The organism is Chryseobacterium polytrichastri (genome assembly GCF_900142445.1).
GTDB classification, from domain to species: Bacteria; Bacteroidota; Bacteroidia; order Flavobacteriales; family Weeksellaceae; genus Chryseobacterium; species Chryseobacterium polytrichastri.
On sequence record NZ_FRAV01000007.1, the window covers coordinates 115,343 to 173,013 of the forward strand.

The 57,671-nt window shown below is 33.9% G+C and carries 48 protein-coding genes (2 of these 48 running past the window's edge); 18 read left to right on the forward strand and 30 right to left on the reverse strand.

Annotation, left to right across the window (positions count from 1 at the left end; translation table 11 throughout):
* Nucleotides 1-746, forward strand: the end of a protein-coding gene (locus BUB80_RS06160) for a glycoside hydrolase family 3 C-terminal domain-containing protein (RefSeq protein ID WP_073291989.1). Its footprint begins 1,513 nt before the window's first position; the window shows 746 of its 2,259 coding nt (coding positions 1,514-2,259); its start codon lies off the left edge, out of view; the stop codon is at nucleotides 744-746.
* A 274-nt stretch (nucleotides 747-1,020) separates the two neighbouring features.
* Here the strand turns inward: BUB80_RS06160 and BUB80_RS06165 are convergent, their stop codons facing one another.
* From BUB80_RS06165 to BUB80_RS06200, 8 genes are all read right to left on the reverse strand, one after another.
* Complete coding sequence (locus tag BUB80_RS06165; RefSeq protein ID WP_073291899.1) at nucleotides 1,021-1,980, reverse strand: Fic family protein; 960 nt, start codon at nucleotides 1,978-1,980, stop codon at nucleotides 1,021-1,023.
* Between the two features lie 245 nt (nucleotides 1,981-2,225).
* On the reverse strand, nucleotides 2,226-4,400 hold the full coding sequence (locus BUB80_RS06170; RefSeq protein ID WP_073291900.1) for an outer membrane beta-barrel family protein: 2,175 nt from the start codon (nucleotides 4,398-4,400) through the stop codon (nucleotides 2,226-2,228).
* 230 nt (nucleotides 4,401-4,630) lie between these two features.
* Nucleotides 4,631-5,191: a DUF2652 domain-containing protein gene (locus BUB80_RS06175; protein ID WP_073291902.1), complete on the reverse strand. Its 561-nt coding sequence runs from the start codon at nucleotides 5,189-5,191 to the stop codon at nucleotides 4,631-4,633.
* Between the two features lie 58 nt (nucleotides 5,192-5,249).
* Nucleotides 5,250-6,668, reverse strand: coding sequence for an efflux transporter outer membrane subunit (locus BUB80_RS06180; RefSeq protein WP_073291903.1), 1,419 nt, complete (start codon nucleotides 6,666-6,668; stop codon nucleotides 5,250-5,252).
* A gap of 19 nt (nucleotides 6,669-6,687) precedes the next feature.
* Nucleotides 6,688-9,828, reverse strand: a complete 3,141-nt coding sequence (locus tag BUB80_RS06185) for an efflux RND transporter permease subunit (RefSeq protein ID WP_073291905.1) — start codon at nucleotides 9,826-9,828, stop codon at nucleotides 6,688-6,690.
* Nucleotides 9,829-9,837: 9 nt separating this feature from the next.
* A complete protein-coding gene (locus BUB80_RS06190) occupies nucleotides 9,838-10,986 on the reverse strand; it encodes an efflux RND transporter periplasmic adaptor subunit (protein WP_073291907.1) in 1,149 nt (382 codons plus the stop codon).
* 612 nt (nucleotides 10,987-11,598) lie between these two features.
* A complete protein-coding gene (locus BUB80_RS06195; RefSeq protein ID WP_073291909.1) occupies nucleotides 11,599-12,513 on the reverse strand; it encodes an AraC family transcriptional regulator in 915 nt (304 codons plus the stop codon).
* A 35-nt stretch (nucleotides 12,514-12,548) separates the two neighbouring features.
* Nucleotides 12,549-13,295: a metallophosphoesterase gene (locus BUB80_RS06200; protein WP_073291910.1), complete on the reverse strand. Its 747-nt coding sequence runs from the start codon at nucleotides 13,293-13,295 to the stop codon at nucleotides 12,549-12,551.
* Between the two features lie 527 nt (nucleotides 13,296-13,822).
* Here BUB80_RS06200 and BUB80_RS06205 point away from each other — a divergent pair.
* Entirely contained in the window at nucleotides 13,823-14,590 is a 768-nt protein-coding gene (locus tag BUB80_RS06205) for a methyltransferase domain-containing protein (protein ID WP_073291912.1), read from the forward strand.
* Between the two features lie 53 nt (nucleotides 14,591-14,643).
* Here BUB80_RS06205 and BUB80_RS06210 read toward each other — a convergent pair whose 3' ends face one another.
* Genes BUB80_RS06210 through BUB80_RS06220 form a run of 3 tightly spaced genes read right to left on the reverse strand, consistent with a single transcriptional unit; the run spans nucleotide 14,644 to nucleotide 17,867 of the window.
* On the reverse strand, nucleotides 14,644-15,894 hold the full coding sequence (locus BUB80_RS06210; RefSeq protein WP_073291914.1) for a hypothetical protein: 1,251 nt from the start codon (nucleotides 15,892-15,894) through the stop codon (nucleotides 14,644-14,646).
* Nucleotides 15,894-16,835 carry a hypothetical protein gene (locus tag BUB80_RS06215; protein ID WP_073291916.1) on the reverse strand — a complete coding sequence of 314 codons (942 nt, stop codon included), beginning with the start codon at nucleotides 16,833-16,835 and terminating at the stop codon, nucleotides 15,894-15,896. Before BUB80_RS06215 ends, BUB80_RS06210 begins: the two co-directional genes overlap by 1 nt.
* Nucleotides 16,836-16,838: 3 nt before the next feature.
* Nucleotides 16,839-17,867: a hypothetical protein gene (locus tag BUB80_RS06220; RefSeq protein WP_073291918.1), complete on the reverse strand. Its 1,029-nt coding sequence runs from the start codon at nucleotides 17,865-17,867 to the stop codon at nucleotides 16,839-16,841.
* Nucleotides 17,868-18,340: 473 nt separating this feature from the next.
* Between BUB80_RS06220 and BUB80_RS06225 the strand changes: the two genes are divergently transcribed.
* Nucleotides 18,341-19,519, forward strand: coding sequence for a T9SS type A sorting domain-containing protein (locus BUB80_RS06225; protein WP_083547079.1), 1,179 nt, complete (start codon nucleotides 18,341-18,343; stop codon nucleotides 19,517-19,519).
* 72 nt (nucleotides 19,520-19,591) lie between these two features.
* Here the strand turns inward: BUB80_RS06225 and BUB80_RS06230 are convergent, their stop codons facing one another.
* The gene (locus tag BUB80_RS06230) at nucleotides 19,592-20,788 is read right to left on the reverse strand and encodes an FAD-dependent oxidoreductase (RefSeq protein WP_073291921.1); all 1,197 of its coding nucleotides are present in this window, start codon (nucleotides 20,786-20,788) and stop codon (nucleotides 19,592-19,594) included.
* An 84-nt stretch (nucleotides 20,789-20,872) separates the two neighbouring features.
* Nucleotides 20,873-21,664 carry a helix-turn-helix domain-containing protein gene (locus tag BUB80_RS06235; RefSeq protein ID WP_175549569.1) on the reverse strand — a complete coding sequence of 264 codons (792 nt, stop codon included), beginning with the start codon at nucleotides 21,662-21,664 and terminating at the stop codon, nucleotides 20,873-20,875.
* A gap of 199 nt (nucleotides 21,665-21,863) precedes the next feature.
* On the opposite strand from BUB80_RS06235, the gene BUB80_RS06240 reads away from it, so the two are divergent.
* The gene (locus BUB80_RS06240; protein WP_073291991.1) at nucleotides 21,864-22,562 is read left to right on the forward strand and encodes a DUF1826 domain-containing protein; all 699 of its coding nucleotides are present in this window, start codon (nucleotides 21,864-21,866) and stop codon (nucleotides 22,560-22,562) included.
* Between the two features lie 211 nt (nucleotides 22,563-22,773).
* Here the strand turns inward: BUB80_RS06240 and BUB80_RS06245 are convergent, their stop codons facing one another.
* The 9 genes from BUB80_RS06245 to BUB80_RS06285 all read right to left on the reverse strand — a co-directional run bounded on the left by BUB80_RS06245 (nucleotide 22,774) and on the right by BUB80_RS06285 (nucleotide 35,662).
* A complete protein-coding gene (locus BUB80_RS06245; RefSeq protein ID WP_083547081.1) occupies nucleotides 22,774-24,222 on the reverse strand; it encodes a 5-methylcytosine restriction system specificity protein McrC in 1,449 nt (482 codons plus the stop codon).
* Nucleotides 24,222-26,279, reverse strand: a complete 2,058-nt coding sequence (locus BUB80_RS06250; RefSeq protein ID WP_073291924.1) for an AAA family ATPase — start codon at nucleotides 26,277-26,279, stop codon at nucleotides 24,222-24,224. Before BUB80_RS06250 ends, BUB80_RS06245 begins: the two co-directional genes overlap by 1 nt.
* Before the next feature lie 253 nt (nucleotides 26,280-26,532).
* Nucleotides 26,533-28,707 (reverse strand): DNA/RNA helicase domain-containing protein, encoded by a 2,175-nt coding sequence (locus tag BUB80_RS06255; RefSeq protein WP_073291926.1) that lies wholly within the window; start codon nucleotides 28,705-28,707, stop codon nucleotides 26,533-26,535.
* Between the two features lie 15 nt (nucleotides 28,708-28,722).
* Nucleotides 28,723-29,052, reverse strand: a complete 330-nt coding sequence (locus BUB80_RS06260) for a nucleotide pyrophosphohydrolase (RefSeq protein WP_073291928.1) — start codon at nucleotides 29,050-29,052, stop codon at nucleotides 28,723-28,725.
* A 391-nt stretch (nucleotides 29,053-29,443) separates the two neighbouring features.
* Nucleotides 29,444-30,829 (reverse strand): tRNA uridine-5-carboxymethylaminomethyl(34) synthesis GTPase MnmE, encoded by a 1,386-nt coding sequence (gene mnmE, locus BUB80_RS06265; RefSeq protein WP_073291929.1) that lies wholly within the window; start codon nucleotides 30,827-30,829, stop codon nucleotides 29,444-29,446.
* 399 nt (nucleotides 30,830-31,228) lie between these two features.
* A complete protein-coding gene (locus tag BUB80_RS06270; protein WP_073291931.1) occupies nucleotides 31,229-31,807 on the reverse strand; it encodes an NAD(P)H-dependent oxidoreductase in 579 nt (192 codons plus the stop codon).
* Nucleotides 31,804-32,829 (reverse strand): saccharopine dehydrogenase family protein, encoded by a 1,026-nt coding sequence (locus BUB80_RS06275; protein WP_073291933.1) that lies wholly within the window; start codon nucleotides 32,827-32,829, stop codon nucleotides 31,804-31,806. Before BUB80_RS06275 ends, BUB80_RS06270 begins: the two co-directional genes overlap by 4 nt.
* A 53-nt stretch (nucleotides 32,830-32,882) precedes the next feature.
* A complete protein-coding gene (locus BUB80_RS06280; RefSeq protein WP_073291934.1) occupies nucleotides 32,883-33,449 on the reverse strand; it encodes a Crp/Fnr family transcriptional regulator in 567 nt (188 codons plus the stop codon).
* 443 nt (nucleotides 33,450-33,892) lie between these two features.
* On the reverse strand, nucleotides 33,893-35,662 hold the full coding sequence (locus tag BUB80_RS06285) for an aminopeptidase P family protein (protein WP_073291936.1): 1,770 nt from the start codon (nucleotides 35,660-35,662) through the stop codon (nucleotides 33,893-33,895).
* 729 nt (nucleotides 35,663-36,391) lie between these two features.
* Here BUB80_RS06285 and BUB80_RS06290 point away from each other — a divergent pair.
* Both BUB80_RS06290 and BUB80_RS06300 read left to right on the forward strand, forming a co-directional pair.
* Nucleotides 36,392-36,829: a DUF6526 family protein gene (locus BUB80_RS06290; protein WP_073291937.1), complete on the forward strand. Its 438-nt coding sequence runs from the start codon at nucleotides 36,392-36,394 to the stop codon at nucleotides 36,827-36,829.
* A gap of 206 nt (nucleotides 36,830-37,035) precedes the next feature.
* Entirely contained in the window at nucleotides 37,036-38,139 is a 1,104-nt protein-coding gene (locus tag BUB80_RS06300; RefSeq protein ID WP_073291940.1) for a DNA topoisomerase IB, read from the forward strand.
* Nucleotides 38,140-38,350: 211 nt separating this feature from the next.
* Here BUB80_RS06300 and BUB80_RS06305 read toward each other — a convergent pair whose 3' ends face one another.
* Entirely contained in the window at nucleotides 38,351-38,857 is a 507-nt protein-coding gene (locus BUB80_RS06305) for a hypothetical protein (protein ID WP_073291942.1), read from the reverse strand.
* A 135-nt stretch (nucleotides 38,858-38,992) separates the two neighbouring features.
* Here BUB80_RS06305 and pruA point away from each other — a divergent pair, with 135 nt between their 5' ends.
* From pruA to BUB80_RS06320, 3 genes are all read left to right on the forward strand, one after another.
* Nucleotides 38,993-40,618: an L-glutamate gamma-semialdehyde dehydrogenase gene (gene pruA / locus BUB80_RS06310; RefSeq protein WP_073291944.1), complete on the forward strand. Its 1,626-nt coding sequence runs from the start codon at nucleotides 38,993-38,995 to the stop codon at nucleotides 40,616-40,618.
* A gap of 372 nt (nucleotides 40,619-40,990) precedes the next feature.
* A complete protein-coding gene (locus tag BUB80_RS06315) occupies nucleotides 40,991-41,212 on the forward strand; it encodes a cytochrome C551 (RefSeq protein WP_073291946.1) in 222 nt (73 codons plus the stop codon).
* Between the two features lie 263 nt (nucleotides 41,213-41,475).
* On the forward strand, nucleotides 41,476-41,673 hold the full coding sequence (locus tag BUB80_RS06320; RefSeq protein ID WP_073291995.1) for a hypothetical protein: 198 nt from the start codon (nucleotides 41,476-41,478) through the stop codon (nucleotides 41,671-41,673).
* 105 nt (nucleotides 41,674-41,778) lie between these two features.
* Here BUB80_RS06320 and BUB80_RS06325 read toward each other — a convergent pair whose 3' ends face one another.
* Both BUB80_RS06325 and BUB80_RS06330 read right to left on the reverse strand, forming a co-directional pair.
* Nucleotides 41,779-42,672 (reverse strand): hypothetical protein, encoded by an 894-nt coding sequence (locus BUB80_RS06325; protein ID WP_139262566.1) that lies wholly within the window; start codon nucleotides 42,670-42,672, stop codon nucleotides 41,779-41,781.
* 275 nt (nucleotides 42,673-42,947) lie between these two features.
* On the reverse strand, nucleotides 42,948-44,552 hold the full coding sequence (locus tag BUB80_RS06330) for a tetratricopeptide repeat protein (protein WP_073291949.1): 1,605 nt from the start codon (nucleotides 44,550-44,552) through the stop codon (nucleotides 42,948-42,950).
* Between the two features lie 290 nt (nucleotides 44,553-44,842).
* Between BUB80_RS06330 and BUB80_RS06335 the strand changes: the two genes are divergently transcribed.
* Entirely contained in the window at nucleotides 44,843-46,003 is a 1,161-nt protein-coding gene (locus tag BUB80_RS06335) for a thioredoxin family protein (RefSeq protein WP_073291951.1), read from the forward strand.
* A gap of 62 nt (nucleotides 46,004-46,065) precedes the next feature.
* Here BUB80_RS06335 and BUB80_RS06340 read toward each other — a convergent pair whose 3' ends face one another.
* The 4 genes from BUB80_RS06340 to BUB80_RS06355 all read right to left on the reverse strand — a co-directional run bounded on the left by BUB80_RS06340 (nucleotide 46,066) and on the right by BUB80_RS06355 (nucleotide 51,359).
* Nucleotides 46,066-46,539, reverse strand: coding sequence for a hypothetical protein (locus BUB80_RS06340; RefSeq protein WP_175549571.1), 474 nt, complete (start codon nucleotides 46,537-46,539; stop codon nucleotides 46,066-46,068).
* A 344-nt stretch (nucleotides 46,540-46,883) separates the two neighbouring features.
* Complete coding sequence (locus BUB80_RS06345; RefSeq protein WP_073291954.1) at nucleotides 46,884-48,266, reverse strand: autotransporter outer membrane beta-barrel domain-containing protein; 1,383 nt, start codon at nucleotides 48,264-48,266, stop codon at nucleotides 46,884-46,886.
* Between the two features lie 405 nt (nucleotides 48,267-48,671).
* On the reverse strand, nucleotides 48,672-49,883 hold the full coding sequence (locus BUB80_RS06350) for a tail fiber domain-containing protein (RefSeq protein ID WP_073291956.1): 1,212 nt from the start codon (nucleotides 49,881-49,883) through the stop codon (nucleotides 48,672-48,674).
* A 453-nt stretch (nucleotides 49,884-50,336) separates the two neighbouring features.
* On the reverse strand, nucleotides 50,337-51,359 hold the full coding sequence (locus BUB80_RS06355) for a 3-oxoacyl-ACP synthase III family protein (RefSeq protein ID WP_073291958.1): 1,023 nt from the start codon (nucleotides 51,357-51,359) through the stop codon (nucleotides 50,337-50,339).
* Nucleotides 51,360-51,432: 73 nt separating this feature from the next.
* On the opposite strand from BUB80_RS06355, the gene BUB80_RS06360 reads away from it, so the two are divergent.
* From BUB80_RS06360 to BUB80_RS06385, 6 genes are all read left to right on the forward strand, one after another.
* Entirely contained in the window at nucleotides 51,433-52,332 is a 900-nt protein-coding gene (locus BUB80_RS06360) for a magnesium transporter CorA family protein (RefSeq protein ID WP_073291960.1), read from the forward strand.
* 202 nt (nucleotides 52,333-52,534) lie between these two features.
* Entirely contained in the window at nucleotides 52,535-54,121 is a 1,587-nt protein-coding gene (locus tag BUB80_RS06365; protein ID WP_073291961.1) for a patatin-like phospholipase family protein, read from the forward strand.
* A gap of 39 nt (nucleotides 54,122-54,160) precedes the next feature.
* Nucleotides 54,161-54,829 carry a DUF4919 domain-containing protein gene (locus tag BUB80_RS06370; RefSeq protein ID WP_073291963.1) on the forward strand — a complete coding sequence of 223 codons (669 nt, stop codon included), beginning with the start codon at nucleotides 54,161-54,163 and terminating at the stop codon, nucleotides 54,827-54,829.
* A complete protein-coding gene (locus tag BUB80_RS06375; RefSeq protein ID WP_073291965.1) occupies nucleotides 54,830-55,333 on the forward strand; it encodes a DUF2199 domain-containing protein in 504 nt (167 codons plus the stop codon).
* Between the two features lie 105 nt (nucleotides 55,334-55,438).
* Nucleotides 55,439-55,771 carry a hypothetical protein gene (locus BUB80_RS06380; protein ID WP_139262568.1) on the forward strand — a complete coding sequence of 111 codons (333 nt, stop codon included), beginning with the start codon at nucleotides 55,439-55,441 and terminating at the stop codon, nucleotides 55,769-55,771.
* Nucleotides 55,772-55,794: 23 nt separating this feature from the next.
* Nucleotides 55,795-56,211: a hypothetical protein gene (locus BUB80_RS06385; RefSeq protein WP_073291968.1), complete on the forward strand. Its 417-nt coding sequence runs from the start codon at nucleotides 55,795-55,797 to the stop codon at nucleotides 56,209-56,211.
* A gap of 270 nt (nucleotides 56,212-56,481) precedes the next feature.
* On the opposite strand, the gene BUB80_RS06390 is transcribed toward BUB80_RS06385, so the two are convergent.
* Nucleotides 56,482-57,012 carry an NAD(P)H-dependent oxidoreductase gene (locus BUB80_RS06390; protein ID WP_073291970.1) on the reverse strand — a complete coding sequence of 177 codons (531 nt, stop codon included), beginning with the start codon at nucleotides 57,010-57,012 and terminating at the stop codon, nucleotides 56,482-56,484.
* Nucleotides 57,013-57,103: 91 nt separating this feature from the next.
* Here BUB80_RS06390 and BUB80_RS06395 point away from each other — a divergent pair, with 91 nt between their 5' ends.
* Complete coding sequence (locus BUB80_RS06395) at nucleotides 57,104-57,472, forward strand: winged helix-turn-helix transcriptional regulator (RefSeq protein WP_073291972.1); 369 nt, start codon at nucleotides 57,104-57,106, stop codon at nucleotides 57,470-57,472.
* Nucleotides 57,473-57,620: 148 nt separating this feature from the next.
* Nucleotides 57,621-57,671 carry the 5' end (the start) of a hypothetical protein gene (locus tag BUB80_RS06400; protein WP_073291974.1) on the forward strand. Its footprint extends 459 nt past the window's final position, so 51 of the gene's 510 nt are visible here — the first part of the coding sequence; its start codon is at nucleotides 57,621-57,623; its stop codon lies off the right edge, out of view.

Below are 57,671 nucleotides of genomic sequence, written 5' to 3' on the forward strand. Positions count from 1 at the left end.
CAGCTTTGGCAAAAGCAAATAAAAATCTTGCTGTAGTTCTGGTTTCAGGAAATGCAGTGGCAATGCCATGGGTAAAAGAAGTTCCATCTATTGTTCAGTCTTGGTATCTAGGTTCTGAAGCTGGAAATTCTATCGCTTCTGTATTGGCAGGTGACGCCAATCCATCAGGGAAATTACCGTTTACTTTCCCTGTGAAGCTGGAAGATAATTCTGCTCATGCATTAGGAGAATATCCTGGAAATAAAGAAGAATTAGCAGCCGGAAAAGGAAAAGATCAGAAAAACCCAATCAATATTACTTACAACGAAGGAATCTTTGTGGGATACCGTTGGCATGATACAAAAAAGATCAAACCTTTATTCAGTTTCGGACACGGATTAAGCTATACCACTTTTGAATTCGGAAAAGCGAAAGCCGATAAAACAACGATGTCTCAGGAAGACAAAATCACGTTTACAGTTACGGTAAAAAATACAGGAAAGAAAGCAGGTGCTGAGGTTGCTCAATTATATATCAGCGACTTGAAATCATCCGTTCCACGTCCTGCAAAAGAATTGAAAGGTTTTGAAAAAGTATTTTTAAACCCTGGAGAAGAAAAAGAAGTGACTTTTACAATTGATAAAACAGCATTAAGTTTCTTTGATGCAGCAAAACACGACTGGGTTGCAGAACCTGGAGATTTTGAAGCATTAATTGGAAATTCTTCTGATGCCATTAAAACAAAAGTGAAGTTTACGTTAAAGTAATCTTACTTATATATTTCTAAAACGAAATGCCTGAATCTGATTCGGGCATTTTTTGTTAAGTTTATTTAAATTAATGAAAATTTAACCGCAAAAGTGACAAAAGCTATCTGCATATTTAACCATTATTTAATTATTAGAAAACAAAAGCCACTCCAAAGAATAAAATCAAAGATTTTTAAAAACTTATGGGATTTTATTAGCAGTTTAATAATTAACCTAAAATACTAATATCTAATCTTATATCCCTTTGTGGTTGAAATAAAAGATTAAACATTTATTCTTTAAATTGATATTCCGTTAATCTTTGTTCTCCAAATTTCATTAAAATACTTTGTCCTACAGCCCACTTCAAATCTCGGCTCGCAGTTGGTGCAGAAATACTTTTAAAACTTTCTAAATAATCTTTTCTGCTAAATTTGTTACTTCCTATTTTGTCCTTAAATAAAAACAACCTGTCCTTTATACTTAAATTGATATTTTGAGATTGTAAAAGTTGTTTCAAAGACTCCAATATGATGGCCAACATAAATTCAATAAAAGGAGTAGATTGTCCTATTTTATCAGATTCTGAAAGCTTATTATAATATTTCTTTTGATTTTCTTTAATAAGACTTTCAACAGGTAGAAATTCAAAAACAGGATATTGCTGCATTAAAATTAAGGTCTGCCACAACCTTCCCATTCTACCATTTCCGTCTACAAAAGGATGAATAAACTCAAATTCATAATGAAAAACACAACTTTTAATTAATATCAAATCTTTATCGTTTTTCAAGTAGGTAAAAAGATCATTCATTAAGCCTTTTACCATTGTACCACCAGGTGCAAGATGTTCAACTTTTGAACCTTTAACAATTCCTACATTAGTTGTTCTGAATTTTCCTGCGTTCTTAATTAAATCTTTCATTAAGATAGAATGTGCAAATTCTAAATCTTTAATTTTATTTACATTAAAACGTTTCAAGTCATCATACACTTCAATAGCATTCTGAACTTCAAGAATATCCTTAGCCGGAGCAATAATTCTTTTATTCTCTAACAAAGCGGTTATCTGTTCTTCTGACAGAGTATTTCCTTCAATTTCCAATGAAGATTGAATTGTTTTGATACGATTTTTCTTCCGAAGTTCAGTGGTTGGTTTATAAAGATGATTAGCATTAATCTCTCCTATTTTCTCAGAAATAGAAACAACTAATTCTAAAATTTTATCTGTAATTATATAAGGTGGTTTCAAAACTTGATAGTATCATATGATACTATCAAAGATAGCAATTTTTAATTTAAACAAAAAAGATTGGAGATCTCCTAAATTTCGGCTAAAGCCCAAGTTATTATGCAAAAGAAAAGCGGACTAAAGTCCGCTCCTATTGATACCTTGATAGTATCATATGATACTATCAAAACTATTAATCGAAACAAAAAAAGCGACCGAATTCCTTCAGTCGCTTTCAAATTCGAACTATATTAAACTAAAAACAATTACTTTCCGCCACCGCCGTTTTTCTCAACATCGGTTTTGGTATTGTCTTTTACTTTTTGATTTCCGAAACGTTTTACAAAAGAAAGCGAAACGCCGTACCAGTCCCATCTCGAATAATTTTGAGTGGTCCCAATATTACTAAATGTTGTTCCGTCATATACTGGTCTTTTAAAGATATTCATCAACTGTACGCTCGTTTCAATCTGTGTTTTAGGAAATATTTTGGTCACAGAAATCGTATGGAAAACGTTGGCTTTATTCGCATAAGAATTTCCATTATTCTGATTCGAAATTTCAACCCATGCACTTAAATTGATATTCTTATTAAAAAGATTCGTGTACGATATATTCGTAGAACCACCAATATAACTTATATAATCTCTGGCACCCTCCAATCCATTTTTTGCATTAAAATCACTGTTGTCATTATAATACCATCCAACTCCTAAATTTACACTCAATTTGTTCTTCAGGAAGGTCTGATTGGTATTCGCATACAGGTAATACTTTTCAATTTTTCCTGTAAAATTCCCTGGATAAGTGACCGTTTTTCCATTTTCAGTCGCAAAGGTTGTCCAATAATCCTGATTGGTAAACATATATCTTGCAGAAATAAAATACTTCTTGAAAAGTCCTAATTTCATTACAATCCTATCACTCGGATTAGGATTTAAATCCATATTTCCTCGGTAATATATTCCTTCGTTGTTAGGAATAAGGAAAGGATTAAATTCTGTATACCACGGACGCCAAACATTGCGGTTGTAGGTTAGACTCAAATCATATTTATCCGAGAAAGAATACTTCAACAATATATTGGGAAGGAAATTTCCGTATGATTCTTTTCTTTTGGTTCCGGCAACGTCTTGCTGTATTTTAAAATCAATATGCTCATATCGAAGTCCGACTCTCGTTTCCAGTTTTTTGAAGAACGTTTTGCTATAATTCAGATAAATAGAATTCACGTTATCCTCATATCTGAAATAATCATTTCTTCTATCTGAACTATTTCCAGGAGGATTAGAAGTGATACTGTTTTCGTAAAGATCGTAAGGAACCACGTTATTATTAAAGTCCATCTTACCGCCAAATTCCACAGTACCTCCAGATCCAGATTTCCCAAGAGGTTGTGTATAATCTACTTTTAAGTAATAATTACGGGTTTGATTATAATTGGAAATGAGGGTTTCATTAAAACTTTTATTGCCCTTTGCATCAATTCCATTTTTCAAAAAAGTATTATCTTCTGCCTGAGATTCATAATTAGAACCTATATTAATATCTAAGATCCTGTTTTTCTCTTTATCATAATATTTATAGAAAAAATTGGTTCCCAACATGCGGTTAAGTCCCGATGCATTTTGATTCTGAATGTAAGATTGAAAATCATTATTAAGAGATACACTTCCGTCTGCATCTGAAAAAGAGGAAACTTTACTTTGATAATATTCCAGAATAAGCCCGATGGTATTTTTATCATTTAACGCATATTCTGAGGTAGAAGAAACAGAAGGACTTTGGCGTTTGTTGGTATCTACACTGTTAAATTTACTAATCTGGTTATCTGCATACCGAGTATAGAGATAATTATTTTTCTCAATGTGCGTATTGTCATTGTAACTTCCGATTAAGGTCTGCGTAAAGTTTTTCTTATGATAATTCAGATTGAGGTTGCTGTATTGCGAGTTCTTGGTATTTTGTCTGTTATTCAACGTTACACTTCCTTTCATTCCTTCATCATCACGCTTTTTTAAGACGATATTGATGACAGATCCTGCACTTTCATACCTTGAAGATGGACTTGTAATGACCTCAATTTTCATCAGATTATCTGCGGGAATAGTCGCTAAGTATTCCTTTAATTCTTTTCCTGTAAAAACAGATTTTCTATCATTAATATATACCGTTACAGATTCCCCTTCTGCTTTGATGGCATCATTATTATCAATACTTACCAAAGGCGTCATTCTCAAAACATCCCAAGTGGTATTTCCTGCTAAAATGGAGCTGTTGGCAACATTAAAAACAGTTCTGTCTGCCTTAGATTCTACAGTGGCTTTCCTCACTGTTACGGTAACAGCCTCTATATCTTTTCCTTTAATAGAATCATTTTTTACCTGAGCAAAAGCTAAGGTTCCTATTAATAAAACAATTGTTGATATAATTCTTTTCACTAAATTTAGTTTTTCATCTATAAGACACTTATCATGCAAAGTATGTTACATCTAATTTTGAAAAAAAACCAAAATAATTCTTCCTTAATTCTAATTAAGCATTATGCCATAATCTCACATTGATATATTATGATGAAATATTCACAAAAACAACTGATTGTAACATCATTAAAAACAAAAAACGCCCGAATTTCTTCGGACGTCTGCAAAAAGCAAATTACAAGGAAAATTTAAATATGCTGTTTTATTTTTTCAAAATACTGAACAACACCTACCTCCGGAACATATAATTGACCATGAGAACCATTCTCAAAATCATTCGTCTTATCCAGAAAAGAATTACTGAAAAAAGCGTAAGAAGGTTGTTCTGCAAAGTCGTTTTTAAGCAACTGATGCGCTTCTATTACCGTCGGTCCATAGAGTTTCTTGAAGTTCCCGAGAGTATATTGTGAAAACTTACCATAGTTAACAATGAATTTTAAAGACAGATCAATAGATGTATTCAAAACTTCGCTTAACTCTTCCACCTTTCTGTTAAAAGCATTCCTCATTGTATTAAGCAGTTTTGAAACAGTTTGAAATGATGGTTTTGAATCATATTTATAAAATAAAATAGCATCCCCTTCGATTTCTGAAATATCAAAATGCTGATCATTCACCTGAAGCAATGTAGCAAGCAGTTCTCTTACAATATATTGCCCTGTATACAATTTTGTATTGAATACAAATTCTGTAAATCCATTGAAGTCCGGAATAAGTATGATCCCCTCGTGTATGTTTGTATTCTTCATGTCCTGTTGGATTAAAAACCTGTTGTATCCTAATAGACGCAACAGGTTTCATTTTACTTTATTGCCAACCTCCACCTACAGATCGGTAGAGCATCGTGATTGCATTTAATCTTTGTGCTTTCAGAGAAGCCAGATCCAATTCTGCCTGAAGTTTATTGCTTTGCGCCAAAATAACCTCAATATAAGTCGCTGAATTATATTTAAATAAAATATCTGCTTTCTTCACGGCTTCATTAGATTTCATCACCAAACCTTCTGCAATTTTTTGCTGTTCTTCCAGTTTTTGAATCTGAATTAACGCATCAGAAACCTCACCTACCGCTTTTAAAACCGATTGTTTAAAAGTAATTTCAGCTTGCTGTGACAACACTTTTGATTGCTCGTATTGTGTTTTCAGTTGTTTTCCGTTCAAAAGGGGTTGAGCGATTGCCCCCGCTACCATTCCGAAAAGTGATCCTGGAACACTGAACCAATGACTCGCCTGAAAAGCATTTAGTCCACCCTGAGCGGTAATACTGAACGACGGATACATACTCATCTTCGCCACATGAATTCCGGAAATACTTTTTCTCAGATCCAATTCAGCACTTTTTATATCGGGTCTGTAACTCAACAAGTCTGCTGGAATTCCTGACGCAATGGTTTCGGGCGTCTGAATGTTATTCAAACTTGCGCTTCTTTCAATTTTATCAGGCATTGAACCTATTAAAAGACTCAATGCATTTTCCTGAGTCGCAATAGAACTTTCAATGGCAGGAATTGTTTTTAAGATTTGATCTTTCACGATTTCCTGTTGCTGAACGGCCAAAGCTGTTGTTAATCCTACTTCCTGCTGCTTTGTCAAGTACTTCAATGTCGTGTCTGAATAGGCTAAATTAGATTTTGTAATTTCCAACTGCGTATCCAACATCAATACATTATAATACCCTTGAACCACGGAAGCCACCAACTGCGTTCTCACGGCTTTTGCAGCTTCCTGAGTTTTAAGATATTCGGTTAAAGCCTGTTCTTTTCGACCTCTTATCTTGCCCCAGATATCAGCTTCCCAAGAAATATTGATTGTAGTAGAATAATCTTCCGTATACTTTCTTCCCATAAACTGGCCGGCCATCATTCCGTTCATACTGTTGTCTGAAGGTCGGCTGAGACTTGCATTGGCAACCGTTGCGCTTACGGTCGGCACATTCGCCCACTTGCTTTGATGATAGGCCAAAGAAGCAAATTCTATTTGTTTTAAAGCCAGTTGAAGATCATTATTCTGAACAATCGCTTTATCAATCAATGCTACCAAAACAGGATCTTTAAAAAAATCTTTGTAGCTAATCTTTGCGATATTCTCGCTGTTGTCTGTAACGATCGTATCACTTCTAAAAGCTTCGGGCATTTTTATTTCGGGACGTTCATATTTCTGAACTTTACATGAAACCGCAATCCCTGAAATTAATGCTAAATATGCTATATTTTTAATTGAATTCATTATTTAAATATCATTAGAATTAATATTCCCAATCGGCTTCTGTTACTTCTTTACCATTGATTCTTTCATGCAAAGACTGGAATACCACAAACAATACAGGAACCACAAAAATTCCTAAAACAGTTCCGAAAATCATCCCTGAAATTGCTGCATATCCGATGGAAAGATTCCCCATTGCAGAAGGACCAACCACAAAAATCAACGGAATTAACCCTGTAATAAAAGCCAAAGAAGTCATTAAGATCGGACGAAGACGAGCCTTAGCTCCTTCCACCGCAGAAGCAATTAAACTCTTTCCTGCTCTACGTCTTTGGATGGCAAATTCTACAATCAGAATTCCGTTTTTCGCTAATAATCCAATCAACATCACCATCGCGATCTGAACATAAATATTGTTTGAAAGATCCGCCAATGTAATGCCTACAAATACTCCCGATAAACCTACAGGTATCCCGATCAATACAGCAAACGGAAGAATATAACTTTCATACTGTGCCGATAACAGGAAGAATACAAACACGATACATAATCCGAAGATCATTACAGATTGTGAACTTGAAGTGGCTTCTTCACGGCTCATTCCTTTATAATCATACGTAAATCCGGGAGGTAGCACTTTCTTGCTCACTTCTTCAACCGCCGCCATTGCCTGACCAGAACTGTATCCCGGAGCTGCCATTACCGTTAAATTGGAAGAATTAAACAAGTTAAAACGATCCACCACTTCCGCTCCTGTTACTTGTTTTAAGGTTACCAACGTGTTTACAGGAACCATTTGACCCGCATTATTTTTAACGAAAATACCATTCAATGATTCTTTATCCTGTCTCGTTTCCGGAGTAGCCTGAACCAATACTCTGTAATATTTCCCGAATCTGTTGAAATCCGAAGACTGAATACTTCCGTAATACCCTTGCATCACGCCTAACACATCAGAAACACTCACTCCTAATTGAGCCGCTTTTACCTCATCTACCAAGACTTCATATTGAGGATAAGAAACATCAAAAGTGGTAAACGCCACAGCAACTTCAGGTCGTTGCATCAAAGCCCCCATCATTCCGTAAGAGATATTTCCTAAATTCTGAAGTTCTCCGTTTGTTCTGTCCTGAAGCACAAGCTCCATTCCACTCGTATTTCCGAAACCATCCACTGTTGGCGTATTAATTACCAAGAAATTGGCTCTTTTATCCTGAGAAAGCATTCCTTGCGTTTGCCCGATAATTTCATTGATATTATTAATCTTTCCACGCTCTCCGCCTTTCTTTAATTTAACGAAAATAGAAGCCGCTGAAGAAGACATTGAACCACTGAAAAGATTCAGTCCATCCACAGAAATCACTTTGTCAACCGCAGGATTTTTCATCAATTTATCTTCTGTATCAGCCACTACTTTTGATGTTCTGTCTTTTGAAGCACCAGGCGCCAAATTAGCCGTCACGATAATGAAACTCTGATCTTCATCAGGAATAAATCCTTTTGGCGTAGTCATAGACATCCAAGTAAATAACCCTCCAAACACAATGATAATAAGGAATGCGATCCATTTTCTTTTTAATAAGAATAATACCGCTTTTCCGTAACGGAATGTCAGCTTATTAAAACTTGCATTAAAACCAGCAAAGAAACGGTCTTTAAAATTCATTTTTTCATGAGAACCCCCGTGATTCTGTTTTAAGAATAATGCACATAAAGCCGGGCTTAACGTCAATGCATTGACCGCAGAAATTACAATCGCTATCGCCAATGTCAAGGCAAACTGCTGATAAAATAACCCTGTAGAACCACTCATAAATGCTACCGGAACGAATACCGCAGACATAATCAACGTAATCGAAATAATCGCTCCTGTAATCTCACTCATTGCCGACATCGTTGCCGCTTTTGCATTGAGTTTCTTATGTTCCATTTTAGCATGAACCGCTTCCACGACGACAATGGCATCATCCACCACAATTCCAATGGCGAGTACCAAAGCAAATAGCGTTAAGATATTGATTGAGAATCCAAATAGATTCATGAAGAAAAACGTTCCCACAATAGAAACCGGAACCGCAATCGCCGGAATTAATGTTGAACGGAAATCCTGCAAGAAGATATAAACCACGATGAATACAAGAATAAATGCTTCTATCAACGTATTAATTACCTGCTCGATAGATTGATCTAATGCATCTTTCGTTGCATACGGAATTTCATACGCCATTCCTTCCGGGAAGGATTTCTCCAGTTCTTTCATTCTTTCCTGAAGCGCAATCTGTACTTCGTTGGCATTCGATCCTGCCATTTGGAAAATCGCCATCGTTACGGATGGTTTTTTGTTGAAATTTGAAGAAACCGTATAACTGTACGCTCCAAACTCCACTCTCGCAACATCCTTTAATTTTAAAACAGAACCATCGCTTAATGCTTTGATCGTAATATTTTCATACTGCTCAGGCTCCGTGAATTTTCCTTTGTAACGAAGGACATATTCCATCGATTCTTTACTTCTTTCCCCGAATCTTCCCGGTGCCGCTTCCAAGTTTTGAGATTGAATCGCACGCGAAACCTCCGCTGGAGTAAGGTTATATGAAGTCAGTTTATTCGGATCCAGCCAAACACGCATTGAATAATCTTTATTTCCATACACCATCGCATCTCCTACTCCTTTTACCCTTTTCAGATCCGGAACAATATTGATTTTTGCATAATTCTCCAGGAAAAGATCGTCCATTGTGCCATCTTTACTCGTTAGAGAAACCATCGCAATCATACTGTTTTGTCTCTTCAACGTGGTGATTCCCGCCTGAACAACCTCCGCAGGAAGTTGATTCGTAACCTGCGCTACCCTGTTCTGAACATTGATGGCTGCCTGATCGGGATCAGTTCCTAATTTAAAGATCACGGTGATACTTAACGTACCGTCATTACTCGCTGTAGAAGTAATGTAATCCATATTTTCAACTCCATTGATGGCGTTTTCCAATGGTGGAGCTACGGATCTCGCAATCGTTTCAGCATTGGCTCCTGGATATGCTGCCGTTACCATGACGGTAGGTGGCGCAATGTCCGGAAATTTTGTAATCGGCAGATTGAGCATACCGACAACCCCCAGAATAACAAGCAATACGGAGATAACCGTTGCCAGTACGGGTCTTTTTATAATTTTCTTTAACATGATTTTTTCTTACGATTTTTTCGGTTGAGCATTCTTTTGCTTTTGAGCAACAACAGGAGTTCCCGGCTGTAATCTGTCGAAACCGGTAACGATGTACTGATCTCCTGCTTTTAACCCTTTAGAAATAATGAAATTGTCTCCCGCTTTCCCGCTTACTTCAATCGGTAACTGAGTCGCTTTTCCGTCTTTGATAGTGAATACAAAAGTTTTATCCTGAATCGTTCTTGTAGAAGCAATCGGAAGCAGAATAACATTGCTGTAAAACTGTTCCATCACAATTTTTCCAGTGTTTCCACTTCTTAATAAGTTATTCGGATTGTTGAACTTTGCTCTTAAAGTAATAGAACCCGTGGTTTTATTAAACTGACCTTCCACAGCATCAATTCTCCCTGTTTCAGCATATTTCTCTCCACCCGAAAGCAATAAAGAAACTGCAGGCGTATTTTTAATGATCTCATTAATATTGCTTCCAACTGTCTGTTTCTGGAAGTTATTAAAATCATTTTCACTCATGCTAAAATAGGTGTATACCTGATGAATGTCTGATAATAGCGTAATCGGATCCTGATTAGTTGGCGTTAATAAACTTCCCAAACGATAATTGAATCTTCCAATATACCCACTTACCGGAGCTTTAATTGTAGAAAAATTAAGATTGATCTTTGCCGATTCAATAGAAGACATCGACTGGCTTACTGCACCTCTTGCAGCATTATAATTAGCCTCCGCTTCTTTTACCTGAATATCGGAAACCATTTTATTTCTGAATAATTCTTTCTTACGGTCTACATCAATCTTCGAAGTTGAAAGATTCGCTTGTGCTGTAATTAAAGCAGCCTGTGCACTTTTCAACTGCTCACGGAAAATCTGATCTTCAATTTTAAATAAAGACTGGCCTGCTCTCACATAATCCCCTTCATCTACAAAAATTTTGGTTAAATATCCCGTCACCTGAGGTCTGATTTCCACATTAGAAACTCCTTCCACAGAAGCCGCATATTCTCTGGAAACAGAAGCATCTCCCTGTTTTACTATATCTACAGGAAGTTCCGGCGCCTGTTGCTGATAAGATTGGTTTTGATTATTTTTCCTGCACCCCGCCAAAACAATCAGCGAGAGGAAAAGTATAGTCGATTTCTGAATAAAAAATCTCTGCATAACAATAATTCCTTTAAATTTTACGGGGCAAAATTGAAACTAAAAAAGTTGTACAGAAATATTCAAAAAACCTCTTGATTTGTCAAAAAGACTCCTTATTTTAAGCAACTATGAGAAATGTCAGGTTATTTTATTTTTTCTACAGATTATTTTTTGTGAGTGTTTTTTTATTTTTTTGAAAATTCAGTATTTAAGTTTTGGCTAAAGCCAATTGATTTTGGTGTATTGATTAAACGGACTAAAGTCCGTTCCTATTGATATAAACATCGTGTTTATTATGACTGTTTTTCTTTTGTCTTGAAACAAAAGAAACAAAAATTCAAGACTTGGAAACTTCCGCTAAAAATTAAAAGTTACTCCTAAAATTCCCAAAACTCGTGCGGATTTACCTGTTTTTCTTCGGTTCTAAGTTTGTCCCGTACTCAAACAGTGGGAATTTTTTAACGGATTAATTTTATTTTGCCTCAATATTTTATATTTTTTTATTTGAATCGGCGAACCTCTTCGAGGTTTCTTAACGCTGCATTTTCCTAGGTCAATAAAAAGGGCTGCTATGAGCCAAATAGATATCGAAGAATATTAATTGAAAATCTATTATCTATTAAAACAAAATCAATACAAATCATCTCTCTTATATTCCAGAGGAGATTTGCCTACATGTTTTTTGAAGAATTTGCTAAAAGACGCCTGATCGGAAAATTTCAATTGAGTAGCTACTTCATTGACATTGGCTGTTGAGTTTTTGAGCAACAATCGGGCTTCTACAGCCAAAACTTGATGGATAATATCTCTGGGAGATTTAAACATCGTTTTATTAATGACTTTTGTTAGATATTTTCGGCTAATGCAAAGTTCATCTGCATAAAACTGAACACTATGCTGATCTTTAAAATGTTCCCGAACTAAGGTAAAAAAGCTTGTGGTAATTTCATCTTCACGAGAAGTAACTTGATAGAACTTTTCTGTTCTTTTGAAATAATTATCAACCTCATAAATAACCAGCGAAAAGTGATGCCAAATCATTTCATTGAAATAATAATTCTCTTTTTCAGTGCTATTCAGCACCTTCAATTCATCCAAATGAAATTCTATTCTGCGAAAAATATCCGGTTCATTTTTAATCACATTGGTATCTACTGACAGACTTCTCAATACATCACTTGACCTATAATTAAAACCAGCATTCGAAATAAAGTCTACAGAAAAGAAAATATACTTTCCTACGTAATCATCCGAAACTTCTTCTATCCAAAATGTTTCAGACATCGGGCAAAAGATAATATCTCCTGCCGAACTTGTATAACGTTTATCATCAATTCTAAACTGCTCATAACCGTTTTTCACCAAAATCAAACAAAAATACTCGGCACGACTCGGAACATTCAGGTTCATCGCATAGTTCGCACTATCGATTGTCATAACCACATATTCTTTAATTCTGAGATCAAATTCTACTTCCTTAAGAAGTTCTTCAAAAGTGAAATTTGTGACAAAATCTGTTACCGCCGATTTAGATTTTCTAGGCATTGGAAAAATGAATTATAAGAGATCAAATTTAAAACTTAAATCTCAATGATCAACTCTTTATCGTATCCATTATATTTTTCAACGATATAACCATGAGGATTACAAATAACTTCCGTTTCTCCAATTGTATACCTGCAAGGCGTGTGAATATGCCCATGAATCCAATACAAAGGCTGATATTCAACAATAAAATCTTCAAGGTTGGAAGCATAAGCTGAGGTGAGCGGATCTTCTTTATACTCTTCCGGAACAGACTGAATACTTGGCGCGTGATGCGTAACCACAATATTTTTAAATCCTTTTGAGTTCTCAAGGCTTTCCAGTAACCACAATTTTGAAAACTGGTGAATTTTAAAAGTATCAATCGTTCTCATCTTTGAATAAGAAGGATCTCTCGTTATTTTTTTATAATCATTCATTTTCGACTGACAGATCATTCCGTAATGTATTGGATTTCCAAATATTGAAAAATCTGTCCATAATGTTGCGCCATGAAAACGAACTCCTTCAATATCTACAAAAGAATCTTCCAAAACAAAAACATTGGAGTCCTGAGCAGCAGCCTTTATTTTATTTAGTGTTTTTGGATATGAACCTTTATAATATTCATGATTGCCCAACACATAAATCACCGGTTTATTCGGAATGTTAGTTTTAATCCATTCAATTCCTTTTGTTCCTAGATTTACATCACCAGCGAGTACTACCAAATCAGCATTATCAAAGGATAAATCGGTTAATCCAAATTCTTGATGAAGATCGCTGATGATTTGTATTTTCATGATCAACTTATTTAAACTTTTATTCCCTATAAATGAGCAATCGCAAAGAAAGTGGAAAGTTTTCCAATGTGAAAATATTTTTAGCACGAAATGATGTTTGAATTCGTCGCATCTGCAGTTTCACTCAATAAAGATTGTACGAGATATTTGTCATTGTATGATTTCGTCAGGATTTTTTTGACGCAAAGATTTATTTCTAATTCTGCATATTTAAGGGAGCAAAGAATTGAATCAATTATATTGATTTTAAGAAGCCTCCTTCATCAGCGACTTTGTCGCATTTCTTGGCTTCCTTAAAAATAATACGCTTTCCTATTAAAACTTTGCGTTTAAAAGGAGTTTTAATGATTATACTCTTTATCATCTTGAAATGAATCTTAATAATATAATTCAAAAGTTATATCATAGATTCTTCGAAGATGACTAACTTTATGTTTATTATGATTGTTAAAAAAACTTTTTTAGTATTTCTTTTTCTTTGATTCCCTCTAAAAACAGTAAATTTAATCAACCTAAAAATTACAATTATGCCTTGGAATCCTGAGATTTATAATCAATTTAAAAATATACGCTTCAAACCATTTTTTGATCTTGCCGATCTGATTAAAGATGAAAACCAGATGAAAGCCATTGATCTGGGTTGTGGAACAGGCGAACAAACGGCCATTCTTACTGAAAAATTTCCGGATGCTACATTTGTTGGAATTGATTCATCAAGTGAAATGCTTGAAAAGTCTAGAACATTGGAAAATGATCGACTTCATTTCCGACAAGCAACAACGGAAGAAGTCTTGAATAGTGATGAAAGCTGGGATCTTATTTTCAGTAATGCGGCTTTGCAATGGTCTGATGAGCATCAAACTTTGTTTCCAAAACTGATCTCTAAGCTAAAAACTGATGGTCAATTAGCCATCCAAATGCCTTATCAGCCGGGAAATATTCTGAATCAAATTCTGTTTGAACTTGCCAATGAAGAACCTTTCAAATCTCAACTCAACAGCTGGAACCGACCATCTGCAGTTCTTACGATAGATGAATATGCACAAATCTTATTCGATAACGGAATTGAAGAGTTGAATTTGTCTCAAAAGGTCTACCCTATTATTGCAGAAGATCATGAGACTTTATTTAATTTTATTTCCGGATCAGCTCTGATACCTTATTTAGAAAAATTGAATGAGGAACAGAAAATAACTTTTACAACAGAATTTAAACAACGAATTGCAAAGAACTTTCCGAAGCTTCCGGCGATTTATTCTTTTAAGAGAATTTTGATGTACGGGATAAAAAAATAATCATAAAATCGGCTTGAACTTAAACTTCAAGCCGATATTATTTATTTAAGACGTTACCAATTTGTAATTCCTCCGACTCGAATATCGAAGTCTTTTGCATTATAGAAAAATGCAAAATAACAGGCATAAGATGCGATCAATACTAGCAACAATATAAATGTGGCTATTTTATAGCCGTCTGATTTGGTTTCCTTGCCTTTACTATTTGGGGAATATCTGTTAAAATCTGAAAGATCATTTCCGTATTGTTGATTTGTTCTTACCTTACCATTAACCCTAGATGTTGAAATGGAGTGTAAAGAATCTACATTTTTATTTTGATTGATAGTATTTGAAAAATGTCTTTTATTTTCCTGATAAAGCTTTTTCGCAGACTCTACATTCCCTTCAGACTTTAATTTCTGAATACTATTTTCAATTCTTTTTGAATATTGATCATATTCTTCATTGATTGTTTTTATTCCGCCTTCAGAATCTTTGATCTTTTTATCATTTTCCTGATGTCGGATTTTGTTTTGCTCAATCTGTTGAGTAATATCATCAATTATTTTTTTTCGATCCTCTTTTATTATTTCTTTTTCCTTTTCAAATTCACTAATTAAGCTTTGAACGAGGCGTAATCTTTCTTCCTGAAGCTTCTCTATCTCTCTTGTAAATCCATTGGCATCTACAATCTTAAAAATACCTTTTTGCTTTACAAACTCGGCAATCTCATGACTTTCAGTAAAATAAATAGTATCATAAACATTAAGTAAATCAATCGATTTATTAAAAAGTTTTTGTAATTGATCAGGGCTTGTTTCGTTGTAAACAACAAGATATTTATGGGTATTCTGAACAAAATTAAGATCATTAACATCCTTTAGATTAAACCCAATCTTATCAAAATCCTTAGGCTTATTAATCGAAAACTTATCCGAATGATTTGTTGTAATAATGCTTTCTGAAACATTATTATTTTCCAAGCTATCCTGAAACTCATTTAATACATTTATAACCAGACTTTCAGAGCCTATTTTATCTACAAACAATAGACTTGAGCCAATAAAGGTTCCGCCTCTGTGAGAATTCTGCTCTTTTGCAAATGTATATACCGAATAAGAGATGAGGTTGCATCCCGCAGCATAATCTTTACGTATTGAATAGATTTTACTTTTCGGAAAGAGCATAATAGCATCTGTCTTCAAATCAAATGTTCGGATATCTTTTACAATGGCAGCATTTCCGCCCAGAAAAAAAGACTGTCTGAAGCCATTCGGATTTCCAAAGGTTCCGAATGCAGAGAAAAAATAAGTAGTGCTCATTAATTCGTAAAACTAAATTTTAAACGTTCCCAAAATGTTCCTTCATAATCTAAATCATAGCCTACAATACTTCTGTACAGCCATTTTGCCAACACCTCAGCGGTAGAAAGATTCAGTAAATTAATTCTCTCTTCTCCGGTTGCATTTTGCACACTTCCAACCGTATAATAGGTTTTGCTTAAACCATAAGTATTAATTCGCTGTGAAGTCATTGGTAAACGCTCCAATATAAAATTATCAAGCTCCTCAGCACTTTCCACATCCATTCTTCCGGATTTGTCCCATTTAGAAATAACAAGAACAGCATTTACCGATTTTAGATTTTTTCCTTTTCGTTCTAATTCATCCAGAAATTCATTAATTAAACTGTCATCTTTATAAGCAGATTCATAGCTCGTCACAATGATAAAAGTGAGTGGAATGTTAGCATTCAGAAAAGTTTCAATACTGCTGTGATAGCTTCCGCCACGCTTAATATCTTTATGATTTTCGCCTGAAGTTTCTAAAAAAGTAAGATCAATGGGAGTTACTTTCTTGGATTTATTATTAGGTTCAAAAACCAAATCCATACGGGTTACCTGATCTTTTGTTGTTCTATTAGGTAAAATACCTTGTCTTATATTTTCGAAAAAATCAGATAAAAGAACATTCGCTTCTTTTGTATTGGGAGTTCCCAATTTAGGTCTCAAAACTCCTGCGTATGACCTCAGATAATATAACATCGAAGAAAGTATCACAGATTTCCCTGATTCTGCCGTTCCAAAAAAGAATACAAAGTTGCTTTCTTTATTTTTTATGTCATTGGAAATTGTTTTCGCAATCGGAACATAATCATCATGGGTATCTTTATTAAATTCAAATGAAAGAGGTTTTAAAGTTTCTTCCATCTCATTATCGTTTTCAAACAACAATGGTTTTAATTTTTCATTACTGCTTTCCATAGCTTAGTTATTAGGAATTAAAGTGTTCCCTTTTCTTTTATTATTAAATACACTACCTCCGTTATTTCGCCCGTTATTATTAGGATCTGTTACCAATAAAATGATTATTACAATCACAAAATCCAATAAAATACATCCTGCTAACACCACAAACTGGTACATCCCAAAGTTTTTAATGGCATGTTCAAAAGCAAAACCTATTTTTCCGACTTGTTGAGTTTTTGATATAACAGGTTCAAAATGAATTTTCTCATTTCCTAAAACAGTCTGCGCACGGCTTCCTAATTTATTATATTCGGAAAGAGATTCATCAATTAAACCTTGCGACATGTCATCTTTTTCTTTTTTAGATAAAAGCAGTAAATCCTGAATATTTTTATTCCATTTTAAAGTCGCATTATTGACATCTGTTTTTAATGCTCTTTCTTCAGGAGATAAATCCGAAATCATATTATCAATCTGTCTTCCCATTCTTTCTGATAGATCTTCGTAATCGGTCCCAACCGGAGTCAATAGATCAACTTTCTGTCCTGTCAGTTTCTCAATATCTCGAATTAATGACTGAGCGCGGGTTCCGATTCCTTTATTTCCGGGATCTTTGATCTGCTCCATCAACTGCTTTTTCTTGATCTCGATATTCTGAGTAGTTACTTTGTTGTATTTGTAACTCAGTTTTGATTCAACATCGTTTTCAAGATTTGTGAAGTTTTTATTGATTTCCCTAAGTTCATCTGTATAAATATCGGTTCTCATAAATCGGGTATACAACGCATTGAAGTTGGCTATAAAACAGAAAGATGCAATAAAAATGTAGATTCCTACAAGACTTCCCGTAGGCTTTCCTTCCAATTTTGCATTTCGAAGCATCCAACACAAAAACAAAAGTAAGAGTGATAAAACCAATGCGATGACAAACGATGCCGGACCGAAGATTTGCTGTAGACCAAGCCAGGTCTGGTAAAAACTTACACTAATAAGCAATACTGCAAGAATACCCAAAAACAGGTCTGCAGGAGTAATTTTTTTATTCATAATGATTGAGTTATTGTTTTAGTTTTTATAATGCTCAAAACTATAAACAACATCTAAGATAAAATTACGGGAAACCATAAAGGATAATTTCCTTTTCGTTCCTATGATGTGTCCGAAAAATGATACAAACAGAGGCTTGTTATTACAGAAAAGTCAAGACTGGAAACTCCTACTAAAAATTTAAATTGATTCTTTACTTAAAGTAAAAAGTTTAAATGAGTTCATTCTTATCCGTGAATATCATATAGTTAAATATAAAAACACCTGATAGGAAGTGAATCCAGAATATTAGTTTTTATGAATAAATGAAATAGATATTTAAAATAATATAATCTTCATGCTTTACCACTGAATTTTAAGATAAATCTTTCAATAAAAACTCACAATCAATGAGAAACTATATTTTTCAATTACAATATTTCCTACCTTAGTGAAAACTAAAACAAACCTAACAACCATAAAAACAAAAACTTATGAGAACACAATTATCTTCCATGAAAACAGGAATAGCAATTGCTATGGTATTTTTAACAGGAATTCTGAACGCCCAGCAATGGGACGTTAATGGAAATCCGGGAATCAATCCTGCAAATTATGTGGGTACAGTAGATAACAGACCTCTTTTTTTAAGAGTGAATGGGAGTTCTCCTAATCCAGGCCAGGCCTTACTCAACGAAGCAGGTTCTTTTATTGTTGAAACTAACAATAATACAAATTTCGCGAAAGCAAAAGGAAGTATTGTCAATGGGATTTCCAATATTTTGGGTGGAGATGCTTCCAGCTCACTGGTTAGCGGTTGGGAAAATAATCTTAGCAGTGCAGGTGGGGCTAATATCGTTGCCGGACAGTCAAATACAGTACTTAATGGTGCCGGAAAATCTGTGGCATTAGGATGGAAAAATACCATCAGAAATGCCAATCAATTTGCAATAGGCGTTGGAATTGACTTGGGTGATTTTTATTCTGGAGGATTCGGAATTGATCTTGTTGCTACCGGAAACCGTTCTTTCGTAATCGGATCCGGAACCGGAACCGCGAAATTAACGAATAACGTTCCGCTATCCATTATGTTCGGTCTGTCATCCAACTCAACCATGCTTATCAAAGATCAAAGTGTCGGAATACGTACCATAACACCAACTGCTAATTTTCATACAGTAGGAACAGTAAGGTTACAAGGTCTACCTACAGGAACCGGCCGCGGATTAGTGGTAGACAACAATGGGAATGTCATGGTTTCAAGTACTGCATTAAGCAAAACAGCCAACAATGATGAAACAGTAAAACAACTTGAGGACCGAATCAAAAATCTAGAAACTACTGTTGAGGAGCTAAAACAACTGTTATTGAACAAAGGTACTGCAAGTAGTAATCTATCTTCATCATCAGATGTTCCTGTATTATTTCAGAACGCACCTAATCCAACCAAAGGTGAAACCAGCATCCAATATTATTTACCAAAAAATACCCAATCAGCGTCAATAGAAATTTACAGTATTTCCGGACAGCTTGTAAGATCTCTTTCTATCAATGAAAGAGGAAACGGAGCAGTGAGACTTTCAAGCAATGATCTTCAGTCCGGTACTTATGTTTATAAAATGACAGCCGATGGAAAACTAACAGATTCTAAAAAGATGATCATCCAAGATTAGATTTTTAATATATTTATTTTCAAAAAAATGGCCGGTGATATATATTTCGCCGGCTGTTTTTTTTGTAAAGAATTAGTTCTTCTCATTGGCTCCATGCAGAATATTTCCACCTCGTAAAGACAGTTCAACAGCCTGATTGCTGTAGATTCTCATTTTCTCTTCGTAATCTGCTATCGCCATTATCATGTTGGTATTTTTCACCAGAGCCTCACTGATATTTATTGTCAGCAGCGCAGCATCCATAAATGCTGTATTCGCACCGACACCTCCAGCAGGGCTCATGGTATGAACAGCATCACCCAAAGCAGTTATGCTGCCGGACTTCCATTTCTCTTTCGGTAAAGATGATCTGATTGGAGTGATGGATAATGATTCCTTATCAGCATGTTCAAATAATGCTTTCAGTTTAGGATGCCAATGGCCTGTAAGTTTATTAATACACTGAAAAACCTCTTCTGATGGCTGATTGTAAAAGTTTGCCTGAGACAATCCAAAAGCTTCGGGATTTCCAATAAATGCCCAATAAAAATAATTATATATCGGGCTCAAGACATCCCAAGATTTATCTTTTTTGTAAAAATCAAATTTCATTGCATCCGTAATCAGTGAAAACTGATCTCCCAGAATAACAGAAGTTCCTTTCTGGAGTTCTTTTGCTATTTGTTCCTGAGCTTTATCAGTGAAAAATGTCCTGCCATAAATGGTAATATTTCCAGTATTAATTTTCCTGTCTTTACAATATCCTTTTCCTATTTTGGAATGGACACCGTCTGCCGCAACAACTAGATCTGCCACATATTGGGCTCCATCAGCAAATGAAAGCTCTGTTTTTTCATTTGCTAATTCTTTCCAACTAACCAATTCCTTTCCAAATTGAATATTTTCCTGAAGTCCCTGCAGTAGAATTTCTCTTAATGTTAATCGATTAGGTTTCAAATCAGGCATTTCTTTCACTCCGTCACTCCATGATTCAACAAGCTCATTTTTTGATTCTTTAAGACCGGGATTGAATACTCTCATTCCTGTTGTGCTTGTCGCACAGGTTTCAAAAAACAGTTGATATAAATTCTCCGGAAGACATTCTTTTAAAGCATTTCTTCCCAATTCATTGATCCTAATCCTATATCCCTGAGTTCGGACATTCGAAGCTGTATCTTTTTCAAAAATCATATAACTTATTCCATTTTTTTTCAATCCCTGAGCAAGGCACAAACCTCCCAGTCCTCCACCCACAATAGCAATTCGTTTGTTTCTAAACTTTTGTATCATTTTTATTTACCATCAATCCTGTTATATTTTTAATGATTGACAGATACAAAATTATTATACAGTGTCTGGATGTCCGATATCTTTTTAATGGTGATGATGAGACAATTCTTGGTTTCCGGATCTGAACTGCAGGGCCGTTATTCCTGTTCCTTTTTTAAAAAATCTTGAAAAATAAATATGGTCTTCATACCCCAGTTCATAAGCGACCTGCTTCACATCCATTGTGGTATAAAACAAAAGGCGACGCGCTTCCAGTAAAATTTTCTGCCGGATCCAAAAGTTCGCCGGATATCCTGTCACTTCTTTTACCGCCTCATTTAAATAAAGTGGTGTAATAGAAAGAAATTGAGCATACTCCTGTACCTTTTTGTTTATTTTAAAATTTTCATTAATCAACTTTTTAAACTGTCCTGTAATCCAATATTTCTGTCCGTTATTCTGATGTCCTGAAATTTGAGACTGCCCCAGCTTTAAAATGATAATTCCGATAACAGCTTGTACTAATGAAAGCTCAATAGAAGAATTCGTCAAAGCATGATCTTTTTCTATTCTTTCGAATACCGGAGGAAGATCAAAAACGACATCACTTTCATCAGTGGCAACAGCTTGATTGATCCATTGATGCATATCTAGTATTTCCCTGTAAGATTCTGAAACCGCTTCTGCCTTTACAAATAAAAACCAACCTTTATTATCCTTCTGATAAAAATATTGATGGATTTGTCCCGGCCCTACAAAACATAATGAAGTTCCGATCATTTCAACCCTTTTGAAATCTACATCAAGAATAAATTCTCCTTGTTGTTGCAAAATAAACATATAATGGTCATCCCTATGGGTTTCTAGCTGCTTTTCATGAAAAATGGATAAGGGCATTAGTTTTATCCTGAGATTTTCGAGCTGATTGTGATGAGAGGCAATGTTTTTGGACTTTTTCAAAGGCAATCTATTGATGATTAAAGGTAAGAAAATAAATATCGCTGGATTTATAAAAAAAATGAATGATAACATGATCTTCTCCCGTATTCCTTATTTTTGCAAAGAATTATGCTACTCAACCGATAATGCGACCTCTATGAACAATACATTTTCTGACAACAGCCAAATTGGAGTAGTCTTTACTTTTTCTGAACTTGTCAATACCCATTTTCAGGGAGCGATGAATGCCATGTGTTGGCACAGAAATTTAGTGGGCGATTTTAAAGAAATTGTATCTCAACTTCAATTAAAAGAAAACATTACAGAAGTTTCCATTGAAGATCTTTTAGCACTCCAACTTTCAGAAAAAGGGAATTTGGCAAGAGAAATTATCTTACATGATATACAGTTATTGACAGATTTCGGAGCATCGCCTTCTCTTAATTTACTTAAAAACTATGAACGAGATGATGAATTCGACTTCATTTCAACGGATGTATATTCCTTTCATGTAGACCGCTCCCCCATTGGAACGGATACTTTTTTATGTACCTACCATGGTGCTGCAAGTGATATCATCCCTAATGATCAGGTTGAACAAAAAATATTAATCCCGGAAATCAGAGAAAAGCTTAAAAAATTACATGACGGTCCGGAAGCTGAATTTGAAACTTTCCTAAAAGATAATTTCTTCGATCTCCACTATCAACCTAATCCCAATGCCCAACCCGTTAACTTAGGATTGGGGCATCTTTGGCGCCTGGCGGTGGATCATCCTGAACAAGAGGTTTTGCCTTGTGTGCATAGGGCTCCTGTTGAGGAGGGTGGGGAGTTTAGGTTGTTGGTGATTTGTTAAAAATGGGGTTTATCACTTGAAGCACAATATAAAAGTATACCCATGCAATTCATTAGCAGAACATATCAATACAACAAAAGTATTACTGTTTGTTATTGCTAATTATTAAAGTCTATTTATTGTTTATACTCTGTCAAATATTTTATCTGTCATATCAAATTCCAAATTCCCCAATTTATCATATAACCTATTCTTAAATTATAATATGTGTTTATTGATTAAGTAATGGCAAAGAAACTCCAACTTTATAAACCTTATGATAAGGACTAATCTCAGTTTTTAATAGATTTTCAATTCTTAGCAAACCTTTCTCATCAGCATTACTTTGAATTGGTTTCGGATAAATTATTAAACAAGGAATTTCTTCATTGTTATCTTTGTTTAAACCTACTTCCTCTCTCACTTTATTTAATCTTGCATATCCTGCGACCTGTCTAATATCATCGTGAATTTGGCTGTAATTGTATTTTAGTTTGTACTTTGTATCAACCACAATATTATGATCATTTATAGAAATCAAAAAATCAAGAGAATTACCATGTGTAGCAAACTGATAATTAAAATTTGTACTGCTGAGTTCAGGATTATCTGATAATAACTTTGCATAGACATATAGCTCAAACATTTTTGGCATATCAATCCAAAAAGGTGGTGTTGATATTTTTTCAGATGTTGTTTTGGTAATATTGTATGAAAATCGTTTTAAAATCTGTTGCCCAATATTAATGGCTTCTTTGTATTCTTTGAAAAATGGATTGTGTTTTAAGTATTTTACTTCCTGAATATCAGCTTCGGAGCTAATGTGCTCAAAAATCGGACGAATGTAATTGACCATCCAAGAGATATCATTATCTTTTTTAAAATAATATTCGTTATTCTCTACATACTGTGTACAGAATAAAAACACTTTTTTCAGGAAGCGGTTTTCAACAGAATCTTCTCCGAAAACCTGATACTCGCAAACGGTATTAGTGAAGCGGTTTTTAAAAACATTTTGTTTGATTTGCTGCCCTACCAAGATTTTACCTTTCACTCTATTACGAAGATTTTCCTGAACTTTGTAATAAGATTTTTTCAAACCTTTTCTAGCAATATCCTGAAGCAGATTAAGGAATTTTACGACCAAAAATGGCGTTAACAAATCTTGGTTTTGCATAATCGGAATCTCTGGTTTGTCCCAATCTATTAATAGCAAATTATCAGATTCTTGAGCTACTTCGCTTTTTGATATTATGGTCATTAGCATTGCAATAACATCCACTTCGCCAATACCGTTTTCTGTTTCTACCTTTTCTTTAGCTTCTACATTAAAAGTTTCAACTTCTTGATCTGAAGAATTTTCTTCGCCATCTTCAATAGCTTTTTCAAAAGTTGTTGAAACACTGAAATTAAGCTTAGGCTCTACATAAATAAAACGATCATTGGTCAACCAATCTATTCCTACAAAATAATCTGAATTTAAAATAATTTCATCATCATAAATTTTACAATTAAAACAAGAATAATCTTTCCCTCTTTCTTTTTTGAAAATACGAGGAAATATTTCTAATTTTTCTTCCGATGTATGCAAAAGATATTTCTCTTTTTCTAAAACCAGAAGATTGTTATCATTTGTAATTTTCAGGGTAGAAACAATATGTTCTTTAAGGAAAATACCCATTACAGAGATTTTATAAATTCTCTAATTGGTTTTTTGTCATATTCACCAACTAAAATTCCATCTCTCTCATATTCTAACAAAATAGGCTTGACTTCATAATCCATTTTCATTTTAAATAACTCATCTCTTTTTGCTCCATCAACTGCATCCTCCTTTTTTACAATAAAATAACTGTGACCAATTTGTACTGCATCAATTTCAAATTCTTTACTTACATTAGATTCATTAAACAGTGCGGAAACTTTGCTAAAATCATTGGTATTAAAATAGATTTCATCATCTTCTTGTAGTTCTTTGGGCAACACATCTACAAAAGCAAATCGTCTTCTAATCGCATAATCAATATGTCCAACACTTCTATCTGCTGTATTCATCGTTCCGATAATATACAGATTTGGAGGAAGAACTAACTTTTGTGAACCATCAACTTCATACATACTTTCTACTTCTTCACCACGATATTCTAATGCATAAATAAGTTCTCCTAAAACTGATGAGAGGTTGGCTCGGTTTATTTCGTCTATAATTAAAACATAGTTATTATCAGAATCATTTAACGCATCTTCTGCAAACTTAGCTATAGTTTTATTTTCTGCTTCGTAAATTATACCTTCTGCCTCTTCATTCGGCTTCGCAACAATACCTCTAACAAAATCTTCATAAGTATAACTTGGGTGAAACTGAATGATCTTTTGAAAATCTTTTACATTACTTATACTTTGCTCTTCTTCGTTTATCGAATTAAGATGATTCTCATAAAAATGCTTTGCAATTGCATCTTCATAAGATTTAAATCCGCCTGTTCTACCTTTAATTTTCCACAATCTATTATTAAATGAATCTATTATTTTATTGTAAGATGGTCTCCAAGCTTTGCTGGTTTCACTTTTAAGTAAAACTACATTTTTCTCAAAATCCACAACTTCAAACATTGTGTTGTTCTTTCCTTCGATTTTTTGACCTACCTTCAGATTAGATTGAATATAGCTTTTCGTTAAGGTCTTAACCGAAATTGTTTTGGTATTAAAAATATTAAATTCAACAAGTTGCATTGCAATTTCTTTAGCCAATCTTGTTTTACCCGTTCCTGGAGGACCTTGTAAGATGATTTGTTTTTTATATTTAAGAATGTTTATTTGATTTTGCATTTCCGTTTGTTTTTTTATATCTACATTAGTTTTATATGAAATGACTGGCGCTTGGCAACCTACACTTGGATAACCAAATGATTTATGATATTTAAATTCAGCATAATTTTTAGAATTAACTTCATAAATTTTTCTCGCCAAATAAACCCAACTAGCGGATTTACTTCCATCCTTGTAATCAGCTAAATCATTATTAAACCATTCTACATATCCATAATTATTTCTCCAATCAGCTTTATTTAAATCATTTTGATTATACGCAAAATCAATAATTTCCGCTACATAATTAACATTGTAACTTGACGTATAAAAGATTCTAAAGAAACCGTTCTCTTCAATACATTGTCTTAGTAGTTTAAGAGTATTACCAGTACCATTAGGCTTTTTATGATTCCATAATGCTATATAATTACCACTATTAGTGTCCTCAATGGCATCACTCTGCCATCCTGTACTATCTGGGCATACAAGACCAATAATACTTTCTTTCCATTCTGAAATAATACCATAACTAATTCCTGTAAGTAAATGCGTGTAGTTTAATGGATTTTTAACTTCAATTGATAATTCAGAAAAAAAGTCAATAAAATCATTTTTAAATGAAGCGATGTGATAATCTTTTCCGAAGAGATTTTCTGAAATCTGACTACGATGATTTTCGCTTAACATTGTAAAATTATCTACAGGATTTAGTAAATATTCAATTGCATTTTTAATTGATCCATTTTCTAATTTCCCTTCAAACTTGTAAGTAATTAAGTGCTCAATCCAATTATTCATCCGTACATAAGCTAAAGCCAAAACTCGTTTATCTACATATTGATTTAATTCATTCTTTTTATAAGCTTTAGCATCACAATAAGATATAATAGTTAATAAAGCCTTACCAAATTCAAAAAATTCAGGCATATCGTGAAAGACTATTTTAAGTTCATCATAATCTTTTCGCTTTGAAAGAAGAAAGAATTTATTTTCTTCAGATACTTCTAATTCTAAAAAAGTATCTAACGCATTCTTAGCTTTTTGAAAATAATACTCTTCGGAAGTTACTAATGAATAATAATAATAATCAGATTTTATAATAATTCAATAAGTATGATCTGCTAATTATTCATCATTTTTATTGTCTTTAAGCTTTATAGCATTTGTTTGATAACTGAAATTAGATACATAAAATCTTCTCAAACACCCCAATCACCTTAAAATTTATCGTCTCCTCATCTCTTAAAACAATAGATTCATAAGGTTTTGTTGACATTGGTTTTAAAGTAATTTCCTCGTGATGCCATCCATCATCATCGGTTGCTTTTTTACTAAAGTATTTTTTTATGGTATAATTGCCTCCTGTTTCACTATCAAAAATATCACTGCCCTCAACCAAAGTAATCAAACCATTCCTGCTTCCTCCTGTATATTTTTTAAACAAACAGAAACTACCATTGGGAATCACTTTATTCATAGATTCTCCAACCACCTTACAAATGAAATAATCTTGTGATGAATCTAAATTAGTGACTTCAATATACTTTGCTTCTCCTGCAGACTGCAAATCTGAAAAATTACCTGCAGCAATTTCCAAGTTGTAAAAAGGAATAGTAAATTCATTAGGCTCATCTAAAATTATTAAGGGTTGTTTTTGATGATCTTTTTCCTGATGAATCGGGATTAGTTGAGAAAAATACTTTCTTAAATTAGGATTACAGACATAAATATATGTCCCTTCAATTCCTCTAAGTAATATCGTTTTATAAATATTAATGACATAATCCAATAAAACTTTCGGATCTTTTATTGAGTTTTTACCGTTTTTATCTTTATAATTTTCTTTGTAAACAACTAGTTCATTTGTTGTAAAATCATAATCTAATTCAGGTCCAATAATAACTCCTGTATAATTCAGATCGTAACCTTGTGTAGTATGTATACACCCCACTTCATTAATGGCGTTGGGAGAATTAACCCAATCAGTTACTATACTGTTCCACTGTAAAGATGTATCACCAATTACAATATCAAATTTTGATCTATCATTTTTGGAGACCCACTCCCAGGCAAACCCTGCAACCATTCGGGATAATCCTCTTTCCCTTTCCTTTAAATGAATTTGCTCCACCATTACATTTAAATCATCAAACATTTTCAGATCATAAAATCCTATATTTCGATGGTCTTGATTAGCTAAATATGCTCTATCGAAAATTTGATGAACAAAATCGACATATTGATTTCCACCTTTCACTCTAAATTGCTTGCTTAATTTTTCATTACGTGTGCTTGACAATTGCTTTAGAGTGTAGAAACTATCATGAGTGGCATCAGATGGTTTAATGGATTGATATTGATCATAAAAAATAATGGATTTTTCGCTCTGTAGCTGAATCCAATCTAATTCAGAGGTAGTCATTTTATCCAAACCTAAGAGTTCACTATTTTTGTCAAAAGTTCCGAAATAGGAACCTAAGTTTACTCTTCTTCTTAGACGGTGTCCCTCATCGACAATCAATAAATCATATTTTTGTTTGGTGATTTCTGAAGGTCCAATTACCATTTTTGGAGATAATCCTTTAATATTTTTAAAAACATTGGAAATAGTTTTTCGAAAAGAAGCCATTGGTATAACCAAAGCCATATTCAAATCTCCATATTTCTCTTTCACCTTTTCTAAAGTCTTAAATAACTCTTCATCTTTCTCATCAAAATCTGAATAATTAAAATCATTTAAGTCGGTTTTTAAAAGTTTAAAAAGAAAAATAGCAAGGATAGATTTTCCGGTTCCTGCACCACCTTCTATCAAACTTACTTTTGCCTGATCATCAAGAAGGCATACCAAGATCATTTTGAGTCCTGCAATTTGTTCTCTAGAGAGCGATTTATAAGGTGAATATTTAAATAAATCAGAATTATCAATATAATCCAGAGAATGTCTTGCAATCCCCATACTTTGCAACTCACACCAAATATTTTTAAACTGTTCCCAATAAACTTCTTTTTGCTGATAAAATTGGTGATTAGATATACCTAGATTCCCATTTTGTAAAGAATACATTCCGTCTGCAGAAATATACTTGATAAGATTTGATTCAACATCCAAAGTCGCAGATTTATTAAATTTATCGCTTAAGATTAAGTTAACAGTACTTAATTTCTGCTTTTTTTCAATTTTAGAATGTGTTTTTAATCTGTTAAGAACATCTGTGGTTTCTCCTATATAGGCTTCTTTATTTTTATTTTCTTCTAAAAAATAAACTAACGGCCAATTAAGAAAACCCCTATGATTTTCTATAATATTAGATTCTAAAGTATGGTCAAAGGGATACTGCTGTATAGAAAAATTCATTATTAAAAGCTGATACTATAATTCGTTATACTTAGTTGCATTCCCTTTTGATTTATCAACAGGATATTTTTCCGCATTTTTCCGCATTTTCTCCTGAATGATTTCAGCAATGCTTAAATCGTGTTTATTTGCTATAAGAAATGCATACATTAACACGTCAGCCAACTCTTCTTTAAGCTTGTCAATCTTGAAATCTTCGCTATCTTTCCATAAAAATAATTCAAGGAGTTCTGAAGATTCAATAGACAAAGCTAGAGCTAAATCTTTTGAATTGTGAAACTGTTCCCAATCTCGCTCATCCCTGAATTTTACGATTTCCTGTATTAATTTATTTATGTCACTCATAGTTTAGTTTTTTACTATCTAATTTTCAAAAAGTAGTAATAAATTCAAAGGTATTAAAAATAGTCTTCACATTGAAGTGAACATCTATGAACATTCAGCTTTTATAAATTTTAATAAAAGCATGTATTTATAATTGACCATCTAACAGTATATTTTTTTAATTATTCACATTAAAAGTTTTAATTTCTGCTTCTAAGCCTATGAACACTAATTTTTAATTTAAAATATTAATCAAATATAAGTAGTTATTAGTTTTTTAAATTATGGAAAACCGTAAATAAAAAAAAGGATTTATTTATAAGAAAAAACTCCGATAACAATGTTATCGGAGTTTTGAAATATGTATATTTTTAGGTTAAATATTAAGAATATAGTGTATTGAATTTCTATATTACTTCCCAATACAAAACTTAGAAAAAATATTCCCCAACACCTCATCATTGGTCACTTCACCGGAAATCTCACCAAGATATTCCAATGCATTTCTTAGCTCATACGCCAATAGTTCTGTTGAAATTTGAAAAGTAATCGCTTCCTTCACTTTATTCACCGCATCCAACGACTTTCCTAATGCTTCAAAGTGACGCTGATTGGTAATTACCACGTTGTTTTCTGCAGATTTCAACTGTTCAACGTAAGAAGATAATTCGTTTTTAAGGTCTTGTATATTTTGATTTTCGACGACCGAAATTTTGATAAAATCAAATTCCTGAGAGATTTCGTTTCTGAAAATAGATTCTACTTTTTCGTAGATGGCCGGAGAAACTTCATCAATTTTTGTGGCGCAGATAATCAGCTTTAAATCATCGCGTTGCAAAGATTTAATCATTTCGATATCTTCAGAAAAATTTTCTGTTGCAGCATCAGCTAAATAGACTAATATATTAGCATTCTCTACTTTTTCCTTGGCTTTTTTAACGCCGATGGCTTCAATTTCATCAACAGTTTCACGGAGTCCAGCGGTATCGATTAAACGAAATGCATGACCTTTAATATGTAGAATTTCTTCAATCGTATCTCTCGTTGTTCCGGCAATACTGCTAACAATCGCTCTTTCTTCTTTCAGCAAAGCATTCAGTAATGTCGATTTTCCGGCATTGGGTTTTCCAATGATGGCAACGGCTGTTCCATTTTTGATGGCGTTTCCGTATTGGAAACTTTCGATCAGAGAATTGAGTTTTAATTCAATTTTATCAAGCAATATATTTAGTGCAGATCTATCTGCAAATTCTACGTCTTCTTCCGCAAAATCAAGTTCTAATTCAACTAAAGAAACAAAATTCAATAAGTCGGTTCTTAAAACAGATATTTCATTCGTAATTCCCCCTTTCAACTGATTAATCGCTACTTTTCGGGAAGCTTCATTTTCCGAAGCAATCACATCAGCAATCGCCTCAGCCTGAGAAAGATCTATTCTTCCATTGATAAAAGCACGAAGGGTAAATTCTCCTGCTTTTGCCATTCTGGCACCGTTTTTAATCAGGGTTTCTAAGATACGTTTCCCAATGTGCGGAGAGCCGTGAAAAGCAATTTCCACAGAATTTTCAGTCGTAAAACTTTTTGGCGCCAGGAAAATAGACAACATCACCTCATCAATCGCTTCATCGCCATCCATAAAATAGCCATAATGAATCGTATGAGATTTTTGTTTCTCCAATTTTTTCTTGGGAAAAGATTTTTGAACGACAGATAAAGCATCGTTCCCTGAAACTCTGATAATGCCTAAAGCACCTACTCCATTGGCCGTAGCCAGTGCACAAATGGTATCGTTATTCATGGTGCAAATTTACGCTTTTTAATGGCATAGAACTATATGGTTTATCTATTGTACTAATTTTTTGGAGCTATTTCCCGATTCAAGTTTATGCTGAGCAGAGCCGAAGTATTACAATCTTTTTTTCAAAAAAGGATTTTCTCTTCAAAACGATGAATGAGTTTCAACGATTCAATAATTATAAATATAAAAATTGAGTCAATCGGGGCAAGGATTGCAGTCGTTGCAAACCGAAGGTGAAGCAATCTTAATATTCTTAACAACTTAATCTAATCTTAATGTTTTAAAATTTCAACCATTAAGCTATATTAAGCATATAAGGAAAATTAAGTTTAAACATCGTTTTTTAAGTTGAGATTGCTTCGTCGCTTCGCTTCTCGCAATGACCATTTTTTAGTGAAATCACTTCTGTTTTACTCCCAATAATTTAATTTTCTTAAGCCACTTTTGGCGTTGTTTACCATCCGAAGTTTTTATAATTCCTATGTAAGTAACTTTCACAGGCTGTATTCCACAAAATTCTAGCACTGATTTTCTAAGTTGATTCACACTGGGTCGACCAAAGAAAAATCGGTAATAGAAACCTGGCTGATCTAAGGTTGTGATGATATGTGCTGTCTTTCCTTTCAGTAATTTATCCCACCAAACAGAATTTTCTCGGTATTTAAAAGCCAGCCCAGGCAAGAAAAGTCGGTCAATAAAACCTTTCGTAATCGCTGGCAAACCGCCCCACCAAACAGGATGAATCCACATCAAATGATCAGCCCATTTAATCTTTTCCCAGGCATTAATTAAATCAGGTTCCAATTCCATTCTTTTCTGGTATCCAAACTGTAAATTCGGATTGAAGTCTAAATCTGCAATTACAATTTCCTGAACTTCCGCTCCCGACTGTAAAGTTCCATCTTTGTAAGCTTTTGCAATTCCAAAATTGAAGGAATCTTTGTTAGGATGACCGTTAATGATCAATATTTTTTTCATTCCGTTACTTGTATATTGATGGTTTCATAAGCATTTAATGATTCAAATAATGAAGAATCTTGGTATAGCTGATGACTGAAATAGATCTTATTATCATGGTTGTTTTTCAATAATTCTTCTCCATGCAAAACAGCAGATAATGCCGTTAATTCAGCTTGTCCTTTTGTGCTTTGCAGGCTTATTTTTTTATTCTCATTTTTAGTTCTTACGACAATTTCAAAAACGGATTGATCTCCATTTCCACTTGATCCAAAAACCATTTTTCTTTCCTTTAAAGATAAGATATTAAACAGTTTTATTTTCTGAAATGCGCCCAATAACCAAGTAATAAATTTTGAATTATACGTCATTTTCACACTCACATTTGGCACTTTCTCTATTTTATTTAAAATATATAAATCTGGAACATCAAAATTATAAGCCTGTCTTTTCCCAATTCCAAAAGAAAACTCAAACGGCTCGGCATCTAGAAAATGTTTGATAGAAACCGGTGTATTATTTTGATAATTAACAAAAGGTTTAGCCACGTTTTCTGCCATAAAATGAGCCGAACTTTCTCCCGCCAGATCTTTCACAGAATAATAAACGAAAAGTTCAACTGCCTGAATATCTTTCATCTGACCAGAAAAAGAATTGATTAACCCACTTACAATACCTCCCATCCATCCCGAACTGAAAACAATTCGACTGTTGATGGATTGCTTTTTAGCGAAATCATAGGCCCTTGTAAGATCAGGCGTTGGTTTGGTAATATCCAGATAATCTATTTTATTTTCAATCGCAAAACGAAGAATGTGATCACCTTTATCATTCACTGAAAGAACAATCACGTCTATTTTATGATTAAGAATTGCTTGAAATGTTTGAGGTTTGGTAACATCAATAATTAAATCATTTTCCGTTTTCCCAGGTTTTCTTCCTCCGATGAAAATATTGCTATTTGGGTTTCTTGATGCAAAAATTCTGGCAATGGTTTTTCCGACCATTCCATTGCCTCCGATAATTAAAATGTTTGACTTCATCTATTTTTTTCACAAAACTATAAAGCCCGTTCATCACTATATAGGACAAATGTCTAAAAAGAAATTTCTTTCCGAATTCTGCTTAAATGTCTTTGTGTAATCCCCAAATAGGAAGCCAGATATTGTAATGGAATATCCTGAATATAATTGGATTGATTCTCCAGTAAAGTAACATACCGCTGTTTCGCATTACCTCTTTGCAACTGGAAAAAACGTTTTTCCAATTCAAGATATTCCTGCTCTGCAATTATTTTCAAAAATTCCATCCAATTTGGATGAGTCTGAACTAACTCTTCAATCTTGGTTTTCTTTAAAATCAATACATCAGCATCTGAAATAGCCTGTATGGTTTCGACGCTTGGAGTATCCGAAATAAAAGAAGAATAAGATGCCATGAGATCATTAGGAAACCGAAAACAATAGGTACTCTCTTTTCCTTCATCGGAAATATAATAGGAACGAAAAATACCCGATTGTATAAATGCAATTTCTTTACACCGTTCACCTTCCTGAATAAAAGTATCATTTTTACTGATTTTTCTAACTTCAAAAAGTGGTAAAAATGATTCAATTTCTTGTTCTGAAAATAGCCTAAAACTGCGAAAGAAATCCTGTATCATGCGAGAGTGTGTAACTTTCTACGAAAATAAGGAAAACTCAAAGGTTTATTAGAATATTTATACTAATAAAATCTTAACCACAAAAGGTACAAAAGATATAAGCTACCTGTTAAATTTTTAGCTATTTAGAACACAAAAGATCATAGGCTCTTAAAAAAATAAAATCATCTCAGGACGAGATGATTTTACCGCTTTTGAATTTACTTAGTATATGAATATATGAATGATGTCTTTTTGTTGATACAAATATAGAACTCATCCTGCTTCATCTTCTCAGGGGAATCCCTAAAACTATATCCGTAAAAACACGGTAGTCTCCATAAAAAAGCCTTGTAACAATCGTTACAAAGCTTTTTAAATATATCTAACAACTATTTTAATTAGTTTAATCTTTACCTAGTCGATTGCTTATGATAAGCACCAAAGATCAATCGGTACTTCTATTATAATGAACTTACCAATTGTAAGAACCATTCTTTAACATCACCTTCCAGGAATGGAGAAATTTTTTCTTCACATGTTTGGTGATATTTGTTTAACCAAGCAATTTCCTGCTCTGAAAGAATTTCTTTTACAATCGTATCTTTAAAGAACGGACAGAACGTTAATGTTTCAAATTCATAGAAAGTTCCGTGAATGGTAGTTTCTGCTTCTTTTACAGCAATTAAGTTCTCATGACGGATTCCATAGTCACCTTCCAGATAATATCCAGGTTCATTAGAACAAACCATTCCTACTAAAAGATCCTGAGGATTCAGGTCTTTTCTGATGTTCTGAGGACCTTCATGAACATTCATAAAGCTTCCTACCCCATGACCTGTTCCATGGTTGAAATCTTTTCCTTCCATCCATAACGGAAGTCTTGCAATTGCATCAAGATGAACACCTTTTGTTCCTTTTGGGAATTTCACCATGGACAAACGGATCAATCCCTGAAGAACTAATGTTGAGTTTCTTTTAAAATCATCAGAAACAGTTCCTAAAGAAAAAGTTCTTGTAATATCCGTAGTTCCTTCAAGATACTGACCTCCTGAATCTACCAAAATACTTGAATCATTGGTAACCTCTTTGCTCCCTTCGCTTTTTGCAGAATAGTGCATGATGGCACCATTATCTTTATATCCAACGATGCTTCCGAAACTTTCTCCGACAAAATTTTCACCTTCTGCACGGAAACCTCTCAGTTTTTCACCGATAGAAAATTCAGTCATTGCTTCTTTCCCGGCAGTGTGTCTTAGCCAATACAGGAATTTCACCATCGCAACCCCGTCTCTCACCATTACTTTTCTGAAACCCTCCAACTCAGTTTCATTTTTCTGAGCTTTCATTAAATTTCCGGGAACCGGAGCTTTAATGAATTGATTAGAAGATTTCAATGCTTCATAAATAGATTGATTTCCGTTTGGAGAAACTAAAACGGTTTCGTTTTTAACCGTATTCAAATGATTATAGAATTCTTCGTAAGGCATCATTTTCACAAATGAATCATCCATTTGCTTTCTTGCTTCAACTTCCAGTTTTTCAAGACCTGTGAAGAAAATTGCATCATTTTTAGTAATAATGATATAACCTAAAAATACAGGATTGCTTTGAACATCACTTCCTCTAAGGTTTAGTGTCCAAGCCACATCATCTAAACTTGAAATAATGTGAACGGTTGCTTCCTGATCTTCCATTTTCTGGCGGATGGCAGAAATTTTGTCTGTTACAGACTTACCGGCCCATTTTACAGGATGTACAAATATCGGATTTTCCGAAGGTGTTCCTCTGTCTTTCCAAATCTCTTTTAAAAGAGGAAGATCAACGATCGTTATATTTTTTGAATTTAATTTTTGAGAAAGCAATTCCCAGTTCGCATGAGAAGTGGCTACCGCATTTACCGCTACTTTTCCGTTTGCCGGAATTTCTGAAATAATCCAGTCGATATAGTTGGGAGTTCCTTCCATACCGTCTTTAAAAAGATCGATTCCTGAACCTTCCAATTCCAGGGCAGCTTGTGTGAAATATCTTCCATCTGTCCAAAGTCCACCTTTATCTTTAGTAATCACCACAAAACCGGCAGAGCCTAAAAACCCAGACAGCCAAGATCTCTCCTGCCATTCTTCAGGTAAATACTCGCTCATATGCGGATCTGCAGAATATACTATAAATGCATCAACATTATTTTTCTGCATTTCTTCACGAAGCGCAGCTACTTTTTCCTTTGAAGTCATTTTCAAATAATTTTTAAAGACGTGAAGTTACAAAATTTTTGAGGTTTGGAAGGGAATTCTACAAGTTTTTTAAACGCACTATTTGTAATCTTTTTTAACATAATTACTATTTTTAAGTTCATTAGGACTTTCCAGTCAGTCATTATTTAGTCATTGCGATGAACGTAGCGATGAAGCAATCTCTTTTGCATCATCTTTGTCTTTCAGCGCTCAACAAATTGAAATGTAGAATCTATACTGTTTTTAATTATGTTAAACTTGTTTAAACTTTTTATTTTAACCACAAAAGAGATAAAAGATTAGCATATTATTTATTTAAGTTCATAATGAACTGCAAACAAGAACACATAAGTTTAAAAAAATCTTTGATTTTTATTCTTTTGTAAGCTTTGTTTTCAAATAGTTCAACTTTAAATGATTCAATAATAGCTTTTGTGGTTAAATTTTTTAATTAGTTTAAACAGGCTTGTTGTTTAGATTCTTCCAGGATGACAAACATAGTGTGAAATTTTTTGTTGCATTAACTATATGATAGTAAACAATAAAAGAGATTGCTTCACCTTCTGTTCGCAATGACAATTTTCGTGTATTATCTTTATCAAAAACAGGCTGTAACATAAATAAAAAAAATCAATCATTTAAGATGAATTAACAACATTTAGATACCACAAATATCCATTATTATTAAAATTTAAACCTTTTGGAAAGATTCTTGCTATATTTTACATCATGGAGATACAGAATTACAAAAATCATAGGAAATTTTATCCGCCACATCATTTCATTTATCTTCCCTTATTACTTCTATTGGAAGTTTTTGGAATCTATAAAGTTTTTAGTGACGTGGAAAACAAGCTGACTTGGACTTTATTTTCAGTGGTCATCTTCCTGATTTTGTATCTGGCTATTATGACGCGGCAGCATTATGCGTTGGGACTTCAAAACCGTTTGGTACGGCTTGAGTTTAAACAAAGATATTTTGAGATCTTCAATAAAAGATCTGATGAAGTGGAAGGAAAATTAAGTTTCAGCCAGATTGCAGCGCTTAGATTCGCATACGATGATGAGTTTAAAAATCTTTTAAACAAAGCGCTTGAAGAGAATCTTTCAGGAGATCAAATAAAAAAATCCATTAGGAATTGGAGACCAGACCAACACAGAATTTAAAATAATAGACATCAAAAAAATAAATTATCATGAAAAAATTATCATTATACAGTATGACGATATTCAGTTTGTTATTGCTAACAAGCTGTGAAGCAGTAGAGACAATTTTTAAAGCAGGAATGTGGTGGGGAATTATTTTAGTAGTAGGCGTAATAGCCCTTATCATATGGCTATTTTCTAGGGGTAAGAACTCGTAACCAGATTTTATGGACAATTCAGACTTAGACATCATTTCTCACCTTAAACCTTCTAAGATTGTCAAAATTATGAAAGATCCGGAGGCTTCTGCAAGGGCGGTAAATCTAATTTACACGTCCGACGCAGAATCTGCGGGTATTATTCGAAAAAAAAGAGGTAAAAAATATGCTTATTTCAAAGACGGCGAAAAAATCAAAGACAAAGAAGAAATCAAAAGAATCAATGGATTGGTTATTCCACCAGCTTGGGAGAATGTATGGATTTGTGCTTTAGATAACGGCCATCTTCAAGCTACAGGCTTTGATGCAAAAAAAAGAAAACAATACCGCTACCATCCTCTTTGGAGCGCATTGAGAAATCACACTAAATTTTACAGAATGTTGCAATTCGGGTATGCTTTACCTGAAATACGCCTTCATATTGAACAGGATCTTGCCTTAAGAAATTTCGAAAAAAGAAAGATCTTAGCCCTGATCGTGAGTTTAATGCAACGTACCAATATCAGAATTGGAAACAATGCCTACGAAAAACTGTATGGTTCTTTTGGACTTACCACGTTAAAAGACAAGCACGTAAAAATCAAAGGGCAAAAAATGACCTTTTCATTTAAAGGTAAAAAAGGAATTATGCACAAAATTGATCTTAAAAGCAGAAGGCTTTCAAGATTGGTTCAGAAATGCAAAGATATTCCGGGGAAAGAACTTTTTCAATTTTTGGATGAAGATGATAATCGCCATTCGATAGATTCTGGAATGGTAAATAATTACATCAAAGAAATAAGCGGTGAAGATTTTACCGCGAAAGACTTCAGAACCTGGTCTGGAACCGTGAATGCTTTAATTGCTTTTAAAGAAATCGGCTACGCAGAAAGCAATACCGAATACAAAAGAAAAGTAAAAGAAGCCTTAGAAATGGTAGCTTCTCATCTAGGAAATACGAGCACAGTTTGCAGAAAATATTATGTTCACCCTTTAGTCATCAACCTTTATGAAAATAATTCGATCAAAAAATATCTTGATGAATTAGAACAGATTGAAGAAAATGATGGAAAGGCAAATCTTACTCAGGAAGAAAAATTGGTGCTTAAAATTTTGGAAACGGAAAAAATGTAGTGTTAAAAGTAAATGGTTAATAGTTAATTCACTTCGATGTCAATTTTTACAAACCATCTCATGTTAACAGCTGTTATACATTATAAAAAAACTAAAAATTTAGATTTTGGCTAAAGCCAGATTCGTTTATTCAAAAGAGAAAATGGGCTAAAGTCCATTCCTATTGATATTTAAAATTGTTTTTTAATTAAAATAAAATCAGTTCAAAATATTAATACCCAGGAACCGTTGGTGGAAAATTTTCACCTTCTTTCATTTCAATAATTTGTCTATTTTCATCAACAGTAATATCAATTGCTCCGGACAAAAATCCATATAATTTGGCAACACATTTTTTAGGAGGTGACGTTATTTTAAAAGGATGATGACCCAGTTGTACCGTTGTGCTCCCATCGTTCATTTTCTTAATTTCATACGTCCCTTTGATTACACTTTTACAGTTTCCCTGATTTATAGTAATCTGAAATCTTTTGCCATCAACAAAATTTAAAACATCCGGTTTTCTATTGTCTTTATCTAAATACAGCTCAGCTTCCTTATCATTTTTCATATCAAAATACCACTTGGAGCCTTTTAAAGTACCATTCAATAATTGATCTTCAGGAATCTTATATTCTTCTATTTGCTGTTTTAATGGGATTTCTTCAACCGTTTTTTTCTTGCGCTGAGCAAAAACAGTTTGTGAAAAGCATAAAAGAATGAGAATTATTTTTTTCATTTTATAAGGTTGTAAGAACAAATCAAATATAATCATTATCATAGATTAATAAGATGAAGTATTTTTATCAGAATTGTTCTTTTCAAAAGGAAAGCGTAAATTTGTATAATAGTATTTAAATTAAAACATATACATATGTCAAAAGCAATTTCGCAAGTACCATTTGCAGTAAATGAGCCGGTAAATTCTTACGCACCGGGTTCTCCAGAGGTTAAAAGCCTTATCGCTCAATACAAAAAAATGTGGGCAGAGAAAATAGAAATCCCAATGGTTATTGATGGTAAAGAAGTAAAAACTGGTGATACCGTTCAGCTTCAGTCACCTCAGGATCATGCGCATGATTTCGGTTTTTACCACAGAGGTACCATGCAACATGTAGATGATGCAATCAATTCTGCATTGGCTGCTAAAAAAGAATGGAATGAGCTAGGTTGGGAACACCGTGCTGCAATCTTCTTAAAAGCTGCTGATCTATTGGCTGGACCTTACAGAGATGTAATCAACGCGGCTACGATGATCGGACAGTCTAAGAATGTTCACCAAGCTGAAATTGATGCAGCTTGTGAGTTCATCGATTTCTTGAGATTCAACGTAGAATTTATGACAGAAATGTATTCTGAGCAACCGGTTTCTGATGCAGGAATTTGGAATCGTGTAGAATACAGACCATTAGAAGGATTTGTTTTTGCAGTAACTCCGTTCAACTTTACGGCTATTTCAGGAAACTTGCCAACGTGTATGGCAATGCTTGGAAACGTAGTGGTTTGGAAGCCTTCTGATAAGCAAATTTATTCTGCTAAAGTAATCATGGATGTTCTTATTGAAGCTGGTCTTCCAAAAGGAGTTATCAATATGGTTTTCACAGATGGAAAAGAAACTGCTGAGAAAGTATTGGCACACAGAGATTTTGCAGGACTTCACTTTACAGGTTCTACAAAAGTATTCCAGGGAATGTGGAAAATGATTGGTGATAATATTCATAACTACAGAACATATCCAAGAATTGTTGGAGAAACGGGTGGAAAAGATTTCGTTATCGCTCACCCTTCTGCCAACGTAGAAGCTGTTGCAACAGGTTTGGTAAGAGGTTCTTTCGAATACCAAGGTCAGAAATGTTCTGCTGCTTCCAGAGCTTATATTCCTCAATCTCTTTGGGCTGAGGTGAAAAAAGTAATGGAAACTCAGATTGCTTCTATTAAAATTGGTTCTCCAGAAGATCCTTCAAACTTTGTAAACGCAGTTATCGACAAAAATTCTTTCGAAAAATGTAAAGGATATATCGACAGAGCGAATGCATCAAACGAAGCAAACGTGGTGATCGGTGGAAAAGTAGATGATTCTAAAGGATGGTTTGTAAGCCCAACAGTGATTGAAACTACAAATCCTCAATACGAAAGTATGGTTGAAGAAATCTTCGGACCGATCTTATCTGTTTTCGTTTACGAAGATAAAGACTGGGCTGAAACATTGAAAGTGGTTGATTCTTCTTCTCCGTATTCATTAACAGGTTCTGTGTTTGCACAAGATCGTTACGCAGTAAATGAAGCGTTCAAAGCATTAGAAAATGCATCTGGAAACTTCTATATCAACGACAAGCCGACTGGTGCTGTTGTTGGTCAACAACCTTTCGGTGGTGGTAGAGCTTCAGGAACAAATGATAAAGCAGGTTCTAAAATGAACTTACTAAGATGGACGTCTGTAAGATCTATCAAAGAAACTTTTGTTTCTCCTAAAGATTACAAATACCCATATCTTGGATAATCATGAGTAATAAGTAATGGGCAATGAGTAATTTGTTCATTCATTATATACAGCCTCGGAACTTTGGTTTCGGGGCTTTTTTTATAGTCATTGCAAGGAGCAAAGCTAGCCTGTGCTGAGCCTGTCGAAGTAAAGCAATCTCTGAATATTTTTTGATAGGATTCATCTACCCTAATTTTAATCGCCACACTGTGCCTTCTCTGAAAATTAATTATCACATGTTAGATTTCCAATGTCTAGCCTAAGCCACCATTCCTTCCATCTCATCAACTTTTAACAAAATTTAATCTATATTGTTGATAATTTAGTAATTAATAAACCTAGTTGGGAATAGTTATTGAATATTTACCAATACACTAAAGGATAAATATTATGAAAAAGTTTTTGTTACTAAGTATAGGTTTAGGATTAATTGCAGTGAGCTGCGGAACTAAAGAATCATCAATGTCGTCTAGTAGCTCCGATTCAGCTAGGGTAGATAAAAATAAAATGCAATCTTCAACATCTACTACAGACTCGGCAGTTACATCAACAACAAATCCTGATAACATCAAGATGAAGATGGATAGTACTACTGCTCCTGCAACAAAATAAAGCAAAACTAGAAAGTCTAACTTTAACATGGAAAATCCACAGATGAAAGCTCTGTGGATTTTTTTATTTGTTGGTTATTCTTATATGTGTCAATCATTCAAAGCAATGAAGCAATCTCTGAATATTTTTGATAGAATTTTCATTCTACTTTGATATCAATCATCACTTTGTGGCTCACCTAACTTTTTCGAAATTACAAGAAACATTTTTTATCTTATTAATCGTTATATTTGGTTAATACTAAACATCAAAAAGAAATTATTATGAAAAAATTATTGATCGTAGCCGTTTTAGGTTTACTTTTTTTAGGAAGTTGTGCAGATAAAAAAGCCAACAGGGAAGAATTTAAAGAGGAGCATGATAAAAGCGCTATGACAAATAGTATGGGAGACTCTGCCGTTGCTAATTCTGAACCCATTCCTGCTGACACTGCAAAAGTGAAGGTTGAGAAAACAAAATAAACAACAAAACCGCAGGCATCCTGCGGTTTTGCACTTAAAAAAACTTGACTGAAAAAACCGGGCAATCATCCCGATTATATTGTATTAATATTTTTACTACTTTGTTTATTCTCCCAAATAAATGAAAGTATTCACTACCAGATAAGCAGATCTGTTATCCAAAGAGTTTCCTTCACCTCCTGAAGCCACTGTAGCGATTCCAGCTAGTGCGTGTGTATGGGCACCACTTGTTGCTGTAGTATGAAGAGTACCAACTCCACCCCATGAAGAAGGGCTTCCGGTACCTGTATATTCACCGCTACCATTATTTCCTACAGAAGTACCTCCTAATAGGAACCCCCCCTCTCCTGCCGCATGGGTATGTGCTCCACCGCTTTCAGCGATACCACTTACGATACCTGCAAACGTAACATTAGGTAGATTAGATCTTGTAAGAGTTATTGAGTTCTGGCCACCTTCGCTTCCTAAAGGTTCGGCACCACGTCTGGTTTTTAATACTCTATCCGTAGCATCTGGTAAAACATCTGTAAAACCAAGAGTCTTTGCAAATGCTTGGGCTTCTGCTGAAAGAGTAGAAACACTTCTACCATTCAATAAATACCACCCGTTGTGATCTGTTGTTCTTACTGAGTTTTTGATGTCACCGGCTATTTTAACGCTCATCGTTTTTTCATCTCCCTGCGTCATTTTTTGCCAGATTTTTCCGTCAAAAACATAAAGCCCTGGAGAACTAACATTCGTTGTTTTTGAAGTTACTCCATTTACAGGAGCTGTTACATAAACAATAGTTCCGGCATGCATGTTTGAGTATTTAGCATCTCCTGCTTTAATTTGTTCTCCTGTGAGTCTCGGGGGCAGTATACCCTCCGCTGTAGATCCATCGCGCATTTTCGCGCTTACATCCAAACTCGCTATAGGATCCGCTGTATTAATACCTATCTGCGCAAAGGCAAAATTTGATAATACAGAAGCCATAACGACTGTTAAAGTTGTCTTCATCCGTTTAATTTGTTACTAGTTTAATGGTTATTTAAGTGCAAAATACTCCTCAATATTTTACACCCGCTAGTAGTTTTAGTTTTAGTGTTTAGGTGTGGGTGTTACAAGACTTAATTCAAAACAATTATTTTTTAGCTAAAATCACTACAAATTGCAGTATAACTATCTGTCCCGTAAAACCGAAGCAAATATATGAAAGTGACCATCTTACGTAAAATAAATGTCTGTCTGTTTTCGCGAAAATGAAAAGAACTTGTTAATATTGGCTTAACACATTAATTATTTTCCTGAAAATGAACAACCTTATCTGATTGGTTTTCAGCCTCTAGAAGCTTAATATAAGCAGAAGGAGATAAATCAGTAACAGCTTTAAAGACAGAGGCAAATTTACTATGTGAAGAGAAACCACATTCTTCTGCTAAGATACTGATCTTATATTGTCTGTATTTATCATCATTCATAAGCTTGTCTACAATATAATTGATCCTCAACCTATTGATATACGTTTTAAAATCTGAACTTTTATGCTGATTGATTACATAAGAAAGATACTTTGTATTGGTATTAAGTTCTCCCGAAAGAAAAGGAAGAGACATATTCTTGTTATTATATAGATTCCCTTTTTCAAAATCATTGAGAAACTCCAACAGTTTGGCTTCCGTTTCAGGCGTCATTAAAGATTCAGTTCGCTTTTTGCCAATTTCCTTTTCTTTATCATCAACTTCTTCTACAGAGATATTAGAAAATTCAGATTCTTCTATTTCTTTAGTTTCCTTATCTGTCAGTTTTTGCTGACTTCTAATAATGGTGCGAAATTTTGAGCGTTGTTTTTTCTGTTTTGATCTAAAAAAGATGAACAATCCTCCCAAAGCAATACATAGAATAACAATGGCAATATTTTTAGCAATACTTATTTCACCATTTCTATTATTTTCCGGGTCTGTATTTAATTTCCCATTGATAAATGCATTATTTTTAGCATTAATCTGCTCATACACTTTTACATATTTTACGGCATATACTGAAGCATTGTCGGCATCTTCTATTCCTTCGTAATAATCATTAATATTAGCATACACCATTTTTTTAAGATCCAGATGATTGTATTTTTCTGCAATATCCTCGGCTTTGCTGAGATAGGTTTCAGCTTCTTTCCAAAGTTTTTGCTTCAGCCTGATTCCTCCCAATCCATTATAAATCCAGCCCAAAAGACATGATTCTTCCTTTACAAGGGCTTCTGCCTTTTTATAATAGTTTTCAGATACAATATAATTATTGTGTTTAAAATAAACATCTCCCAATAATCGGTAAGAAGCTGCGGTAACCACTTCCTCTCCCATTGTTCCTGCTTTTTTAAAGAAATCCAAAGATATTTCCAGATACTTTACAGCAATTGGATAATTCTCAAGTTCCATTTCACAGTGAGCCAATTCCTGATTCAGAATTCCCAGTGTTTCATTATACCTTTTAAGATCTTGTATTTTTTTGGCTGTTTCAAAGCCTTTGTTAATGTATTTTTTTGATCTTTCGCGAAGGCCAACCAATCTATATTGGCGGGCAAGAAATTCAGTAATTCGGGAAGCTAAGTCCGGATCATTTACTTTATTAACAAGTAAATCAGCATTTTCTGCATAGTAAATGGCTTTCTTAAAATCTCCCTGCTGTTGATATAAATGAGCAGTGAGCATCAGACTCTTCATCTTGTGTAAAGGATCTTGGGAAGACCGATACAGAGAGTCCGCCGTTTTCAGAGCACCCGGCAGTTTTTGTTGATTGGTTTTTGCTGTTGTTTTATCGTATATACAATCAAAATCATCTTGAGCGTATATGTAGCCAGTTGTGATTAGAAAAAACACAAGGCCTTTCAGGATTTTGAGCATAAATCAATAAATTATTATTTTTGTTTTATAATAATTCATTACTATCATGGTATTTAGTTTTAGTTCTTACAAAAGTAACGATATTTTATTTTTTACTAAAACATTATCATATATTTAACTTTTTTAACAATAAATCACTTTTGCATTAATTTTAATACCGAGAATAGGATAACAAATTTCTAATAGTAAAATAATCTTTATTTCAAAAGAAAAATGATGTAACTAATTTTTATTGATTACGACTTATGTATTTACATAATTATTACATTTGCAATCAATAAAAAGTATTTATGAAAAAAATAGCCATATTCTCATCCCTTTTTATCGGGGCTCTTGCATTGGCGCAAGGAATTAAATTTGAAGACAGCAACTTTGCTGCTATTCTGGCAAAAGCTAAGAAAGAAAATAAATTGGTATTTGTAGATGCCTATGCTTCTTGGTGCGGACCATGTAAACTCATGGTGAAAAATATCTTCCCTCTTCAATCTGTTGGGGATTATTATAACGCTCATTTCATCAATGCTAAAATTGATATGGAAAAAGGGGAAGGCGTTGGTCTTGCTAAAAAATACAACGTAAAAGCTTTCCCAACCTATTTATTCATTGACGGAAACGGAGAAGAGGTACACAGAACTTTAGGGTATGTAGAAGAAAAAGACTTTATACAGTTTGCAAAAGATGCCGGAGATCCCAATAAAAGATTGGCCTCTTTAAAACAACAATTTGAAAACGGAGAAAAAAATCCTGAGTTTCTAAAAAATCTTGCAGGACTTACTCTTTATACAGATGCCGAATTTACAGGTAAAGTATTAGACCGTTATTTCAAATCTAAACCAAGCATGGATCAGGAAGATGTTGAGATGCTACTTGCAGGAACGCAAAGCACAGAAAGCCCGTTGTACAAAATTTTCCAAGATAAAAAAGCAGACATCCTAAAAGTACTTCCTGAAGATAAGTATCAAATGTTTGACAAAAACATCAAGCTTACAACCATTGTTAAAAAATCATACAACGCTGATTCTAAAACATGGAATGACGCTTATTTCCTAACAGAAACACAAAGCTTTTTAAGCAAAGAAGAAGCTGAAAAGATCTTAAAAAGAGCAAAATCAAACAGAGCTTTAAAAAACAAAGATATCCCTACGTACGAAAAACTATCTTTAGAGCTTTATAAAGATTATTCTGCAGCAAACTCAGATGAACTGAATGCCATTGCCTGGAACTTCTTTGAAAACGTAAACAATAAGGCTTCTTTAGAAAAAGCAGTAGCTTGGGCTCAGGAATCTGTAAAAAAGAAACAAAGCTATGCAAATACAGATACGTTAGCTAATCTTTACAACAAAATTGGAGATAAAAAGAACGCTAAAATATGGGCAGAAAAAGCAATTGAACTGGCAAAAGGTGCTGGCGAAGATTTCTCTGAAACCGAAAAGCTATTAAAGACTCTTTAATTTTCATCAAAATATATAGACAAGCCGCAGATTATCTGTGGCTTTTTCTATTTCTATACCTTCTACTCTCCTAAGTAAATAAATCTATTGGAAGCTGCATCCGAAGAAACAAGAGTTGCCCCTTCAGCTATTGATTTACCGCTTACTGATCCCGATCTCCCACTTACTGATCCTGATCTATTTATATTCAATGTTTGTCCATTTTTAGGGGGTGTTCCATTTTCAGCATTAATAGCTGCTACCTGCTGTTCTTTTCTTTCAGACTCCGTAAGACGTTCTTTAAACCCTAATGTAATTGCCTTTTTCTGTAGAGACATCGGTAGATCTGTAATCGCACGTCCGTTCATTAGATACCATCCGTTATGATCTATTGACTGTATATCATTCTTAATATCTCCAATTGCAGGAGTTTCTACAGCGGTGATATTCTCTGTTTTTTGAGAATTGGCCGCCATATTTACATTTGCTGTTCTCGCTTGAGAAAACCCTAGCCCATACATGATAAAGGCTATGATGATAAAGATATTTGTTCTCATAGATTCAAAATTTTTAAACTGCTGAGCCAATGTAAGAATACGTATTAAAATCTGAGGATATTTCAATATTGTTCTCTGAATTACTGACTCTGAATTACAGTTCATTGTTTTCATTGATTATGGATTCAAAACTAAGCCATTATTTTATCTTTCCATTCAGTATAAATACTATTTTTTCATGAAATTGTAAAAAGACCAAATAGCCAATAAACTATTTCACTAATATAAATAACTGAATCATTAAAGTGATTGTGAATTCAAGTTAAAATAGATGTGCACAGCATGTAATTGAAACAAAAAATCCGCTAAGGGAATAGCGGATTTTTTTGTGTTTTTAGAATCGTCTAGTTGTTTTCAACCATCACCTGCATTTTAGTTAGCATTGCCTCGGTATCACCGTTATAACCTGCGTAATTAGTTGGGTTATAATTAACTGTCTGGTTACCTGACCAGGAAGAATATTGAACCTTAAAAGTATATGTACCTGCTGTTAATGTTATTGATTTTAAAAATGTTACCGGAACAGGTAAATTATTTAAGCCTCCGCCTACCCCAACCATAGATGTATATGCTGAAGAAACTTTAACTCCATTTTGTAATAAAGAAAATGCACCTTGTCTAGCTACTCCATCAACAGGGAGACCTAGAGCATATCCTAAAATATTAAATAGAAACGTCTGTGTACGTCCTGCCGGTACCGCTACTGTGAGAGTAACCCCTGGTACATCTGCTGTTGCACCAGCATTAATTGTAGCAGCAGTAGTACCTTGTACATAATACACAGCGGCAATAGTTCCACTTACTGCAGCTAAAGGCTGCCAAGACGGGGCTGCACCTGTTCCACCAGAAACCAATACTTCACCAGAAGCACCTGCGCTTCCTGCAGTAGAAGCACTTCCCCCTACATTAAGTTCATTAGTAACCTGTAAAGCACCTGTAACATGGAGCTGTTTTTGGGGAGTGGCAGTACCCACCCCTACATTTCCTGATCTGATAGAAACAACTCCACCTGCTGCATTATTTACAATTGTTCCTCCTAATGAAACATCTCCATTGTCATTAAAAACCATTCTTCGAATGTTATTTACACGGTCAACAACTTCAAAAGAATTTAAGGATCCTGTAGTTCCCCCCGTAGTTGGTCCTAATGCCCAAGCAGAAGTTGTGTTACTAAAACGAGACTCGCCCCCGTTCACATGAAATTTTGATAATGGAGTAGCTGTCCCTATCCCTACTCTGTTATTAGTACCATCTACTGAAAAATTAGATCCTGCTACTGAGAAAGCATTTACAGCAGTACCTGTAAAAGTTATTGTATTAGTTCCTTGTGTTACTATTCTATTTCCTGAAAGTGTACCGTCTGTAGTATAAATATTCCCTAATCCAAAGGGAGTACTATTCGGATTATATAATTTCACCCATGTAGCCCCATCAAAATAGTAATATCCCACAGCATCTATATTTACCGCAGTTCCAGTTTGGGTTCCTGTAGCGACGTTATTTACATATAACAAAGTAGAAGTAGGAATTGCTGTCATACTCTGTGCCCGTTGGCGATCTACACGAGGCATAAGAACCCCCTCTACTATACTTGTGGTTCCCGTAGGATTTTTAGCTGTTATGTCAAGTGAAGAAGCGGGTGAAGCTGTATTAATACCTACCTGAGCTTCTGCCTTACCGCAAAATGCGGATAACGCAATAACAATTGAAAGAGTTAATTTTTTCATATTTTCAAGTTTTGTAATGTTAAAGTTTTTGGTATAGTAAATGTATAAAAAAAATTAGTTAAAAAATTATAATATGTATTATATATTATTAAAATATCAACATATATCTTATATTAATCTTTTATTTCATCGGAAACAAAAGATATATCACAAAATGAATTTGATAATAAATATAACAATTATAGGGATTATAGGCACTTGCAATTGCATAAAGTAAGCTAAGTGATTGGGAAAAACAGATTAAAAACAACCATTTTATCTCCTAAAATATCTAACAACGAAAAAAGACGAGCCACAATGACTCGTCTTTTTCTTTTGAAGACTGATTAACAATTTGTTATTATTATTTAATTAAAAATTGTAATCGTATGAATTAATGATAGAAATAAATCAACCAGATTCTTCCTATTTAGTTTTTAAGTTTAGAGCATCAATAAGTACCTGCTGTGCTTCCACTTTCTTTGTTAGGTTATCAATCATTTTCTGTTGTTCCTGAATTGCTTTTGTAAGTACAACAGTCATTTCTGCGTAATTTACTCCCAACGTTTTCATATTATCATTCGCTGTGACTACAAGTTCCGGGATGGCCTCTTTTACTTCCTGTGCTACAAACCCAATTTTTCTATCGTGGCTCAGTTTTTCATCTTTATATTTATAAGAAATAGTACGTAAGCCCAATAGTTCTTTTAAGCCATAAGAATTGTCTGTGATGTCTTTCTTTATTCTAATATCGGAAGGTGTTATTGTTCCTGAAGCCAAGATATTTCCGACAACCTGTAACATTTCAGTAGGGTCAGCTGTTCCTGTACCAATTCCTACAAATCCTGAATTAGCATTTATTCTTACACGTGGTATTTGCGCCCCTCCTGTAGAAACTGATACGAAAAAATCATCTCCCCCACTAGCCGCTGGTCTTGTACGAATAGAACCTATCTCCCAACTAGGACCTCCTGAAGTGGGACCATTATTAGAAAACCCTAATGCTGCTTTATTTCCTGTCGTCATGACAGCCGTATTTCTTAATCTTAAAAGCGCATCATCGGCAGTATTTGGTATTGGAGCATCCATTAAGTTAAAACTAAAGCCAGATGAAGAATTGGCAGCACTCACTGTATGTAATGTATTAACAGGAGCTGTTGTTCCTATCCCCACCCTATTATTGGCAGCATCTACAGAAAAGGTAGGTGCATTGATGGAATACATATTAGTAGATGTTCCAGTAAAGGCTAATGTATTAGCATTTTGTGCTACTATACGGTTTCCTGAAAGTGCTCCGTCTGAATTATACAAGTTAACAGGAAGCTTTATCCAAGCTGCACCATTATAGTAATAGTAGCCAATAGTATCAATATTAACTGCAGTACCCGCCTGAGTACCTGTAGCAACACTATTTACGTAAACTAAAGTAGAAGTTGGAGTTCCTGTCATACTTTGGGCTCTTTGTCGGTCTACACGAGGAACAAGAAGTCCATCTACATTACTCGTAGTTCCTGTTGTATTTTTAGCCGTTACATCCAGTGAGGCTGCTGGCACAACGGTATTAACACCTACCTGAGCATTAGTTTTACTACAAAATGCTGATAGTGCAATAATAATTGATAAACTGAATTTTTTCATATTTTAAGTTTTAAATAAATTACAATTGAGGGATTGTAAAAATACAAAAAAAACAGCTAAAAATAATAATACACACTACATATAATATAAATATTAACATATAATGAATACAAATGTGTTTTTTTAGTGAAATAAAAATTTAGATTGGAAAATTGAATTTAACAAAAAAAGCAATAAACAAAAGGATTATAATTATAGACTATGCCATAAAGTACGTTAATTAATTAGAAAAAATATATTGTAAAAAATCGCTTTATCAAGTAAAACTTTAACATTAAAAAAGACGAACCCCTAACTCCTCTTTCGATTTGAAGATTGTACAACACTTGTTATGTTGCTTAATTGATAAGCATATAAAAAATTACTTTTACCAAAATATTAATCTAAATAGCTTTGGAAAACAAAAAGGCGAGAAAAAAATTCTCGCCTTTGCTTATATTGACATCAATTATTCTAATATTCAAATAAAATACTTCCCCAAGTGAATCCACTCCCGAAAGCGGAAAGAAGAACTAAATCTCCTCTTTTGATTTTACCCAGCTCAATGGCTTCGCTTAACGCAATAGGAATAGATGCTGCCGTTGTATTTCCGTATTTCTGAATGTTATTGTGAATCTTTTCATCTGGCAACCCAAATTTCTGTTGCACAAACTGCGCAATTCTTAAATTCGCCTGATGTGGGATAAACATATCAAGATCTTCAATGGTTTTTCCTGCTTTGTCCAACGCTTCCTGCATGGTTTCAGGAAATCTTGTTACCGCATGTTTGAATACGAAATTACCGTTCATGATTGGGTACACTTCTTTATCCGTTACATTCTCAGGTTCCTTTCTCATTCTGTCGCTCCATCCGTATTTAGAACCCGGGAACTGCGTACACAATTCATCAGCATATTTTCCTTCAGAATGCATGTTCATTGCTAAAATATCTCCAGCATTGGCATCTTCCGTTGCAGAAAGAACAATTGCTCCTGCCCCATCTCCGAAAATTACAGAAACCCCTCTTCCTTCATCAGAAAAATCTAATCCGAAAGAATGAATTTCAGCGCCTACCACCAATATATTTTTATAAGTTCCTGATTTAATAAAAGCATTAGCTACACTCATCGCATACACAAACCCTGAACACTGATTTCTAACGTCCAATGCCCCAATGGTATCACAACCTAACATATCCTGAAGCAACACTCCACATCCAGGAAAATAATAATCCGGAGAAAGAGTAGCAAAAATAATATAATCTATATCTTTAGCCGTTAAACCAGCTTTTTCTATTGCTTTTTCAGAGGCTTTAAAACCTAAATAAGCGGTTGTTTCCTGAGAGTCATTTCTATTAACACGGTGTCTTCTTTCCTTAATACCAGTTCTTTCCGTGATCCATTCATCATTTGTGGTCATTAATTTGGCTAGATCATCATTCGTTACAACATTATCCGGCACATAAAATCCGATCCCTTTTATTGTACTTTTAATCATATAGTTTTTTAATTTTGGCAAAGATAAAACTTATTTAACACATAGTATTTCAAAATATTAGTATTTTTACTTTATGCCAATTGATACGATATACAGAGACTCCCAATGCGAATGGGTGGATGTAGAAGCTCCCACAGCGGAAGACATGAAATTTCTTCACGAAAGATATGAGATCAACAATCTCCTTCTGGAAGATACCTTAGACCCTAATCACCTACCCAAATACGAAGAAGACGGAAACGTGAAGTTTTTCCTCTTTCGAGAAAGCACCGAACTTGAAAGAAAAAACCTGAACACCATTAGCGACATCAGTACCAAGATTGGCGTTTTTTTGTTGGATAAAACTATCATTACCATCCACCGGATGAAAACGAAAAGTATTAATGAAACGAAAAAACAACTTTCCAATTCAAAAGAAGAAACCACGGCGCAGAACATTGCATTAATGATTGCTTTACTGATGATGAAAAGTTTTGATGATGAGGCGGTAAGCTTAATGGAAACGATGGATAATATTGAAAATGAGATCTTCCTTAAAAATACAAACCACACCAATCAGATCCGAAGATTGTATAAACTGAAAAGAAAATCCGGATTAAATTCCAGAGTCTTAACCATCTCAACAGATGCCATTGATAAATTCAAACTGTTAGGATTACAAGATTCTGAAGTAGTAGATTTAAAAGATAAACACAAAGATGTTGTAGCAGATTTTGATCATCTCAACATCCAAATTACCAACTTAATCGGGATGTTTTTAGCGCTTTCAGATCAAAAAGCAAATCAGGTGATGAAAGTGTTGGCCATCTATTCCGTTTATTTTTTACCAATCACTTTTATTGCAGGTGTTTACGGGATGAACTTCGAGAATATGCCTGAATTGCATACCCAACATGGCTATTATTATACGCTAGGTTTAATGGCGCTGATCGTGATCTGTACTTTTATTTATGCAAGGAGGAAGCAATGGTAGGAATATAAATAAGCACTTGTTAATTTATTTTTTAAGTTAAACCAGCTAAACCGGACATGTCATTGCGAACCGAAGGTGAAGCAATCTTTTCTATTTTAAAATATTAAATTCAATATTATTTTTGAGAGATTGCTTCGTCGCTTCGCTCCTCGCAATGACACCATTTTTACGTTTACCATTAAGCAAAAAACCACTAACCACCATGAAAACCGATACCCTTAATACAATCATTAAAGAAAATGTTCTTTCTCAAGAATCAAAAGAAAAGCTCAAGGCTTTGCATGAAAACATTTCATCCAAAGAGTTTTCCGATCTTTTGGATGCTCATGGAAATCAATATGTAGAATTTGTGCAGGAAGGCGGCGGTGTTTGGGGAAGTGCATTGGTGGGTTATCTGTATGGATTGGAAATCTTCGGAGTTCGTTTTCTAAAAATTGCGGGAACGAGTGCCGGTGCAATCAATACCATGTTAATTGCTGCCTGCAAAACCAAAGAAGAATCTAAAAGTGAAGTTATAAAAGATATTCTTTTCAACTGGAACTTTGCTGATTTTATGGATGGAAAAACGTACGTAAAAACCACCATTCATGCGATGTTGAATAATAAAAATTTTCTAAAAATAAATGCCATTATTGCAGCTGTGATGATGATTATTCTTGTGATTATTCCATTTGCGCTTTCTTCGGAAACAACCCTGAATGCAAAACTCCTTTTTCTTGTTCCACTTATTCCCATTACCATTGCGTTCTTTTGTATTAAAAAGTTTTACAATGATTTCAAAAAACAGAACAGCGGGCTCAATCCCGGAAAAGTTTTCTTAGATCAAATGACGGATGTGATGAACGGATTCGGAATCAAAACAGTGGCCGAACTCAATGAAAAATTCATACAAAAAGAACATGAGCTTAACCTCAACTATCGTTACGGAAATAATCAGGAATATTATAACATCGCTTTACAAAGTATAGAAGCTATTAAAACAAAAAATATAGAACATATTGACCAGACTCAGTATAAAATATTCTACGAAAGTGCGGTTAATAATGATTATTACAAAAACAATCCGTTTTATTTACTTAAATCAGAATACATTGTTATCACCACCGATATCAATGCAAAAATAAAAGTTGAACTCCCAACAATGGCCAATTTATATTGGTCTGAGGAAGAACTGAAACGCATCAGTCCCGCCGAGTTCGTGCGTGCTTCCATGTCGGTTCCTTTCTTTTTTGAACCCTTCCAGAAAACAATTGATAAAAATGATGATTCAGTAAAATATGCATGGAGATTCTGGATGAATACTAAGCCCGAAGACATCTACCCTGTCGGTGTTTTTATTGATGGCGGAAGTATTTCTAATTTCCCCATTGATCTTTTCCATTCAAGCGATGTTTTTTATCCCAGAATGCCTTTGTTTGGTGTACAGCTCACCAATGATTCCGATATCCTTTCCGAGAAAGGAAAAACCAGTCAACAAATCCTGAAAACACCCTTTTCATTTGCCGGAAATATCATCGATACTTTAAAAGGTTTTAACGATAAATCATTTCTTACCAAACATACTTTTTACCATTTGTACAGCATTCAAACCGTAAATTGTGGAACCAGCAGCTGGCTTAATTTCTTTATGAAAAGAGAAGAAAAAGAAGAGCTTTTCAACAAAGGTTTTCTAGCCGCTCTGGATTTCCTTAATCAATTCGACTGGGAGAAATACAAATACGAAAGAATGATGCTTTCTATGAAAGAGAAAAAAATATTAAAGGAAGAGGATACGAAGACGGTGGGGTAAGGGAATTTGAGTATTTTTGAAATTATATTATAACAAATAATGAAACACTTTATCATTCTATTTTCTTTTATTCCTTTGCTCATTTTTAGCCAAGAAAATTTTAATTACAAAAGAGATTTTGAAAATATTTTAAAAGAAACAAAAAATAATAAATCAGACATTTATTATGGTAATCTTTTGGAAAGATATAATAAAATAGATACAACTCTTACTGATAAACAAATCTTATCTTTATTAATTGGATTTACGAGCAATAAGTTTTATAAACCCTACAAAGACATTAGTTTTGGAAGAAATTTATATAAACTTAATGATGAAAATAAATTCGATCAAGTGATAAAAGATGGTAATGAATTTCTTAAAAACCACCCTTTCGATATAAAAACCTTATATGAGGTATCTTATGCTTACTATAAAAAAAGTAATAAAGAATTCGCCAATGCATATCTCGTAAAAGCTAGAATGATTTTTAAATCTATGATTTACTCGGGAGATGCAAAATCAATAGACAACGCAGCATTTGCACTAAATTCCGCAGATGGGCAGGATTTTATAAATAAAGCAATGAGGGCTAATATAGGAAAGATGGGTTCCGGACAAGATAAAAATGGATATTTCATTGACATTCTAGATGCAAATCTTGAAGACGGCTCTACGGAGACTTTATATTTCATAATACCTCACGCAACTAAAAAAATGTTTGAATAAATGACGAAATACATCTGCCAATGCTGCGGCGAAGAAAAAGAAGACTGGCCTGCCATAGCTTATTCTGCTCCATATCCGTATTTTCAATTGTCTGAAGAAGAATTAGAAAACACAGAGTTAACCTCTGATTTGTGTATTATAAAGTATTCCGACGAAACCTGCTATTTTATTCGAGCCGTTCTTGTGCAGGAAGTCAATGACAGTTGCCAAGATCTTGAATATGGAATCTGGGTTTCGTTAAGTGAGAAAAGCTTCAATGAATACGTTGAAAATTATGACAATAAAGATTTTGAAGGAGGATATTTCGGATGGCTCTCCAACTATCTCCCTGATTATGAATTTAAAGAAAGTATTCCTACTGATGTATTTGTAAACAATACAATAGGAAGACCTTTTATTCATCCGCATGAAAGTTTTGACCATCCTTTTGTTAATGATTTCTATAATGGAATTTCAAAGGAAAAAGCGGAAAGGAGAATTGATATTGTTTTAAAAAGAAATTAAATGAATAGTCTTTTTAAAATAAAAAAATATATAACTGAAAATTTTTTTATCATAATATTAATTCTACTTATGTCGCTTTTCATTTTTGGTTTTATATATGAAAAAATGTGGATTAATAAAATGCTTGAAAGACCTAAATATACTGTTGCTATAGCCACTACAGATTGGCATCAGAAAAATAATAATGGTGTGGGAACAGATTACAGCTATAACCTCAATAGCAAAGTCTACAATGGTACAACTAACTTTTCATATAAAAAAGGAGATAGATTTTTAATCATCTATGATTCTGTAAAGCCTAAAAATGCGAAAGTACTTGATTTATATCCAATCTACGATGATTATGTAGGATTAAAAATCCCTAAAAATGGTTGGAAATATAGAGAAGTTCCTTTTGATATTGACAGTAATCAAATTAAAAAATATTTAAAAGATTAATATAATAATTTAAAACAAATTAGATGGATAAACCACTAGATACCTTTTATTTAGAATTGGTAGTTACTGCATGCCAAATGAGGGAAGATAATATATGGATGCAGGGAGATCTTGAAATTAGATTTAATACTGAGAAACCTTATGCTGACAGCGATATTATTAATACTGAAGAATTCTACAATAGTATATATTCTGACGGAGAATTTGAAATATTTTCATGTTGTTGTGGAGTTCCGGAATGCAGTGGATGGATTAAGGGTATAAAAGTTTCACATATTGACAACAAATATATAAAATGGATAAATCTTAATACCGGAAAAACATGGCTTTTTGAGAAAAAAAGACTTGAAGAAGGTCTTAAAGAGATTGAAGAAGAAGTTGAAAATTACAAAAAATTCTTTAAGGAAAAAGGCATTGATTATGTTGGATATGGATATTAATAATCACCTTTATTAAATTATATAGATTTCTCCTCCGTCGAAATGACAGACAGTATAAATCCTAAACTTCATTTTAAAACGCAAAGTTTTACTATACAACTATATTATTTTTAAGGAGCAAAGAAATACAACAAAGTCGCTGATGAACTAAACTTCTTAAGAATCAATTATATTGATTCACTTCTTTGCTCCCTTAAATACCCAGAGTTAAAAATAAATCTTTGCGTTAAAACACTTTCCTAAGGCAAACACAGGATACAAAATCAGTATCTACAACCCATCAATAAACTCAAAATACAACGGTATACTTCTTTCAATGGTTTCTTCAGAAGCGTCCTGCTCTATTCCGTAAAAGACAAACGGCTCTTTGTAGTCTGCTTTTATATAATCGAAGGTTAGTTCAAAAGGAGTTGTTAGTTCTTTCATCGTGTATTTATATTTTCCGGATGCGCTGTAGCCTTTTTCATCAATTCCTGCGGTGATGGCCAAAGAGATCTTTTTCCCTTCTACTTTGTACCCGCTTTTGCTTCCGTATGCCCAGCCATACAATACCACCTCATCAAACCATTTCTTTAAAAGTGGCGGACTGCTGAACCAATAAAACGGAAACTGAAAAACTATTTTATCATAAGATTCTATCAGTTTTTGCTCTTTTAGAATATCGATCTTTTCGTCAGGATATGCTTGGTATAATTCATGAACCGTATATTTTTCGGGGTATTTATTTAATTCATCAATCCATCTTTTATTGATGACAGATTTTTCTATTTGTGGATGAACGACTATAACTAATGTTTTCATTGTATTTAAATTTCTCTTGCAAAAATAATATACGTAACTTACATTTTCAATAGTAGTACCCCATTGTACGGTACTATAAAAAATGTAAGTAATGACTAAAATAAAGGAAACATCCACCAATTTTGCCAACAAAAAAGCCCTTGCTGACGTATGTCTGGAAATTTATGCCTCCAATGTTATTGGCGGACAATGGTCTTTAGCCATCTGCTGTTATCTCATCAACGGAAAGCTAAGGTTTGGCGAACTGAGAAAATGTCTTCCCAATATTACCGAACGTATGCTCACGCTTCAACTTCGCAAGCTGGAAGAAGATAAAATCCTTACAAGAAAGGTATTCGCAGAAGTTCCTCCCCGTGTTGAATATGAACTCACCGAGATTGGCTACAAACTAAAATCTATTATTGAAGAGCTCGAAAAATGGGGAAAAGAGCATAAAGAAATCCTGAATGTAGAAGATTAATAATTAATGAAAATAGAATCACATACATTAATTGCAAGTCAATATAATGATAGAATAAGCTAATATAAGTCATTCTTCAAATCTTATTTTTTATGAATAATTTTCGTAATTTTAAGTATTATTAAACACAATATAAACTAATTACGATATGAAAAATTCAATTCTTTTATTTCTGTTTTTTGCAGTAATCAGCTTTGGA

Bases quoted from the DNA above. Each gene is read 5' to 3' on its own strand.
- BUB80_RS06255 (WP_073291926.1), bottom strand. From the start codon at position 28,707: ATGAATTTTTCTATACAGCAGTATCCCTTTGACCATACTTTAGAATCT.
- mnmE (WP_073291929.1), bottom strand. From the start codon at position 30,829: ATGAATAACGATACCATTTGTGCACTGGCTACGGCCAATGGAGTAGGT.
- BUB80_RS06230 (WP_073291921.1), bottom strand. From the start codon at position 20,788: ATGATACAAAAGTTTAGAAACAAACGAATTGCTATTGTGGGTGGAGGA.
- BUB80_RS06365 (WP_073291961.1), top strand. From the start codon at position 52,535: ATGAAAACCGATACCCTTAATACAATCATTAAAGAAAATGTTCTTTCT.
- BUB80_RS06285 (WP_073291936.1), bottom strand. From the start codon at position 35,662: ATGACTTCAAAGGAAAAAGTAGCTGCGCTTCGTGAAGAAATGCAGAAA.
- BUB80_RS06210 (WP_073291914.1), bottom strand. From the start codon at position 15,894: ATGAGCACTACTTATTTTTTCTCTGCATTCGGAACCTTTGGAAATCCG.
- BUB80_RS06325 (WP_139262566.1), bottom strand. From the start codon at position 42,672: ATGAAGACAACTTTAACAGTCGTTATGGCTTCTGTATTATCAAATTTT.
- BUB80_RS06190 (WP_073291907.1), bottom strand. From the start codon at position 10,986: ATGCAGAGATTTTTTATTCAGAAATCGACTATACTTTTCCTCTCGCTG.
- BUB80_RS06245 (WP_083547081.1), bottom strand. From the start codon at position 24,222: ATGGGTATTTTCCTTAAAGAACATATTGTTTCTACCCTGAAAATTACA.
- BUB80_RS06180 (WP_073291903.1), bottom strand. From the start codon at position 6,668: ATGAATTCAATTAAAAATATAGCATATTTAGCATTAATTTCAGGGATT.
- BUB80_RS06215 (WP_073291916.1), bottom strand. From the start codon at position 16,835: ATGGAAAGCAGTAATGAAAAATTAAAACCATTGTTGTTTGAAAACGAT.
- BUB80_RS06240 (WP_073291991.1), top strand. From the start codon at position 21,864: ATGAACAATACATTTTCTGACAACAGCCAAATTGGAGTAGTCTTTACT.
- BUB80_RS06330 (WP_073291949.1), bottom strand. From the start codon at position 44,552: ATGCTCAAAATCCTGAAAGGCCTTGTGTTTTTTCTAATCACAACTGGC.
- BUB80_RS06220 (WP_073291918.1), bottom strand. From the start codon at position 17,867: ATGAATAAAAAAATTACTCCTGCAGACCTGTTTTTGGGTATTCTTGCA.
- BUB80_RS06250 (WP_073291924.1), bottom strand. From the start codon at position 26,279: ATGCCTGAATTTTTTGAATTTGGTAAGGCTTTATTAACTATTATATCT.
- BUB80_RS06305 (WP_073291942.1), bottom strand. From the start codon at position 38,857: ATGAAAAAAATAATTCTCATTCTTTTATGCTTTTCACAAACTGTTTTT.
- BUB80_RS06360 (WP_073291960.1), top strand. From the start codon at position 51,433: ATGCCAATTGATACGATATACAGAGACTCCCAATGCGAATGGGTGGAT.
- BUB80_RS06185 (WP_073291905.1), bottom strand. From the start codon at position 9,828: ATGTTAAAGAAAATTATAAAAAGACCCGTACTGGCAACGGTTATCTCC.
- BUB80_RS06395 (WP_073291972.1), top strand. From the start codon at position 57,104: ATGACTAAAATAAAGGAAACATCCACCAATTTTGCCAACAAAAAAGCC.
- BUB80_RS06290 (WP_073291937.1), top strand. From the start codon at position 36,392: ATGGAGATACAGAATTACAAAAATCATAGGAAATTTTATCCGCCACAT.
- BUB80_RS06270 (WP_073291931.1), bottom strand. From the start codon at position 31,807: ATGAAAAAAATATTGATCATTAACGGTCATCCTAACAAAGATTCCTTC.
- BUB80_RS06355 (WP_073291958.1), bottom strand. From the start codon at position 51,359: ATGATTAAAAGTACAATAAAAGGGATCGGATTTTATGTGCCGGATAAT.
- BUB80_RS06195 (WP_073291909.1), bottom strand. From the start codon at position 12,513: ATGCCTAGAAAATCTAAATCGGCGGTAACAGATTTTGTCACAAATTTC.
- BUB80_RS06280 (WP_073291934.1), bottom strand. From the start codon at position 33,449: ATGATACAGGATTTCTTTCGCAGTTTTAGGCTATTTTCAGAACAAGAA.
- pruA (WP_073291944.1), top strand. From the start codon at position 38,993: ATGTCAAAAGCAATTTCGCAAGTACCATTTGCAGTAAATGAGCCGGTA.
- BUB80_RS06320 (WP_073291995.1), top strand. From the start codon at position 41,476: ATGAAAAAATTATTGATCGTAGCCGTTTTAGGTTTACTTTTTTTAGGA.
- BUB80_RS06345 (WP_073291954.1), bottom strand. From the start codon at position 48,266: ATGAAAAAATTAACTCTTTCAATTGTTATTGCGTTATCCGCATTTTGC.
- BUB80_RS06275 (WP_073291933.1), bottom strand. From the start codon at position 32,829: ATGAAGTCAAACATTTTAATTATCGGAGGCAATGGAATGGTCGGAAAA.
- BUB80_RS06335 (WP_073291951.1), top strand. From the start codon at position 44,843: ATGAAAAAAATAGCCATATTCTCATCCCTTTTTATCGGGGCTCTTGCA.
- BUB80_RS06235 (WP_175549569.1), bottom strand. From the start codon at position 21,664: ATGCCCTTATCCATTTTTCATGAAAAGCAGCTAGAAACCCATAGGGAT.
- BUB80_RS06175 (WP_073291902.1), bottom strand. From the start codon at position 5,191: ATGAAGAATACAAACATACACGAGGGGATCATACTTATTCCGGACTTC.
- BUB80_RS06300 (WP_073291940.1), top strand. From the start codon at position 37,036: ATGGACAATTCAGACTTAGACATCATTTCTCACCTTAAACCTTCTAAG.
- BUB80_RS06370 (WP_073291963.1), top strand. From the start codon at position 54,161: ATGAAACACTTTATCATTCTATTTTCTTTTATTCCTTTGCTCATTTTT.
- BUB80_RS06340 (WP_175549571.1), bottom strand. From the start codon at position 46,539: ATGAGAACAAATATCTTTATCATCATAGCCTTTATCATGTATGGGCTA.
- BUB80_RS06390 (WP_073291970.1), bottom strand. From the start codon at position 57,012: ATGAAAACATTAGTTATAGTCGTTCATCCACAAATAGAAAAATCTGTC.
- BUB80_RS06225 (WP_083547079.1), top strand. From the start codon at position 18,341: ATGAGAACACAATTATCTTCCATGAAAACAGGAATAGCAATTGCTATG.
- BUB80_RS06260 (WP_073291928.1), bottom strand. From the start codon at position 29,052: ATGAGTGACATAAATAAATTAATACAGGAAATCGTAAAATTCAGGGAT.
- BUB80_RS06200 (WP_073291910.1), bottom strand. From the start codon at position 13,295: ATGAAAATACAAATCATCAGCGATCTTCATCAAGAATTTGGATTAACC.
- BUB80_RS06380 (WP_139262568.1), top strand. From the start codon at position 55,439: ATGTGGATTAATAAAATGCTTGAAAGACCTAAATATACTGTTGCTATA.
- BUB80_RS06385 (WP_073291968.1), top strand. From the start codon at position 55,795: ATGGATAAACCACTAGATACCTTTTATTTAGAATTGGTAGTTACTGCA.
- BUB80_RS06375 (WP_073291965.1), top strand. From the start codon at position 54,830: ATGACGAAATACATCTGCCAATGCTGCGGCGAAGAAAAAGAAGACTGG.
- BUB80_RS06350 (WP_073291956.1), bottom strand. From the start codon at position 49,883: ATGAAAAAATTCAGTTTATCAATTATTATTGCACTATCAGCATTTTGT.
- BUB80_RS06315 (WP_073291946.1), top strand. From the start codon at position 40,991: ATGAAAAAGTTTTTGTTACTAAGTATAGGTTTAGGATTAATTGCAGTG.
- BUB80_RS06205 (WP_073291912.1), top strand. From the start codon at position 13,823: ATGCCTTGGAATCCTGAGATTTATAATCAATTTAAAAATATACGCTTC.